The sequence below is a fragment of the Aquitalea sp. ASV11 genome (assembly GCF_016429185.1).
GTDB lineage: Bacteria > Pseudomonadota > Gammaproteobacteria > Burkholderiales > Chromobacteriaceae > Aquitalea > Aquitalea pelogenes.
Genome location: NZ_JAELUD010000007.1, coordinates 57,672 through 100,850, shown reverse-complemented (window position 1 = coordinate 100,850; position 43,179 = coordinate 57,672). Strand labels below are relative to the sequence as shown.

At 61.5% G+C, this 43,179-nt stretch carries 42 protein-coding genes (1 of these 42 cut by a window edge); 22 read left to right on the top strand and 20 right to left on the bottom strand.

Annotation, left to right across the window (positions count from 1 at the left end; genetic code table 11):
• The 7 genes from JHD62_RS04395 to JHD62_RS04365 all read left to right on the top strand — a co-directional run.
• The coding region (locus JHD62_RS04395; RefSeq protein ID WP_199101929.1) for an amidohydrolase family protein at window positions 1–335 on the top strand (335 nt) is incomplete at its 5' end.
• A gap of 158 nt (window positions 336–493) precedes the next feature.
• Window positions 494–1,177 (top strand): 4-carboxy-4-hydroxy-2-oxoadipate aldolase/oxaloacetate decarboxylase, encoded by a 684-nt coding sequence (ligK, locus tag JHD62_RS04390; RefSeq protein ID WP_131360454.1) that lies wholly within the window; start codon window positions 494–496, stop codon window positions 1,175–1,177.
• A gap of 10 nt (window positions 1,178–1,187) precedes the next feature.
• The gene (locus tag JHD62_RS04385) at window positions 1,188–2,120 is read left to right on the top strand and encodes an amidohydrolase family protein (RefSeq protein ID WP_199101928.1); all 933 of its coding nucleotides are present in this window, start codon (window positions 1,188–1,190) and stop codon (window positions 2,118–2,120) included.
• Between the two features lie 9 nt (window positions 2,121–2,129).
• Complete coding sequence (gene ligA / locus JHD62_RS04380; protein WP_199101927.1) at window positions 2,130–2,573, top strand: protocatechuate 4,5-dioxygenase subunit alpha; 444 nt, start codon at window positions 2,130–2,132, stop codon at window positions 2,571–2,573.
• Window position 2,574: 1 nt separating this feature from the next.
• Entirely contained in the window at window positions 2,575–3,456 is an 882-nt protein-coding gene (locus tag JHD62_RS04375; RefSeq protein WP_199101926.1) for a class III extradiol dioxygenase subunit beta, read from the top strand.
• Window positions 3,457–3,468: 12 nt separating this feature from the next.
• Complete coding sequence (locus tag JHD62_RS04370; protein WP_199101925.1) at window positions 3,469–4,416, top strand: Gfo/Idh/MocA family oxidoreductase; 948 nt, start codon at window positions 3,469–3,471, stop codon at window positions 4,414–4,416.
• 182 nt (window positions 4,417–4,598) lie between these two features.
• Window positions 4,599–5,597 carry an aldo/keto reductase gene (locus JHD62_RS04365; protein WP_199101924.1) on the top strand — a complete coding sequence of 333 codons (999 nt, stop codon included), beginning with the start codon at window positions 4,599–4,601 and terminating at the stop codon, window positions 5,595–5,597.
• A gap of 219 nt (window positions 5,598–5,816) precedes the next feature.
• Here the strand turns inward: JHD62_RS04365 and JHD62_RS04360 are convergent, their stop codons facing one another.
• Together JHD62_RS04360 and JHD62_RS04355 are read right to left on the bottom strand one after the other, a co-directional pair.
• Window positions 5,817–6,659, bottom strand: a complete 843-nt coding sequence (locus tag JHD62_RS04360) for a class III extradiol dioxygenase family protein (RefSeq protein WP_199101923.1) — start codon at window positions 6,657–6,659, stop codon at window positions 5,817–5,819.
• Between the two features lie 2 nt (window positions 6,660–6,661).
• Window positions 6,662–7,012, bottom strand: coding sequence for a protocatechuate 4,5-dioxygenase subunit alpha (locus JHD62_RS04355; RefSeq protein WP_199101922.1), 351 nt, complete (start codon window positions 7,010–7,012; stop codon window positions 6,662–6,664).
• 85 nt (window positions 7,013–7,097) lie between these two features.
• On the opposite strand from JHD62_RS04355, the gene JHD62_RS04350 reads away from it, so the two are divergent.
• A complete protein-coding gene (locus tag JHD62_RS04350; protein ID WP_199101921.1) occupies window positions 7,098–8,015 on the top strand; it encodes a LysR family transcriptional regulator in 918 nt (305 codons plus the stop codon).
• 134 nt (window positions 8,016–8,149) lie between these two features.
• Here JHD62_RS04350 and JHD62_RS04345 read toward each other — a convergent pair whose 3' ends face one another.
• The 3 genes from JHD62_RS04345 to JHD62_RS04335 form a co-directional block, all read right to left on the bottom strand.
• On the bottom strand, window positions 8,150–9,013 hold the full coding sequence (locus JHD62_RS04345; RefSeq protein ID WP_199101920.1) for a sugar phosphate isomerase/epimerase: 864 nt from the start codon (window positions 9,011–9,013) through the stop codon (window positions 8,150–8,152).
• A gap of 1 nt (window position 9,014) precedes the next feature.
• Entirely contained in the window at window positions 9,015–9,848 is an 834-nt protein-coding gene (locus JHD62_RS04340) for a 4-hydroxyphenylpyruvate dioxygenase family protein (RefSeq protein ID WP_199101919.1), read from the bottom strand.
• A gap of 62 nt (window positions 9,849–9,910) precedes the next feature.
• A complete protein-coding gene (locus tag JHD62_RS04335; RefSeq protein ID WP_199101918.1) occupies window positions 9,911–10,774 on the bottom strand; it encodes a shikimate dehydrogenase in 864 nt (287 codons plus the stop codon).
• A 236-nt stretch (window positions 10,775–11,010) separates the two neighbouring features.
• Here JHD62_RS04335 and JHD62_RS04330 point away from each other — a divergent pair, with 236 nt between their 5' ends.
• Window positions 11,011–12,936 (top strand): bifunctional sugar phosphate isomerase/epimerase/4-hydroxyphenylpyruvate dioxygenase family protein, encoded by a 1,926-nt coding sequence (locus JHD62_RS04330; RefSeq protein ID WP_199101917.1) that lies wholly within the window; start codon window positions 11,011–11,013, stop codon window positions 12,934–12,936.
• A 76-nt stretch (window positions 12,937–13,012) separates the two neighbouring features.
• Here JHD62_RS04330 and JHD62_RS04325 read toward each other — a convergent pair whose 3' ends face one another.
• The 5 genes from JHD62_RS04325 to JHD62_RS04305 all read right to left on the bottom strand — a co-directional run bounded on the left by JHD62_RS04325 (window position 13,013) and on the right by JHD62_RS04305 (window position 18,905).
• Entirely contained in the window at window positions 13,013–13,639 is a 627-nt protein-coding gene (locus tag JHD62_RS04325) for an NIPSNAP family protein (protein WP_199101916.1), read from the bottom strand.
• A 21-nt stretch (window positions 13,640–13,660) separates the two neighbouring features.
• Window positions 13,661–15,385: an FAD-dependent oxidoreductase gene (locus tag JHD62_RS04320; protein ID WP_199101915.1), complete on the bottom strand. Its 1,725-nt coding sequence runs from the start codon at window positions 15,383–15,385 to the stop codon at window positions 13,661–13,663.
• 8 nt (window positions 15,386–15,393) lie between these two features.
• Entirely contained in the window at window positions 15,394–16,209 is an 816-nt protein-coding gene (locus JHD62_RS04315; RefSeq protein ID WP_199101914.1) for a shikimate dehydrogenase, read from the bottom strand.
• 12 nt (window positions 16,210–16,221) lie between these two features.
• Window positions 16,222–17,973, bottom strand: coding sequence for an FAD-dependent oxidoreductase (locus JHD62_RS04310; protein ID WP_199101913.1), 1,752 nt, complete (start codon window positions 17,971–17,973; stop codon window positions 16,222–16,224).
• A 92-nt stretch (window positions 17,974–18,065) separates the two neighbouring features.
• Window positions 18,066–18,905: a sugar phosphate isomerase/epimerase gene (locus tag JHD62_RS04305; protein ID WP_199101912.1), complete on the bottom strand. Its 840-nt coding sequence runs from the start codon at window positions 18,903–18,905 to the stop codon at window positions 18,066–18,068.
• A gap of 726 nt (window positions 18,906–19,631) precedes the next feature.
• Between JHD62_RS04305 and JHD62_RS04300 the strand changes: the two genes are divergently transcribed.
• Complete coding sequence (locus JHD62_RS04300) at window positions 19,632–21,002, top strand: aromatic acid/H+ symport family MFS transporter (protein ID WP_199101911.1); 1,371 nt, start codon at window positions 19,632–19,634, stop codon at window positions 21,000–21,002.
• Window positions 21,003–21,025: 23 nt separating this feature from the next.
• On the opposite strand, the gene JHD62_RS04295 is transcribed toward JHD62_RS04300, so the two are convergent.
• Window positions 21,026–21,682, bottom strand: coding sequence for a TetR family transcriptional regulator (locus JHD62_RS04295; RefSeq protein ID WP_199101910.1), 657 nt, complete (start codon window positions 21,680–21,682; stop codon window positions 21,026–21,028).
• A 202-nt stretch (window positions 21,683–21,884) separates the two neighbouring features.
• Here JHD62_RS04295 and JHD62_RS04290 point away from each other — a divergent pair, with 202 nt between their 5' ends.
• From JHD62_RS04290 to JHD62_RS04260, 7 genes are all read left to right on the top strand, one after another.
• Complete coding sequence (locus JHD62_RS04290) at window positions 21,885–22,991, top strand: porin (RefSeq protein WP_239689546.1); 1,107 nt, start codon at window positions 21,885–21,887, stop codon at window positions 22,989–22,991.
• 69 nt (window positions 22,992–23,060) lie between these two features.
• Complete coding sequence (locus JHD62_RS04285) at window positions 23,061–24,461, top strand: MFS transporter (protein WP_199101909.1); 1,401 nt, start codon at window positions 23,061–23,063, stop codon at window positions 24,459–24,461.
• 137 nt (window positions 24,462–24,598) lie between these two features.
• Entirely contained in the window at window positions 24,599–25,504 is a 906-nt protein-coding gene (locus tag JHD62_RS04280; RefSeq protein ID WP_199101908.1) for a LysR substrate-binding domain-containing protein, read from the top strand.
• A gap of 138 nt (window positions 25,505–25,642) precedes the next feature.
• Window positions 25,643–26,572, top strand: coding sequence for an AEC family transporter (locus JHD62_RS04275; RefSeq protein ID WP_199101907.1), 930 nt, complete (start codon window positions 25,643–25,645; stop codon window positions 26,570–26,572).
• 131 nt (window positions 26,573–26,703) lie between these two features.
• Complete coding sequence (locus JHD62_RS04270) at window positions 26,704–27,639, top strand: TauD/TfdA family dioxygenase (RefSeq protein ID WP_199101906.1); 936 nt, start codon at window positions 26,704–26,706, stop codon at window positions 27,637–27,639.
• 360 nt (window positions 27,640–27,999) lie between these two features.
• Window positions 28,000–28,635 (top strand): peroxiredoxin, encoded by a 636-nt coding sequence (locus JHD62_RS04265; protein WP_199101905.1) that lies wholly within the window; start codon window positions 28,000–28,002, stop codon window positions 28,633–28,635.
• A gap of 227 nt (window positions 28,636–28,862) precedes the next feature.
• Window positions 28,863–29,048: a hypothetical protein gene (locus JHD62_RS04260; RefSeq protein ID WP_131360418.1), complete on the top strand. Its 186-nt coding sequence runs from the start codon at window positions 28,863–28,865 to the stop codon at window positions 29,046–29,048.
• Between the two features lie 54 nt (window positions 29,049–29,102).
• Here the strand turns inward: JHD62_RS04260 and JHD62_RS04255 are convergent, their stop codons facing one another.
• Window positions 29,103–30,203, bottom strand: a complete 1,101-nt coding sequence (locus JHD62_RS04255; RefSeq protein WP_199101904.1) for a PepSY-associated TM helix domain-containing protein — start codon at window positions 30,201–30,203, stop codon at window positions 29,103–29,105.
• An 80-nt stretch (window positions 30,204–30,283) separates the two neighbouring features.
• A complete protein-coding gene (locus JHD62_RS04250) occupies window positions 30,284–32,392 on the bottom strand; it encodes a TonB-dependent siderophore receptor (RefSeq protein ID WP_199101903.1) in 2,109 nt (702 codons plus the stop codon).
• Window positions 32,393–32,885: 493 nt separating this feature from the next.
• Between JHD62_RS04250 and ccoG the strand changes: the two genes are divergently transcribed.
• Window positions 32,886–34,322, top strand: a complete 1,437-nt coding sequence (ccoG, locus tag JHD62_RS04245) for a cytochrome c oxidase accessory protein CcoG (RefSeq protein ID WP_199101902.1) — start codon at window positions 32,886–32,888, stop codon at window positions 34,320–34,322.
• 5 nt (window positions 34,323–34,327) lie between these two features.
• Here the strand turns inward: ccoG and JHD62_RS04240 are convergent, their stop codons facing one another.
• Complete coding sequence (locus JHD62_RS04240; RefSeq protein WP_062789134.1) at window positions 34,328–35,245, bottom strand: AraC family transcriptional regulator; 918 nt, start codon at window positions 35,243–35,245, stop codon at window positions 34,328–34,330.
• A gap of 113 nt (window positions 35,246–35,358) precedes the next feature.
• A complete protein-coding gene (locus JHD62_RS04235; RefSeq protein ID WP_199101901.1) occupies window positions 35,359–36,312 on the bottom strand; it encodes a LysR family transcriptional regulator in 954 nt (317 codons plus the stop codon).
• Window positions 36,313–36,458: 146 nt separating this feature from the next.
• Between JHD62_RS04235 and JHD62_RS04230 the strand changes: the two genes are divergently transcribed.
• From JHD62_RS04230 to JHD62_RS04220, 3 genes are all read left to right on the top strand, one after another.
• A complete protein-coding gene (locus tag JHD62_RS04230; RefSeq protein WP_199101900.1) occupies window positions 36,459–37,616 on the top strand; it encodes an iron-containing alcohol dehydrogenase in 1,158 nt (385 codons plus the stop codon).
• Window positions 37,617–37,737: 121 nt separating this feature from the next.
• On the top strand, window positions 37,738–38,040 hold the full coding sequence (locus JHD62_RS04225; protein WP_131360403.1) for a DUF1330 domain-containing protein: 303 nt from the start codon (window positions 37,738–37,740) through the stop codon (window positions 38,038–38,040).
• 27 nt (window positions 38,041–38,067) lie between these two features.
• Window positions 38,068–38,616, top strand: coding sequence for an NAD(P)H-dependent oxidoreductase (locus JHD62_RS04220; protein ID WP_199101899.1), 549 nt, complete (start codon window positions 38,068–38,070; stop codon window positions 38,614–38,616).
• Window positions 38,617–38,680: 64 nt separating this feature from the next.
• Here JHD62_RS04220 and JHD62_RS04215 read toward each other — a convergent pair whose 3' ends face one another.
• The 4 genes from JHD62_RS04215 to copC form a co-directional block, all read right to left on the bottom strand.
• Window positions 38,681–38,872 carry a hypothetical protein gene (locus tag JHD62_RS04215; protein ID WP_199101898.1) on the bottom strand — a complete coding sequence of 64 codons (192 nt, stop codon included), beginning with the start codon at window positions 38,870–38,872 and terminating at the stop codon, window positions 38,681–38,683.
• A 125-nt stretch (window positions 38,873–38,997) separates the two neighbouring features.
• Window positions 38,998–40,176, bottom strand: coding sequence for an MFS transporter (locus JHD62_RS04210; RefSeq protein ID WP_199101897.1), 1,179 nt, complete (start codon window positions 40,174–40,176; stop codon window positions 38,998–39,000).
• 172 nt (window positions 40,177–40,348) lie between these two features.
• Complete coding sequence (gene copD / locus JHD62_RS04205) at window positions 40,349–41,230, bottom strand: copper homeostasis membrane protein CopD (RefSeq protein ID WP_199101896.1); 882 nt, start codon at window positions 41,228–41,230, stop codon at window positions 40,349–40,351.
• Between the two features lie 2 nt (window positions 41,231–41,232).
• On the bottom strand, window positions 41,233–41,598 hold the full coding sequence (copC, locus tag JHD62_RS04200) for a copper homeostasis periplasmic binding protein CopC (RefSeq protein WP_199101895.1): 366 nt from the start codon (window positions 41,596–41,598) through the stop codon (window positions 41,233–41,235).
• A gap of 414 nt (window positions 41,599–42,012) precedes the next feature.
• Here copC and JHD62_RS04195 point away from each other — a divergent pair, with 414 nt between their 5' ends.
• Window positions 42,013–43,023: a sensor domain-containing diguanylate cyclase gene (locus JHD62_RS04195; RefSeq protein ID WP_199101894.1), complete on the top strand. Its 1,011-nt coding sequence runs from the start codon at window positions 42,013–42,015 to the stop codon at window positions 43,021–43,023.
• A gap of 9 nt (window positions 43,024–43,032) precedes the next feature.
• Here the strand turns inward: JHD62_RS04195 and JHD62_RS04190 are convergent, their stop codons facing one another.
• Window positions 43,033–43,179: the 3' end of a PepSY domain-containing protein gene (locus tag JHD62_RS04190; protein ID WP_199101893.1), read on the bottom strand. 1,134 nt of this gene lie beyond the right edge of the window; only the last 147 of its 1,281 coding nucleotides appear in the window; its start codon lies beyond the right edge, outside the window — the gene reads right to left on this strand; it ends in the stop codon at window positions 43,033–43,035.

Below are 43,179 nucleotides of genomic sequence, written 5' to 3'. Positions count from 1 at the left end.
ACTGGGGCCGCTTCCGTGGGCTGGCGCAGGAAATGAAAAAGCCGCTGCTCAAGGACCACCTGCTCAACAACATCTTCTTTGACACCTGCGTCTACCACCAGCCGGGCATCGACCTGCTGACCAAGGTTATCCCGGTGGACAACGTGCTGTTTGCCAGCGAAATGATTGGCGCGGTACGCGGCATCGACCCGGAAACCGGCCACTACTACGACGACACCAAGCGCTACATCGAAGCAGCCGCACTGACGGATGCCGAACGGCAGCAAATCTTCGAAGGCAATGCCCGCCGGGTGTATCCGCGACTGGATGCCGCTTTGAAAGCCCGCGGCCTGTAAGGCTGGCAAAAGCTCTGCTCCTGCGTTGCGCCGCCTTGCCGTACCACATGTACTGTCTGCGGCGGCGCGCCTTGACCCAGGGCTTTTGCGGATTTGACCGCATCTCACGTGCGCCATGCGCCGCGCGATGGATAAAACAGAACAGGAAAGACAACACCATGTACGAACTCGGAGTGGTATACCGCAACATCACCCGCGCCGACCGCGCCGCCGCCGATGCACTGGCAGCGCTGGGCTCGGCCACCGTGCACGAAGCCATGGGCCGCGTCGGGCTGCTCAAGCCCTATATGCGCCCCATCTACCCGGGCAAGCAGGTGTCCGGCACCGCCGTCACCGTGCTGCTGCAACCGGGCGACAACTGGATGCTGCACGTGGCGGCAGAGCAAATTCAGCCGGGTGACATCGTGGTGGCAGGGGTCACCTCGGAATGCACCGACGGCTACTTTGGCGACCTGCTGGCCACCAGCTTCCAGGCACGCGGCGCGCGGGCGCTGATCATCGATGCCGGAGTGCGCGACGTCAAAACCCTGCAGGAAATGGACTTCCCGGTGTGGAGCCGCGCCATCAGCAGCAAGGGCACCATCAAGGCCACGCTGGGCTCGGTCAATATCCCGGTAGTGTGTGCCGGCATGCTGGTGCATCCGGGCGATGTCATCGTGGCGGACGACGACGGCGTGGTGTGTGTACCGGCCGCCCGTGCAGTGGAAACCCTGGCGGCGGCGCAAAAGCGCGAATCGTTCGAAGGCGAAAAACGCGCCAAGCTGGCTTCCGGTGTGCTGGGCCTGGACATGTACGCAATGCGCGAGCCGCTGGCCAAGGCTGGCCTGCGTTATATCGACTGAGGACGACAGCATGACTAAACCCGTGAGTGGCGACTTCAGCAAGACCGCAGGCTGGCTGGACTGGTTTGACGGCCCGGCCAAACCGGCCTTCACCCTGCCGGCCGGCGCGGTGGATGCCCACTGTCACGTATTCGGCCCGGGGGCGGAATTCCCCTATGCGCCGGAACGCAAATACACCCCGTGTGACGCCAGCAAGGCTGATCTGTTTGCCCTGCGCGACCATCTGGGATTTGCCCGCAATGTGATTGTGCAGGCCACCTGCCACGGTGCCGACAACCGCGCCATGGTGGATGCCTGCCGCGCCAGCAAGGGCAAGGCACGTGGTGTGGCCACCGTCAGGCGCGCAGTAACGGATGAAGAGCTGCAAAGCCTGCACGAAGCCGGTGTGCGCGGCGTGCGCTTCAACTTCGTCAAGCGGCTGGTGGATTTCACCCCCAAGGACGAGCTGATGGAAATTGCCAGCCGCATTGCCAAGCTGGGCTGGCATGTCGTGGTGTATTTCGAGGCGCAGGACCTGCCCGAGCTGTGGGACTTCTTCACCAATCTCCCCACCACTGTGGTGGTGGACCACATGGGCCGGCCTGATGTCAGCCTGCCGGTGGACGGGCCGCAGTTTGAATTGTTCGTGAAACTGATGCGCGAACATGACAATATCTGGTCCAAGGTCAGCTGCCCGGAACGCCTGAGCGTGAGCGGCCCCAAGGCGCTGAATGGCGAACGCCACGCTTACCACGACGTGATTCCGTTTGCCCGCAAGCTGGTGGAAACCTTCCCCGACCGCGTGCTGTGGGGCACCGACTGGCCGCACCCCAATCTGAAAGACCATATGCCGGACGACGGCCTCTTGGTGGATTTCATTCCCCATATCGCGCCGACGCCGCAATTGCAGCAACAGCTGCTGGTCACCAATCCCATGCGCCTGTACTGGCCGGAAGAATGCTGAGGAGCCTGCATGGCACTGGACAAACCGTATAAAGACGTGCCCGGCACCATCATTTTCGATGCCGAGCAAAGCCGCCTGGGCTACTGGCTGAACCAGTTTTGCACCAGCCTGATGAAGGCGGAAAACCGCGCCCGCTTTCTGGCCGACGAACGTGCTTATCTGGACGAGTGGCCGATGACGGAAGAGCAGAAGCAGGCGGTGATGGCGCGCGACCTCAACCGCTGCATGGCGCTTGGCGGCAATATCTACTTCCTGGCGCGCATCGGTGCCACCGACGGCAAGAGCTTCCAGCAGATGGCAGGCTCCATGACCGGCATGAGCGAAGAGGAATACCGCAACATGATGGTGGCTGGTGGCCGTTCGGTAGAAGGCAACCGCTACATCGGCGAAGACGGCGACGCCCAGGCGCACCGCCAGCCGCAAGGCGCTGCCGGTAAAAAGGAAAGCAACTGATATGGCACGCATCACCGCATCTGTTTTCACCTCCCACGTGCCCGCCATCGGCGTGGCCATGGACCTGCACAAGACGCAGGAAGACTACTGGCAGCCGCTGTTTGCCGGTTATGACTTCTCCAAGCAATGGATGAAGGACAACAAGCCGGACGTGATTTTCCTGGTGTACAACGACCACGCCACCGCCTTCAGCCTGGACATGATTCCCACCTTTGCCATTGGCACGGCTGCCGAGTACAAACCGGCCGATGAAGGCTGGGGTGCGCGCCCGGTGCCGGTGGTGAAAGGGCATCCCGAGCTGGCCAGCCATATTGCGCAAAGCGTCATCCAGCAGGACTTCGACCTCACCATCGTCAACAAGATGGACGTGGACCACGGCCTCACCGTGCCGCTGTCGCTGATGTGCGGCGAGCTGGACCCGGTGAAGGACGCCTGGCCCTGCCCGGTGATTCCGTTTGCCGTCAACGTGGTGCAATACCCGGTGCCCTCCGGTCAGCGCTGCTTTGCGCTGGGTCAGGCCATCCGCAAGGCGGTGGAGAGCTTTGACGAAGACCTGAACGTACACATCTGGGGCACCGGTGGCATGAGCCACCAGCTGCAGGGTGCACGCGCCGGGCTGATCAACCGCGAGTGGGACAACAACTGGCTGGACCTGATGATCAACGACCCGGTGGCCTGCGCCCAGGTGCCGCATATCGACTATGTGCGTGAAGCCGGCAGTGAAGGCATCGAACTGGTGATGTGGCTGATTGCACGTGGCGCGATGGCCGACGTGAACAACGGAGAGCGCAGCGGCCCGCTGCCGCATGTGGCGCACCGTTTCTATCATGTCCCGGCTTCCAATACCGCCGTGGGTCACGCCATTCTGGAAAACAAGGAATAAGGAATCCCTGTCATGACAATCAAAGTAGCACTGGCTGGCGCAGGCGCGTTCGGCATCAAGCATCTGGACGGCATCAAGAACATTGCCGATGTGGAAGTGGTATCGCTGATTGGCCGCGACCTGGCCAAAACCCGCGAAGTGGCCGACAAATACGGCGTGGCCCATGTCACGGATGACCTGAACGAAACCCTGGCCATCAAGGAAGTGGACGCTGTCATCCTGTGTACGCCCACCCAGATGCACGCCGGGCAAACCGCCGCCTGCCTTGAGGCCGGCAAGCACGTGCAGGTGGAAATTCCGCTGGCCGACACCCTGGCCGGTGCCGAAGCCGCCGCCGCGCTGCAACAGCAAACCGGCCTGGTGGCGATGTGCGGCCACACCCGCCGCTTCAACCCCAGCCACCAGTGGGTGCACAACAAGATTACTGCCGGCGAATTCAACATCCAGCAGATGGATGTGCAAACCTATTTCTTCCGCCGCACCAATATGAACGCGCTGGGCCAGCCGCGCAGCTGGACCGACCACCTGCTGTGGCACCACGCCGCCCACACCGTGGACCTGTTTGCCTATCAGGCTGGCAGCCCCATCGTGAAGGCCAATGCCATCCAGGGGCCGATCCACCCGCAACTGGGCATCGCCATGGACATGTCCATCCAGCTGAAGGCGGCCAACGGTGCCATCTGCACGCTCAGCCTGTCCTTCAACAACGACGGCCCGCTGGGGACCTTCTTCCGTTACATCGGCGACACCGGCACCTACATTGCCCGCTACGACGATCTGGTGAACGGCAAGGAAGAGAAGATCGACGTATCGCATGTGGCCGTGTCGATGAACGGCATCGAGCTGCAAGACCGCGAATTCTTTGCCGCCATCCGCGAAGGCCGCGAGCCCAATTCCAGCCTGCGTCAGGTTCTGCCGTGCTATCAGGTGCTGCATGCGCTGGAGCAGCAGCTGGTTTAGAGCCGCTGCTGACAAAAAGCTGCACCCCAGGCTGCTTCGCTTTTTTTAGCAGCTCGTGGCTAAGACATTTTTGAAATCCCTTTGTAAGCGACCCTCCTGAACAAGGCAGTCCGGTTCACCAGAACCGGCTGACCTTGTCTTTTTCTTGCAGGGTCCCCGTCAGACAGTGCAAGGACAGTTCCATGAAACAGCGACAGCTTGGCCCGTTTACCGTTTCTGCCATCGGCCTTGGCTGCATGAATCTCAGTCACGCTTATGGCGTGCCACCGTCTGCCGAGCAGGGCGGCCAGGTATTGCTGGCGGCGCTGGATGCAGGCGTCACCCTGTTTGATACCGCCGCGCTGTACGGCTTTGGTGCCAATGAAGAGCTGGTGGGTCGTGTATTAAAGCCTCATCGCCAGCAGATTGTGCTCACCAGCAAGTGCGGCATGACCGGGGTAGAAGGCAAACGGGTGATAGACGGCAGGCCGGACACCCTGCGCCAGACCTGCGAGGACAGCCTGCGCCGTCTGCAAACCGATGTGATTGACCTCTACTACCTGCACCGCTGGGACCGGCAAGTGCCGATTGAAGATTCGGTCGGCGCACTGGCTGACCTGGTGGCCGCGGGCAAAATCCGCAGCATCGGCCTGTCCGAGGTTTCCGCTGCCACGCTGGCACGCGCCCAGGCGGTGCACCCGATTGCCGCGGTACAGAGTGAATACTCGCTGTGGACGCGCAACCCGGAAATCGCGCTGCTGGATGCCTGCCGCGAGCAGCAAGTTGCGCTGGTGGCCTTCAGCCCGCTGGGCCGTGGCTTCCTGGCCGGTGGCGTGCGCGACCCGTCCGGCTTTGCCGCCAACGACATCCGCCGCGCCATGCCGCGTTTTCAGGCTGAACACTTTAGCCGCAACCTGCGCCTGCTGGATGCATTGCAGGGCCTGGCCACCGAAACCGGCTTCACTCTGGCGCAACTGGCCATGGGCTGGCTGCTGGCGCAAAGCGAGCAGGTGATTCCGATTCCGGGCACCAGCAATGTGGCGCATCTGCAGGAAAACCTGTCGGCTGACGCGGTGGAACTGAGCATGGAAGTGCTGACCCGGCTGGATGCCATCGTCAATGAAAACACGGTAAGCGGCGCGCGCTACAACGCTGCCACCCAGCAGGAAATCGACACCGAGGAATTTGGCGTCTCTGCCTGAGCCAGTGAAGGCAGGGGAGGAGACGACCGCACTATTGCTTCCATCTGGGGTTTGAACCCATGCCGACAGGGTGTTCCTGTCGGCCTTTTTTTGTCTGTAAAAACAGGACAGGCGGCTGGCTGCGGCAGATAAAAAAAGACCCGGCACAAGGCCGGGTGCTCAGCGAAGGAGGAGAAATGCTGACAACAGTGTGTGGGTTTACTGCAACTGCCCGGTGACTCAGGCAACCGGCTCCAGCAGCATCACACCGGCTGCTGTGTTGGAAATCGGCAGGTGGTAGGTGTTTTGCAGCGCGCGCACATCGCTCTTGATGGTGGCGCGGGCGGCCAGCCACATCAGCAGCTCGATGCCTTGCGAGCCGGTATGCTCCACCAGTTGTTCCACCGTGTACTGGGTGGCCCACTTGGGCTTGTCCACCAGGCTTTGCATGAATTGCAGGTCGAAGGGCTTGTTGATGAAACCGGCGCGTTCGCCATCCAGCTGGTGCGACAGGCCGCCGGTGCCAATTACCACCACGCGGGCGTCGGAATTCCAGTCGCTGATGGCTTCGCCAATGGCCTCGCCCAGCTTGTAGCAGCGGCTGGCGGACGGAATGGGGAACTGCACGGTGTTGATGCACACCGGCACCACCTTGATCGGGCAGGCACCTTCTTGCGGCCACAGCAGTTTCAAGGGCAGGGTGAAAGCATGGTCTACCAGCATTTCCTGACAGGTGGTGAGGTCGAATTCCTTGTTCACCAGTTGGTTGATGAGGTGCCAGGACAGCTCGGTATCACCGGTAAACGGCGGCAGGGTGGGAATGCCCCAGCCTTCGTCGGCATTGTGGTATTGCGGCGCGGCACCTACCGAGAAGGTGGGCATCTTGTCCAGAAAGAAATTCAGGCCATGGTCGTTGTACACCACCACGGCGACATCAGGTTTTACTTCGTCCAGCCAGCGATGGATGGGCGGGAAGGCGTCAAAAAACGGCTTCCAGTACGGTTCGTTCTGCAGATTGCCGGCAATGGCGCGGCCAATGGCCGGAACGTGGGAGGTAACGATGCTGCCTACGATTTTTGCCATGATTATTGTCCCGCGTTCAGGAGTTTCTGTTTGAATTCGTCTTTGCTCATGCCGGTTTGCTGGGCACCGATGTCCTGCACATCCAGGCCGAAGATGCCGGCAAACTTGGCCAGGTAGTACACATTGCCGCCAGCGGCCAGCAGTTGCAGCACATTGCGGCTTTGCACCGCGGCCAGTTGCGGCGCGGTCAGGCCGAAGCGGGCGCAGTAGGCGGCTTCGTCGGCCTTGAAGGCGTCGCGGTTGGCCTTGTCGTTGAAGGAAAAGCACATCTTGTTGAGGGCATAACCCTTCTGCGCCTGAATGTCGTCAAACAGGGTGGTGCCCGGAATGGACACGCGTTGTTGCTCCGCCATCACTTTCTCCCTTGTTGGTATCGTGGTGTCAGCGAGTGTCCATTTTTATAATGTGGAAATAAACGCAGTAAACCGGATGGCATACATGAAAAATTTCGATCATTTGCAGCTGGACGGGCGCTTGCTGCAATTGCTGCTGACCGTGCTGGAAGAACGCTCGGTCACCCGTGCGGCAGAGCGGCTGGACATGACCCAGTCCGCAGTCAGCCATGCGCTGGACAAGCTGCGGCTGATTGTGGATGACCCGCTGTTTGTGAAGTCCGGCCGCGGCATTTCGCCCACGGTAAGGGCCGAGGCGTTGGCCCAGCATGCGCGCAGCCTGCTGGAAGACATGCGCCGCTTTGTCAGTGCCGCCAGTTTTGATCCGGCCCGTTTGCAGCGCACCATCAGCATTGCCGCCAACGATTTGCAACGGGATTTGCTGTTGCCGCGCCTGTTGAACCTGTTGCAGGCCGAAGCACCGGGTGTGTCGTTGCGGGTGTTGCCCTCCGGCATTCCATCGGTGGAGATGCTGCGCAGCGATGAGTGCGACCTGGTGATTACCCCGCGCCCGCCGGATGGCAGCGACATCGTGCAAAAGCGGCTGTTTGCCGACCACTACCGGGTGTTTTACGACGCAGGCTGCCGTGCGGCACCGGCCAGTCTGGACGACTATCTGGCGGCCGAACATGTCACGGTGGGCTACACGCCACCGCGCATGCTGGATATTGATGATTTTCTGGCCGGGCAAGGAGTGAAGCGGCGCATTGCCGCCTGGCTGCCCGGTTTTGCCGGCATCGCGCCCTTCGTGCAGGGCAGTAGCCGGCTGGCCACCTTGCCCGGTCTGCTGGCCAGCAACCTGCTGGCGGGGCTGGCCAGTTGTGCGCCGCCGCTCTCTTGCCCGGACATGCCGATGTATCTGGTATGGCACCAGCGCCATCGCCACGACCCGCTGCACATCTGGCTGCGCCAGCGGCTGGAGCAGGTGACGCAGCAGGCGCTGGCGGCACAGCTGCCGGGTTGATACTTCTTTCTGGAATGACTCAGAGCGGCTAACAAAATAGCCTAGCGTCCGTGTGGCAAGGTGCGCCGACGCAGACAGTACAAATAGTAAGGCAGGGAGGCGCAACGCAGGAGCGGGGGTTTTGTCAGCCGCGCTTAGCAGCCGCTGTCCTGCAGGCGCTGGCTGACGGTGCGGCACAGCCAGTCCACCGAACGGGCGGCGCGGCTGGCCACGCTGGCGGCGTCTTGCGTCAGGAATTCGTCATTGGCCACTTCAAAGGCGTACTTGCCCTGATAACCGGCCATTTCCAGCCGCACCAGCATGTCCACCACCGCCATGCTGTGCACGCCCTCGCCGGGGAAGGAGCGCTGGTGGCGCGAGATATGCACCATTTCTTCCAAGAGCGGCAGGTAGTCGCTCATGGCATCGGACAGTTGCACCAGAAACAGCTTGTGCATTGGGATGCGGTACAGGTCGTCCAGCGGAATGCCACGGGCAAACAGGTGGAAGCTGTCCAGCACCAGGCCCACGTTCTGCCGGTTTACCATTTCCACCACCTGCCATGCCGCGTGGTAGTCGTGCACATAGCGGCCCCAGGCCAGCGGTTCGAAACCTATGCGGATGCCCAGGGGCGTGGCCAGGGTGGACAGCAGGCGCAGATGGGCGGCGGTGGTTTCCAGGTCGCCCACCGCATTGGGCGAGGTGGTGGCCGATACCACCAGCAGCTCGGCACCCACCTGCTGCATCATGCGCATCATGGTTTTGGCCAGGTCTATCTTGTATTCCAGAAAGCGGCCGCTCATGCCTTCAAAGTCGCGCAGCGCCTCGAAGCCGATCACCTTCATGCCGCTATGGCGCACGGTGCGCACCGTTTGCGCCAGGCCGCCTTCCTGTTCGTTCATCAGGTCCTGCGCCCACAGCGTGAGGCGGGAGAAGCCGGCGGCGGACATGGCCTGCAGCTTGTCTTGCAGCTTGCCCTGCAAGGGGGCGGTATCAATGGCAAAGCGGCTGGCGTCCATGTCAGTTCCCCTGTTCGTTGCTGATGGCAAATTGCAGCAAGCCGGCATGCTCCAGCGCGTGCCGGACCAGCTGTTGCGGGCCGGACAGGCTCAGTCCCTGTTGTTGCAGCTGCTGGCGGGTGAGGGCCATGTCATGGCTGGCCAGGGTGACGCCGGTCATGCCTTCGCTGATGCCATGCTCCAGCACGGTGGCCTGCAAGCGCAGCTGGATCTTGCCGCAGGGGCTCACTAGCAGACGGCTGTCGGCTGTGCTGTCGGTGGCAGATTCGGCAAAGTCGAACAGGTGCTGGTAGAAGTCCTGCCAGTCGCCAATGCGCTCGGGCGGTACGCTCTGCGTCAGCAGGCTGATGCGGTTCAGTCCGGCATCCGTAGCCTGGCTATCCGCGTTCAGCGGCAGGAAGTCCACATCGTAAATGGAGTGCTCGCCATAGCGGTCTACCAGATAGAGCAGCGAACCGCCCACGCCCTGGAAGGCCGGGATGTGCAACTCCATCACCCCGGTGCCCGTGTCCACTTCCCATGCCCCCAGTTCGCGGGCGCGCAAGGTGGCTGCGCGTGCATCCTTCACCCGCAGTGCAATGGCGCAAATGCTGTGGCCGCGCTGCTGGGCGTAATGCTGGGCAAAGCTGTCCGGCTCGGCATTGACGATGAAGTTGATGTCGCCCTGACGGTACAGCAGCACCTGCTTGGAACGGTGCCTGGCAGTACAGCGAAAGCCCATGGCCTGCAGCAGCTGGCCAAGGGCTGTCGGGTCGGTGGTGGCAAATTCAACAAATTCGATGCCGTCCGTGCCCATGGGGTTGGGCCGGCTGCTAAAGGGAAGGGTGTCGGACATGGGGAACCTGTCTGGTAAGGGCTGCGGGTTCAACAAGGGCTTGCCGGTTCAATCTGTCAGCTTCAGTCGCACAGGCTGGCAAAGTGCCGGGCCATGCGCTCGGCATCCGGGTTCAGGCCGCTGAACAGGCGGAATGCGCCCGCCGCCTGATACACCACCATGCCGCCGCCATTCATGGTAGCGCAGCCCAGCGCATTTGCGGCCTTGAGCAGCGCGGTTTCGCGCGGGAAGTAAATCACGTCGGCCACCCATAGCGCCGGGTGCAGCCATTCCACCGGCAGCGGCAGGCCGGGGTGGCCTTGCATGCCGATGGGCGTGGCCTGGATCAGCCCGTCGGCAAGCGCCAGTGCGGCGGCGACATCCTCGGCCACCATCACCCGATTCTCACCAAATCGCTGGTTCAGCCGGGCGGCCAGTGCGCTGGCGCGAGCCGGGTCGGCATCGTGCAGGGTCAGTTGCTGGCAACCCAGGGTGAGGATGGCGTGTGCCACTGCAGCTCCGGCTCCGCCTGCGCCCAATTGCACCACCTTGTTCAGCGGGGCGTCTGGCCATTGTTGCTGGAAAGACTGGGCAAAACCCCACCAGTCGGTGTTGTGACCAATGCGTTTGCCCTCACGCAATTGCACGGTATTCACCGCGCCAATGGCGGCGGCGTCGTCGGACAGGCTGTCCAGACAGGCCAGCACCGTCTGCTTGAACGGATGGGTGATGTTGCAGCCGGCATAGCCCACGGTCTGCATGGCGGCCAGCAGCTTGTCCAGCTCCTCTGCGTCAGTATCCAGCGGCAGGTCGTGTAATTGATACAGGCAGCGCAGGCCCAGCTGGCGGGCTTCTTCTTCGTGCAGCTGTGGCGAGCGCGAGCCCTGGATGCTTTGGCCTATCAGGCCCAGCAACAGCGTATTGGCAGCGGATGTGGATGCAGGCATGTGTTGGTCTTTTTTTGCTTGATTGCCGCAGCGGGCGGCATGCACCCCGCACACAGCGCAGGCCGTGAGCGGGATGGCGGGAACAGGGAAACGCACTGGTGCAGTGAAAATTTTCACGCTAAGATTGAAATGTACCTGTTGGTACGAAATAAGTAAACCGGCAGCATCGCCAGACCAGGACTCACACCCAGAGCGGTGCGCCGCCAGCGCCAGTTTCCCCATTGAGGATGACCACCATGCAACACTGTATTGCCACCGTTTCTCTGAGCGGAACCCTACCCGAGAAACTGGAGGCGATTGCCGCTGCCGGCTTTCAGGGCGTAGAAATCTTTGAAAACGACCTGCTGTATTTTGATGGCTCGCCACGTGACGTACGCCGCCTGTGCCAGGAGCTGGGCTTGCAGATCATGCTGTTCCAGCCCTTCCGCGACTTTGAAGGCTGCCGCCGTGACCGCCTGCAACACAATCTGGAACGGGCCGAACGCAAGTTCGAGCTGATGCACGAGCTGGGTACCGACCGCATTCTGGTGTGCAGCAATGTGCAGCCGGACGTGATCCGCGATAACGCGGTGCTTGCCGACGACCTGCACCAGCTGGCCGAGCTGGCGGCAAGGCATGAAGTGCTGGTGGGTTACGAGGCACTGGCCTGGGGCCAGCATGTGAATTCCTACCGTCAGGTGTGGGACATCGTCAAAACGGTAGACCACCCCAATCTGGGCGTGATTCTGGACAGCTTCCACACCCTGTCGATCAAGGACGACCTGTCGCGCCTGCCGGAGATTCCGGGCGACAAGATCGTATTCCTGCAACTGGCCGATGCGCCCATTCTCAATATGGACGTGCTGGAGTGGAGCCGTCATTTCCGCTGCTTCCCCGGTCAGGGCGAGTTCGACCTGCCTGCTTTCCTCGGCCCCATCCTGCAAAGCGGCTACCAAGGCCCACTGAGTCTGGAAATCTTCAACGACGGTTTCCGTGCCGCACCCACCGGCGGCACTGCGGCAGATGGTCGCCGTGGCCTGCTGTATCTGGAAGAAAGCACCCGCGCGCAGCTGGCTGCCAGCGCGGAACCCAGTGCCGCCGCCGTGCTGCCGCAGCTGTTTGTGCCGGCACCGCAGCCGCAGTACGACGGGGTGGAGTTTCTGGAATTCGCCGTGGACGAGGCCGCCGCCAGCCGGCTGGCGCGCTGGTTCGACAAGCTGGGCTTTGCTCATGCCGGGCAGCACAAATCCAAGAGCGTCAACCTGTACCGTCAGGGTGACATCAACCTGATTCTCAATTCCGAGCCGGATTCCTTCGCCAACGCCTTCTTCGTGGCACATGGCCCGTCGCTGTGCGCGTCCGCCTTCCGGGTGAATGACAGTGCCCAGGCGCTGCAACGCGCCAAGCAGTATCGCGCCCGCTCGTTTGAAAGCCGCGTCGGCCCCAACGAGCGTCAAATCCCGGCCGTGCGTGCGCCGGATGGCAGCCTGCAATACCTGGTGGACCCGGGCACGGATGGCAGCAGCATTTACCAGTCCGACTTCGACATGCTGCCGGATGCCGCAGACAAGCAAGGCCTGCTCACCAATATCGACCACTTTGCCCTTGGCCTGCCCGCCGAAACCATGGACGCCTGGATGCTGTTCTTCCGCGCCGTGTATGGCTTCCAGGCCGAGAACGAACATGTGCTGCCAGACCCGTACGGACTGGTGAAAAGCCGGGTGCTGCACAGCCCGGATGGCAGCATCCGCATTCCGCTCAATATCTCGGAAAACCGCAATACCGCCATCGCCCGCTCGGTTTCCACCTACCGTGGTTCCGGCGTGCAGCACATTGCCTTTGCCACCGACGACATCTTTGCTGCAGTGGCCGCAGCGCGGGAAAGCGGCGTGCCCTTGCTGGAAATTCCACGCAATTACTATGACGACCTGGCCGCGCGCTTCGATCTGCCGGATGAATTTGTCGCCAGCCTGGCCGCCGCCAACATCCTGTACGACCGCGATGCCCAAGGCGGTGAAATGCTGCATGTGTACACCGCCCAGTTTGAAGACCGCTTCTTCTTCGAACTGCTGCAACGCCGTGCCGGTTACCAGCAATATGGTGCGGCCAATGTGGCGGTGCGCCTGGCGGCACAGGCGCAGTCACGCGCGCGGCAGAATGCGCGCAGCAACTGGTATGACTGATATGACTGGGCAGGGCTGATCTGTAACTTGTCAGCCAGTAAAAAGGGACTCCGTGTGGTGTCCCTTTTTTGTCCGCTTACTTCAGCGGCGATACGGCGGTGGGCAGGGCAATGGTGGAGTGCATGTCGGTAGTGAGCCAGGCCGGGCCACCCTTGGGCGGCCAGATGCCGGCGGCAACCGCTTCACCACGGATGCGGCTGCGTTCGTCCACGCTGGCATAGGCCCAGATATTGGTAAAGCGCAGCGGGCCTTGCAGGGCAAACATGGCCACCAGGCAGGGCGACAGGGCGCTGCGTGGCGGCAGGTATTCCTGCCACAGGTCCATGGTGTGTTGCAGGCCGCCGGTCTTGATGCCGTAAGTACGGATTTCATATACCGGGCCGCTTATGCCGCTTTCGCTGCTGGGGCGCAACGGGGCCATCCACGGGAAGGCCTGATAGGCCTGGCGGTCGATGCTGGTGGCGAGGCTGCCGCAGCCATAGGGGTCGGCGCTCAGGCGGGTGCGTTGCTGTTCGGCTTCCAGTGCGGCCAGGCTGTCAAAACTGCGCAAAACCAGCAGCTGGTTGAGCTGGCCGATATCGCTATACCAGCAGCCCAGCAGTTCGCCGCTGGCGGCGGCATCGCTGGTGTAGGCCTGTACGTTCTGGGCAGCCTGGGCGGTGGTGCCAAAGGGCAGGGTGAGGGTGGCGAGTTCGTAGTACATGGTGTGTCCTTGCTTGTATGTTCAGAGGGTTGAATCGGGTTGGCGTCCGGCGGCGTGGTGTGCCGCCAGATAGCCGAAAGTCATGGCCGGGCCCAGGGTGATGCCGCCGCTGGGGTAGTGGCCGCCCATCATGCTGTGCATGTCGTTGCCGACCGCGTACAGGCCGCTGATGGGCTGGCGGTGTTCATCCAGCACTTGCGCGCTGGCATTGGTGGTCAGCCCGGCAAAGCTGCCCAGGCTGCCGGGGACCAGCTTCACCGCGTAGTACGGCCCGTGTTGCAGCGGAGCCATGCAGGGGTTGGGCCAGGGATTGTCCTTGTCGCCTTGCACGCGGTTGTACGGGGTGTCGCCCTTGGCGAAGTCGCTGTCCTGCCCGGTAGCGGCTTGCTGGTTAAAGCGCACCACCTGCTGTTCAAGGGCGACGGGGGCTATGCCGCAACGGCGGGCCAGCTCTTGCAAGGTATTGCCACGTTGCAGATAACCATTGCGCAGCCAGCGGCCCAGCGGCATGGGGGCGGGTTTGACTGCACCCAGCCCGTAGCGGCGGACAAAGCGGTGGTCGGCCACCAGCCAGGCTTGCACCGGCTGACCTGCCGGGGTGGTACGTAGCAGGGCGGAGACAAAGTCGTGGTAGGAGTCAGCCTCGTTGCAAAAGCGCTGGCCATTGGCGGTGACGGCTATCAGCCCCGGTTTGGCGCGTTCGATCAGATGCGGAAAGTGGGCGGTGCTGCCATCGGCGCGTGGTACCAGCGATACCGGGGCCAGCGCCATCGGGGACGCCATCTCGCCCATCACGCCGCCAACGGCTTCACCCAGCCGCAGGCCGTCGCCGGTATTGCTGGCCGGGGCGGCAGACCAGTGTTCCTGCCCGCTGGGCGCATGGGCCAGCAGCTGGCGTTTGCGGGCGACATCGTGCGGAAAGCCGCCGCAGGCCAGCACCACGCCATGGCTGGCATGTACGGTGAGCGGACCATCTGGCGTGTCCAGCAGCGCACCGCTCACCTTGTCCTGCTCGCGCAGCAACTGGCGAACCGGGCTGGACAGGCGCAGTTCCACCCCGGCTTGCAGTGCCGATGCTGCCAGCGCGGCGGCCAGCGCATTGCCGTTGACCAGCCGCATGCCACGGCCATGCAGCAGGCAGTCGCGCCAGTAGGCCAGCACGCGCCGGGTGACATAGGCAAAGGAGGCGAGCGAACGGCTGGCGTTGAGAAAATGGCGCAGCTCCACACCGGATGCGATGCCCATGCCCCATAGCGAAATCACGTCCAGCGGCTTTTTCAGCTGGTGAATACGCGCGCCCAGCAGTTGGCCATCAAACGGTGCTGCGCATACCGAGCGGCCACCGGTGGCGGCCCCGGCACTATGGCCGTGGAAGTCCGGAATCAGGTTGCCGTCGATGAAGCGCAGCAGGCTGTGGCGCTGGAAGAAGTCCACCATGCGCGGCGCGTGCGTGAGGTAAGCATCGGCCAGTGCGGGGTTGAAGTCCTCTCCCAGTTCGCTGTGCAGGTACTGGCGCGGCAGGGCCGGGTCTTCGTCTATCCCGGCGGCGATGGCCAGCGGGTTGCGTGGCACCCACAGCCAGCCGCCAGACCAGGCGGTGGTGCCGCCAAACTCGGCTTCTTTCTCGGCCAGCACCACCTTCAGCCCCAGCCGGGCGGCGGTGACGGCGGTGGCCAGCCCGCCTGCGCCGCTGCCCACTACCAGCAGGTCGCAGTGCAGGGTGTTGGCTTGTGCTTGCTTGTCCACGGCCAACCTCAACTAGCCAGCGGACCCTGCGCCAGCAGGAAGTCCAGCATCAGTTCACGCACGGCGGCAAACATGTCGCCCCCCACCACGGTCTGGCAGCCCAGTGCGCGGGCGCTTTCAATCAGCGGGGTGACTGCCGGAGCGGTAATCACGTCGCCAACAAACATGTCGCCATGCAGCTTGCCGGCATCAATCGGCAGCGGGTCGCTGGCTTGCATGCCGGTGGGTGAGGCATTGATGGCAATGGCAAAACCACTGGGGTCAGGGCTGCCTATGGCCAGTTGGCCGGGGAAGCTGGCGTCAAGCCGGGTAATCAGCTGGTCGCGGCGGCTGGTGTCGGCATCGTGGATGGCCAGTTCGCTGACACCGTTTTCCAGCAGGGCCAGTGCAATGGCCGAACCCGCCCCGCCAGCACCCACCAGCAGCGCGCGCTTGCCTTCCGGCTGGCAGCCAGCTGCGCGCATGGCGGCTACATAGCCGGCGCCGTCACACATGTCGCCGTGCCAGCTGCCGTCGGCATTGCGGCGCATCACGTTGACCGCGCCCAGGCGGCGCGCCCGGTCGCTGCTGCTGCTGCACTGGGCATACATGGCGAACTTGTGCGGCACGGTGACGATGATGCCGTCCAGATTGCCCGCCAGGCTGATGCCCTTGACGTAGGCATCCAGATTGGCCGGGCTGACATGGCTGGGCACCAGAATGGCATTGCGGCCTTGCTGTTGCAGGGCGGCGCTGACGCCAGCCGGGGATTTCACCTGGGCGATCGGGTCGCCCACGATGGCCAGTACACGGGTGGCACCATCCAGTTGCAGGGTTTGGGTCATGTTGTGCTCTCCTTATTGGGTAACGGTGTCGCGCGTCGGGGCGCGGCTGTTGCGTTGGCTGGCGTGGGTGGCGGCAATGCTGGCAAATACCAGCGCCGGGCCGATGGTGATGCCGGGCGCGGTATACACCCCGCCCATGATGGAATGCATGTCATTGCCCACCGCATACAGGCCGGCAATGGGCTGGCCGTCGCGGCCCAGTACCCGCGCCTGGGTGTCGGTTTGCAGGCCGGTGGCCGCACCGATGTCGCCGGGGTACAGCCGCACCGCGTAATACGGGGCTTCGGCGAGCGGGCCGATATTGGGGTTGGGCTGACCGCGTGAGGGGTCGCCCATGTTTTGCTGGTAGGCGGTTTCACCACGGTGGAAGTCGCTGTCCACGCCGCTGGCGGCATAGCGGTTGTTGCGCGCCACGCTGTCCTCCAGCGTGGCCGCATCCATGCCCAGCTTGCCGGCCAGCTCGGCCAGTGTGTTGCCTGCGGTCAGGTAGCCATCGGCCAGGAAGGGTTCCAGGTTCTTGCCGCCGGGGCGCACCATGCCGATGCCGTACTGGCGCAAGGCGGCAGCGTCGCAAACAAGGTAGGCCGGAATGCTGGGCGTGCTGCGATTGGCTTGCTGCATGGCCAGGCCAAACAGGTGGTAGGAGGTGCTTTCGTTCACAAAACGCGCGCCACGGGCATTGACGGTAATCATGCCGGGCTTGGCGCGGTCCAGCATGAAGTGCGGAAACACCGCCTGGCTGCCATCGGCACGGCGGCGCAGTGATACCGGTGCCCAGAACGCCGGGCTGAGGCTGCCTTCGGCCAGTTTTGCACCAAGGTCGCGTGCCAGCTGCTGTGCCTGACCGGTATGGCCGGGCGCGCCGGGGCACCAGTCCATCTCTATGCCCGGCAGCAGGCGGGCGCGTTGTTCCGGGTCGCGGTTGAAACCGCCGCTGGCCAGAATCACCCCCTGATTCACCTTGATGCTGCGGCTGGTCTTGCCCTGGCGCAGGGTGAGGCCGTGCACGCCGCGCTCATCGTGCCGGATGTCGCTGGCCTGAGTTCGCAGTGCCAGCTGCACATTGCCCAGTTTCGACAGCGAATACAGCAGGCGGCCTACCAATGCATTACCCATCACCAGCCGGGTGCCGCGCGGGTAGGACAGGCGGTCGCTGGCATGGCGCAGCAGCAACTTGAGCGAGTGCCTGAACGAAGGCAGCGAGGACTTGAGCTTAAGCAGGTGGTTGATATCGGTGCGGTCCACCATCATGCCGCCCAGCACGGTGAATTCGGGGATGGGCGGGCGCAGTACGGCAAACAGCTCGCCCAAGAGACGGCCATCAAAGGGCAAGGGTTCCAGCGCACGGCCATTGAGGGTGGAGCCGGGCAGGTCGGAAATGTAGTCCGGGTGTTTGGGGTAGGGGCGGAATTTCACCTCGGTGGCTGCTTCCAGCGCGGCTACCACGGCCGGGCCGGCTTGCAGGAAGGCCTGGCGCAGTGCCGGGTCGGCCCGTTCGCCAATGGCCTTGTCCAGATAGCGCGCTGCTTCGGCCAGGGTGTCTTGCGGATTCACCCGCGCGCTGTGCAGGGTGCCGGGTATCCAGGTGGTGCCACCAGACAGGGCGGTGGTGCCGCCCACGTATTCGCTGTGTTCCACCAGCAGCACTTTCTGTCCGGCAAGGCCGGCAAACAGTGCGGCAGCCAGCCCGGCACCGCCGGCACCGATCACCACCACATCAAATTCACTGCCTTGTGCAGGCAGGTTTTCCAGTTGCAACAGCATGTCAGTCTCTCCGTATTGCTGTCTTGCGTCCGTTTTGTTGCATAAAAGCAACCAGTCGGTACGTTTTGAGAATTTTTTTTAATGGAAGATTGTTACGTGCCAGCCGACTCCAGCGCTGCACCGTAGGTGCGCTGCAATATTTGTTGTGCAGCACTGCGCAGCAGCTTGGCCCGCTCCACGGCACCCAGATGGGCCTTGCTGTGCATCGGTACTTCCAGCGCAATCGGCAGCTCCGGCGGCAAGGCCAGCAGCAGTTCGCCCAGTGCCAGCCCGCCATGGCCCGGTGGCATGCGCTCGGCGCGGGCCTGGTACAGCAGTTCTTCCATGCTGTCGGGCTTTGCTGCCGGGGCATCGCACAACTGCATGTAGTGCAGGCGCTGGCGTGGCACCTCGGCCAGCATGGCCGGAGCGTCCCCGGCGCGGTCAAAGTGGATGGCGTCCACCAGCAGGGCGGCATTGTCCTGGCCGGCCTGCTCCAGCAACCGCATGGCCATGGCGATGTTGCGGATGTCGGTCCAGGGCATGGGCTCGATATTCATGTTCAGGCCCAGTGGTGCGCCCAGCTCACACAGGCGGGCAAAACTGTCCGCGCAGCGGGCAAAGTCCGGGTCGTTGCCTGCCACCAGTACCTCGTGTGCGCCCAGCCGGGCTGCACTTTCCAGCATGGGCAGATAGCTGGCTACATCCACTTCCGGTTTGAGCCTGAGTATTTCCACATCAGACACTTGCAGGCCGGTGTCCTGCAGGCGCTGCAAGGTTTCGCGCAGCAGCGGGCTGTTGCCCAGCATGTCGTGTTGCGGCTCCTGGGCGGTGGCAGGGAGCAGGCGCAGGCCGACATGGCTGAAGCCGGCAGCAGCGGCGCAACTGACCATGTCGGGCGGGGATAGCTCCAGCATGCTGAGGGCAGCAAGGGCGAGCTGGCGTGGTGGCATGAGTCTCTCCTGTGTAGCTGGCGCAAGCGGGTGGGCGTGGTGGCATCCCCCATGTTGGCCAGTCTGTTTTTCGGTGGCTGATGGCTGGGCAGTATGCAATCGCAAAAAACGGAATGCAATTCAAAAAAATAACTTTGTTTTGATTTTTTGTTTGGTGTGAACTGTCAGGCGGCCAAGGCTGGCAGGCGGCAGGCATGCGCTTTTGCTGTCCGTTTTCACCCGGAAAATGCAGGACTGGCCTGTATTTGTGGTGTGGCAGGACTCAGGGATTTCCCGCACTGAAACGGGGCAGGGAATGGTGTTTAACTGCTGTTTTCCGGCTGTTGTATTTTTTTAATGTGCTGATTTGGCGTAGGAAAACTACAAAAACAAGGCGCTGGTGCATGCTATGGATATCTGCACATGGATGGGGCGCAGTTATCGTAAATCGGTATAACTGATAGATTTTTTGCGGTATGTTTTGAAGATTCATGCCAAGTCAGAATGCATTCCATGCCCAAGACGCATGGACAAGCATGCCAAGCTCGGGCTGCACCAGGCAGCAAGCAGTGCACGGCCGGACCGGCCAGTCATCACAGGCAGGCTCCTCCCCTCAACAGGAAACAGGAAAGAAGCTGGCAAGGGACAGCAGCTTCAACAGCCTGCAGCTGACCGGCAAGGGCAGGGCAGATAGCAAGAACAACAAGGCAGCGATTGATAGTCAGCGCTGCAACAGGAGACAAACAGATGAGTAACGCCAGCAATGTCATCAATGTTCGGTCATTGATCGACGATCGTCCCATCAACCGCTTTCAGTGGCTGGTGGTGTTTTTTGGTTTCTGCATTATCGCGGCCGACGGTTTTGACGTGGCCATCATGGGTTTCATCGCCCCGGAACTCAAACGCCTGTGGCATGTGACCAACCCGCAGCTGGCACCGGTGCTCAGCGCCGCGCTGGCAGGCCTCACGCTGGGTGCGCTGTTTGCCGGCCCGCTGGCAGACTATCTGGGTCGCAAGGTGGTACTGGTGTTGTCGGTGTTTTTCTTCGGTTTCTGGACGCTGGTTACCGCCACCTCTACCGACATTACCCATCTGGTGATCTTCCGCTTCCTCACCGGCCTTGGCCTTGGTGCAGCCATGCCCAATGTCGGCACGCTGGTGTCGGAATTTGCGCCGGAACGCCGTCGCTCCTTCCTGGTTACCGTGGTGTTCTGCGGCTTTACCGTGGGTGCAGCTGGTGGTGGTTTCCTGTCGGCATGGATGATTCCGCACTTCGGCTGGCAAAGCGTGCTGATTTTTGGTGGTGTGCTGCCGATTGCCGTATCCATCGCGCTGTTGCTGTTCCTGCCGGAATCAGTGCGTTTCCTGGTGGTGCGTAATGCCCCGGCTGCCCGTATTGCCAAGATCGTGCAGCGCCTGGCACCGGACCTGTCGATGAAGGACGCCAGCTTCACCATGGGCAATGCCGAAAGCGCACCCAAGGGCAATTCCATTCGTACCGTGCTGTCGCGTCAGTACCGCTTTGGTTCCTTCATGCTGTGGCTGGGCTACTTCATGGCGCTGTTTGTGGTGTACCTGATGGGCAGCTGGATGCCGACGCTGGTGAAAGAATCCGGTTACACCCTGGCGGATGCTGCCTTCATCGCTGCCTTCTTCCAGTTTGGCGGCCCGGCAGGTTCCCTGTTCATGGGCTGGTGCATGGACCGTGCCAATCCGCACAAGGTGCTGGCCATCACTTATGGTCTGGGTGCGCTGCTGCTGTTCGGCTTCACCTCGGTAGCGCATGAACTGCCGCTGCTGTGTGCACTTACCTTCGCCGTGGGCTTCTGCTTCAACGGTGCCAATACCGGCATGAATGCGCTGTCTGCCGGCTTCTACCCCACCGCGGCACGTGCTACCGGTTCCAGCTGGATGCATGGTGTGGGCCGTATCGGTGCGGTACTCAGCGCCTTTGCCGGTGGCCAGATGCTGGCCTGGGGCTGGACCTTCTCCCAGGTGTTTGCCGCCCTGGCAGTTCCTGCCGGCATCATCGTGCTGTCGCTGTTGATGAAAAACCTGGCCAGCAAGGGCTTGCCGGTACAGCCGGTGAGTGCTGCCAGCAAGGCCATGCACCACTGATGACAAGCTGACGGGCTGCGGACTCAGTCTGCCGCCCGCTCCAGATAGGCCAATACCGTATCAATGACGATTTGCCGGTGACGGCTGGCGTGTTCGGGCTGGGTGAGATCCCGCCCGAACAGGCTGGCAAAAGTGTGGCGATTGGATACGCGATAGAAGCACAGCGAACTGATCAGCATGTGGACATCGATGGCATCGGCCCGGTCATGGAATACCTTGTCGGCAATGCCGCGCGTGAGGATGCCTTCCACCACCTCGATCACACTGCGGTTGCGCTGGCGGATGATGTCCGAGTCGGCAATATGCCGCGCCTGGTGGATGTTTTCTATGCTTACCAGCCGACAGAAGTCCGGATGATTGTGGTGGTAGTCGAAGGTGAAGCCGGTGAGCAGGGCCATGGCCTCGCGCGGTGGCAAGCCTTCCAGCTGCAGCTGTTTTTCGATATCGCGGATTTCACCGTACACCCGTTCCAGCACGGCGATGTACAGCTCCTTCTTGCTGCGGAAGTGGTACACCACCATGCGTTTGTTGGTATTGGACTGCTCGGCGATATTGTCCAGCCGGGCACCGCTGAAACCGTGCTGGACAAATTCGGTCTGGGCCGCTTCCAGAATGCGCTGGCGCATGCCTTCGGGGTCGTTCTTGCGGCGGGTGGGCAAGCTGGGGCTGTCTGTGGACATCAAAACCGGATACCAATGAAAGGAGAAGTGGCAATAAAGGCTGAATCTGCCCGCTTTTGATGACAGATGTCAATCTGGCGACAGCCGTCGTCCGGAGCGGGGAGCGCAGGACTGGGTGGGGCCACTGGCATGGGCCACGCCCGCATTGAGGATTAATTTTAAATAAATATTAATCTGTGAATAAACAGATATGGAGATAATCGTGAAACACAAGACCCAATTGATGCTGCTGGCTTCCCTGTCCCCGCTGCTGGCCAATGCCGCGCTGGCGGATGACTCCACCGTCACCATTTATGGCCGTATCCACGCCGACTTTGAAAACACCAAGTCCGGCGCGGCCAGCACGGCGTTTTCCACCAACAAGGTGCAAAACGACACTTCGCGCATCGGCTTCAAGGGCAGTGAAGACCTGGGCAACGGCCTGAAAGCCATCTGGCAGGTAGAATCCGGCGTAGCCATCGATGACGGTTCCGGCACTGGTTCCAATACCTGGGCCGGTCGTGAAAGCTTCATCGGTTTGAGCTCTGCCCAGCTGGGTACGCTGAAGGCCGGTAACTTCCTGGTGGCTATTGACGACCTGCACTACATTGCCGGCAACAGCTTCCAGTACGCCACCGGCATTTCCAACGATGCCACGCTGTGGGCCAACGGCGGCAGCCTGGCCAGCGGCGGTTTTGATGTGCGCGCCGGTAACTCGGTAAGCTATCAGACGCCCAAGTTCAACAATGTCACCGCCCGCATCCAGTATTCACTCACCACGGGCACCGGCAGCTCGGAAACCACCAGCCACGGTGCAACGCTGGTATCCGGCAACCTGACGTATGACGACGGTCAGCTGCGCGTGGGTTACGGTTTCCAGCAAAACCGTGCCATGCAGGCCATGTCCAGCAACTTCTACCAGAATGGCCTGATGCACATGCTGGCGGTGGGTTACAACTTCGGCAGCATCTATGTAGGCGGCCTGGTGGAACATGACATCCTGGACAACATCAACCAGACCGGCAACAGCCGCAGCCGCAATTACGGCAGCCTGATCGGAACCTACACCAACGGTGCCAACATCTTCTCCGCCCAGTATGGCCAGGCCGCGTCGTGGAAGGGTTCGGCAGCAGTGCAGGACAGCGGCGCCAAGATGGGTACGCTGGCTTACAACCGCGTACTGAGCAAAACCACCCAGGTGTATGTGCTGTTTACCGAGCTGCATAACGAAGCCAATGCCACTTATGTACTGGGCGGCAACCCCAGCGCCACGGCCGCCGGTGCCAAAACCCAGCACTCGCTGGCCGTGGGCATGTGGAAAAACTTCTGATCCTGATGCTTCCAGTTCAACCGCAGGGTGGGGACGACCCGTCCTGCGGTTTTATCCGTTTATCTGCCCATGCGACTTGCTGACCGACCAAACCCTTCCTCGTTGATCGCCTTGCTGGTGGCGGCTGCGTTCTTCATGGAAAACCTTGATGCCACGGTCATCAATACCGCCTTGCCTGCCATGGCGGCAACTTTTGCTGTGCAGCCGGTGGACCTCAATATCGGCATCACTGCTTATCTGCTTACCCTGACCTTGCTGATACCGGCCAGTGGCTGGCTGGCCGACCGGCTGGGCTGCCGTCGCGTGTTCATGGCGTCCATTGTGGTGTTCACCCTGGCGTCCTTGCTGTGTGCCATGTCGCAAAACCTGTGGCAGTTTGCCTTGGCGCGCGTGCTGCAAGGGGTGGGTGGGGCGATGATGGTGCCGGTGGGGCGGCTGGCCGTATTGCGCAACACGCCCAAACATAAGCTGATGCAGGCCATCGCCATGATTACCTGGCCCGGTCTGGTGGCACCGGTATTGGGGCCGGCGTTGGGCGGCTTCATCACCACCTATGCATCCTGGCACTGGATTTTCCTGCTTAACCTGCCGCTGGGTGTGCTGGCGTTTGCTCTGGCGTGGTGGCTGATTCCACCCTCGGAGGACGGGATGGCAAGCAGCCGTTTTGACTGGACGGGCTTTTTGCTGTGCGGCACGGCCTGTCTGTTGCTGATGAGTGGTCTGGAGCAGGTGGGTGGCACAGGGCAGCTGATGCTGGCCTTGCTCGGCCTGTCTGGTTCCGCCGTGCTGTTGGCGGCCTTGTGGCGACATTGCCGCCGCAGCCATGCTCCCTTGCTGGATTTGTCCATCCTGCACATCCGCACTTACCGCACCACCATTGTTGGCGGCTCCTTGCTGCGCGCTGCCATCAACACCACGCCGTTTTTGCTGCCGCTGATGTTCCAGCTGGGTATGGGCATGGATGCCTTCCGTTCCGGCCTGCTGTTGCTCACCCTGTTTGCCGGCAACCTGGGCATGAAGGTACTGACCAGCCGTACGCTGTGGCGCTTTGGCTTTCGTCTGACCTTGCTGCTCAGCGGCCTGGTGCTGGTGGTGCTGACCCTGCTGATTGCCACCTTCGGCCCGGATACCCCGTGGCCGTGGCTGGTGCTGGTGTTGCTTCTATCCGGCATGGCCCGTTCCATGACCTTTACCACGCTGAGCACCCTGGCTTTTGTCGACGTGCCGCCAGCACAGATGAGCCACGCCAACACCCTGTTCAACATGCTGCTGCGCATGGCCTATGGCATGGGCATTGCCATTGCTGCCGTCGGCCTGCGCATGGCTGAATCCTGGCTGCCGCAGGCCAGTGCGCTGACGCATTATCATTTTGCCTTTGTCGTGCTGGCGGGCCTGACGCTGTTGGCGCTATGGGATGTGTGGCAGCTACCGGGCAATGCCGGACAGCTGTTGAGCCGGCAGCCGGAGTAGCGCCACTGATGTTGCCAATATCTGTTTGGACAGACGGCAAGGGCAATGCCATGCTTCTGGCTTGGCCACCGGGCCGGGACAGCATGACAGGCACCGCCTGCGGGGCGGGCAGCAATAACGACAAGAAGGTTGGGTTTATGGATTTGAAACAGTTGCAGTACTTTACCTGCGTGGCAGAGCTGGGCAGCTTCACCCGCGCGTCCAATACGCTGAACATTGCCCAGCCCGCGCTCAGCCGCCAGATCCGCATGCTGGAAGTGGAACTGCGGCAGAACCTGCTGATCCGTAATGGCCGGGGTGTGTCCATGACCGAGGCGGGCAAGGTATTGCTGGAGCACAGCCTGGGCATCCTGCATCAGGTAGAGCGGGTGAAGGAGGAACTGGGCAAGGTGCGTGGAGCCATGGCCGGGCATGTGGTGGTGGGGCTGCCACCCAGCCTGCTCAAGGTATTGGCGGTGCCGCTGACCAAAACCTTCCGCGCCCGGCTGCCCAATGCCTCGCTGTCCATCTGCGAGGGCCTGTCCGTCACCATGCACGAGGCGCTGGTGGCCGGGCGGCTGGATGTGGCCCTGCTGTACAACGTGATTCCGTCTGCCGAAGTGGAAACCTTCCCCTTGCTGGAGGAAGAACTATTCCTGATGACCGCCCGCTTTGACGATGCCCCTGACACCATCACCCTGCGTGATGTCGCCGGCACGCCGCTGATCATCCCCAGTCGGCCCAATTCCATCCGCATGCTGGTGGAGTCGGAACTGGCCAATATCGGCTGCCGTCCGCACATCGAACTGGAAATCGACGGCGTGTCCGCCATTCTGGAGCTGGTGGCCGATGGCTATGGCTCGGCGGTGCTCACCCGCAGTGCGGTGGCCTCGCTGGCCGATGCCTCGCGTTTTACCGTGCGCAAGATTGTAGAACCGGTGCTGTCCAGCAAGCTGGCCATGGCCATCAGCCTGCGTCATCCATCAACACTCACCCAGCAGCTGTTCATCGAACTGATACGCGAACATATCCGCGAATGGCTGGGGTATTCCTCCGAAACCTGATTGCCTCCGAGCGGCTAACAAAATAACGTAGTGTCCCTGGGGCAAGGCGCGCCGACGCTGACAGTAAAGAGTACGGCAAAGAGGCGCAATGCAGCAGCAGGGTTTTTGTTAGAGGTTCTTGGGGCGGAAAGTAGCATTGTGCTGGCTATTGCAAGTATCACCGGACCCATCTTCATCCTGATTGCCCTTGGTTACTGGGTAAGCTGGCGGCAGTGGTTTGCCCAGGCCAATATTCGTGCGCTGGGGCAGTTTGTCATCACCTTTGCCTTGCCGGCGATGATATTCCGCGCGCTGACCCGGCAGTCCTTTGTCGAGGTGGTGGACCTGCACTACCTGCTGGCCTACGGATTGGGTTCCTTGCTGGCGCTGGGTCTGGGCATGCTGTTTGCACGTATGGTGGCAGGGCATGACTTTCGGCTCAGTGCCCTGTTCGGGCTGGGCATGTCCATGTCCAACAGCGGTTTCATCGGCTTTCCCATCGTGTCGCAGCTATTGGGGGCCAAGGCAGGCATTGCACTGGCCATGACCATGCTGGTGGAAAACGCGGTGGTGTTTCCGCTGGTGCTGATCCTGCTGGAAAGCCAGGACGCCAGCGGCAAGGGCTGGGGCCATCTGTTGCGTCAGGTAGGCGCGCGGCTGCTACGCTCGCCACTGGTCATTGCCATCAGCGCCGGGGTGTTGTGTTCGCTGGCGGGCTTGCAGCTGCCGGGCGTGTTCAGCAAGGTGCTGGAATTGTTGTCGCAGGCTTCGGTGGCCTTGTCGCTGTTTGTCATCGGCGGTTCGCTGGTTGGCCTGAAAACCAGCGGCATCGTGCGCAAAATTTCCCCCATCGTGCTGGGCAAGCTGCTGTTGCACCCCTTGCTGATCTTCCTGCTGCTGCATTTCCTGCTGCCAGTACCTGCCTGGTTGCAAGTGGCGGCAGTACTGTTTGCCTGTGCGCCGATGATGAGCATCTATCCCATCATGGGGCAGAAATACGGCCACGAAGGCTTGTGCGCGGCTACCTTGCTGGCCGCTACGGTGACATCGTTCTTCTCCATCAGCGGCATGCTCTGGTTGCAAGGCTGAGGGAATAAGTAATCCGGTTTTTCTTGGTTGGGAATCATGGCGTGGTTTTTTAATATCCATCCCATGTGCATGGTTATGTCCTGTCATGACAGGCCGTGTTTTCATTCCCCTTGCTTTGAGAGGCTGCCAGGATGAGCTTTTATCAGGATTACAACGACAAGCTGGCCATTGAAGGCTGGAACACCCGCGAACTGACCCAGTACCAGACGTTCGACCTCAAACGCCTGTCCCCGGCCCTGGGGGCGGAAATCCGTGGTGTCGACCTCAGCCAGCCCTTGCCGCCTGCGCAACTGGAGGAAATCCGCCAGGCGCTGACCGAACATCTGGTGCTGACCTTCCCCGGCCAGGCCATCAATGCCGAACAGCACAAGGCCTTTGGCCGTCTGTTTGGCAGCCTGCACCAGCATGTGCTGGGCGACAGCACCCAGCTGACCGCGCGCAGTGGCGATGCGGAAATCCTGGGCTGGAAAACCGGCCGCACCACCCGTTACACCGCAGGCGATGCCTGGCATAACGATGTGTCTTGCGACCCGCACCCCATCTGGGCGTCTTTCCTGCGCGTCACCCGCCTGCCGGAAGTAGGCGGTGGCGACACGGCGTTTGCCAACCTCTATCTGGCGTATGAATCCTTGTCCGAACCCATCAAGCAACTGCTGCTGGGGCTGACTGCCGTGCATGACGGGCGGGAAGGCTGGAGCAATGGCTATGGTGCCGAACCGAAACCCGGCCAGGTATTCAATGCCAGCGAACACCCGGTGGTGGCACGTCATCCGGTCAGCGGCCGTCCCTTCCTGTTTGTGAATGAGGCGTTTACTTCGCATATCGTGCAGCTGAGCCGAGCCGAAAGCGATGCGTTGTTGCAGCTGCTGTACCGTCATATCGAAAAGCACCAGTCCTTCCAGGCACGCATTCACTGGCAGCCGGACATGCTGCTGCTGTGGGACAACTGGGCCACCCAGCACCACGCCATCTGGGATTACTACCCGTTCGAGCGTTGGGGCGAGCGTGTATCGGCCTATCGGAACCACGGCCCGCAGCCTGCCGGCACAATCATCGGCCAGCAGTAAGCAGCGCAGACTTGCAGGCATAAGCCAGCCCCCTCTCGCTTTCTGCAAGGAAAGCGAGGCGCCCTTACAGGGTAAGGGCGGGGGATGGAAAATAGATGGGAAGGCTGCGGAAGTAATTGCTTAGTTATAAGGCCCGGCTTTGCTGTGGCCGGTGAAAACCCACCAAATAACCTTGTCAGCAGCCTGGGGCTGCCCATCACGGACGGCCCTTTTTACTGTGTGAAGCACGCGGCTTATGCAGCTTTGCTCTGGCTTATCCAGCCGCAGCCTGATAAGCAACGCAGTTTTCCTTGGTTCACCGGTGGCGTGGCAGTGCTTACAGTAAGCCCATCACGCAAACACACCACAAAGGAAACCAGCATGACTCTGCGACTTGGCGACATTGCTCCGGATTTCAGTCAGCAATCCACCGTTGGCGAACTGCATTTCCACCAGTGGAAGGGTGACAGCTGGGCCGTGCTGTTTTCCCATCCTGCCGACTACACCCCGGTGTGCACCACCGAACTGGGTGCCACCGCCAAATTGCAGCAGGAGTTTGCCCGCCGTAACGTCAAGGTGCTGGCGCTGTCGGTAGACCCGGTGGAAGCCCACCATGGCTGGATTGCCGACATTAACGACACCCAGCAAACCGAGGTGAATTTCCCCATCGTGGCAGACGCTGACCGCAAGGTGTCCGAGGCCTACGACCTGATTCACCCGAATGCCAGCAGTACCCACACCGTGCGCTCCCTGTTCATCATCGACCCGGCACACAAGGTGCGGCTGATCATTACCTACCCGGCCAGTACCGGCCGCAATTTTGCCGAAATCCTGCGGGTGATCGACTCCCTGCAACTGACCGACCACCATAGTGTGGCCACCCCGGCCAACTGGCAGCAGGGTGAGGAGGTGGTCATCGTGCCGTCGCTGCAGGATGAAGCGCTGATCCGTGAAAAGTTTCCCCGGGGCTACCGTGCCGTACGGCCCTATCTGCGCCTGACGCCGCAGCCGGTTTGATGTTGTTGTCCGTTGTTCCGTTGTCTCTGTTTCTCCTTCTTGCATGTCTCTTCTTCATGCCGGGTCTGCTGACCCGGCATTTTTTTTTGAAACTGGCCATTGGGCCATTAAATGCAGGTGATAGCAGTGCTCAATGGTGGACTTATGCGACCAGAATGACAGATACTGCTGTAATGCATGCTTGACTCACAATAATTTCCCCAACTTCCCCCTGCAGGTATAAAGCGTTGGACGGCAAAAAACCCGATATCGATGCAATGCTGGATCTGGCTTATCAATTGGTGCTCTGTCAGCTGGAAGCGGACGTCTATCGTGCCAAAGAGGAGATTCGCGAGATGGTGGTTCCCATCAAGATTTTGCTGCTCAGGCAAATCGGAGAGGTCACCGACATCTGCAATCTCGATGATTTCTAGCCTGCTTCACACCACGTCTTCCCATCCTTCCCGACATCTGATTGCGCGGGTGCATTACTGCTGTGCAGTGCGCGCACTGGTCGCCACCATGGCCGCTTGCCTGCTGCCTTGCTTGCGCCGCCTGGCCTGCCACTGAAACAGGCCGCTTCCGCCCAGTACCATCAATACCACGCCGCTGGCAGACATCAGCAACTGGTGCCAGACACCACCCAGGCTGCCGGTGTGCAAAGCCTGTGCCCAACTGCCGATTTTCCGCCATGCTTGTGTTTGCTCCGTCCTTTCCACACTCAAAACCGTTCCCCGGTAAGGGTCCAGCCGGATCAGGGTGCTGCCGTTGGGGTGCAGTTCTTCGTCCAGCCGCTTGCGTAGTTCAACCGGCTGATCTGGTCGGGCGCTGATGCTGATGCTGCTCAGCCTGCCTTGTGGCAGACGGGCATTGCCACGGGCAACCAGTTCATCCAGCGCCAGTTGCGGCCCGGCAGGTGTGATGTGCTTGCCCGCGCGTGGCTGGCCGTGCTTGCCCGGGCTTAGCCATTGCCGGATGGGCTGGTTGAATGCCAGAACCAGGCCGCTAAGCGTACTGAGCAATAGCAGCAGCAACATGCTGGCACCCAGCATGCGGTGCAGGTCGCCCAGCCATACCACCACGCCCTTGTCACGCCGCAACCGCCAGGCTTTGCGCCAGTCCTTTGGCCACCAGTGAATGATGCCGCTTAGCAGCACCAGCAGGATGGCAATGCCGGTGATGCCTACCCAGGTCTTGCCATCGTGCAGCAGCAGGCGGGCATGCAGTTCGTGTAGCCAGCGCCAGCCGGTGCCACGGCCTTCTGGCGTGGCCAGTGGCTGGCCGTGCTGCGGGTCCAGCCATAGCAATTGGTCCGGTTGCTGGCGCTGGCGTACCCGTACTTCGATGGCGGCTGCCGGGTTTTCTGGCAGGCGAAGGGTGAAGTCAGCCTGGGGATAGTTGGCGCGCAAGCCGGCCAGTACCGCCTGATAGTGCGGACTGGCGGTATGGCTTGTCGCCGGGGTGGTATCGGACTCACCTTGCAGCAGTTGTTGCACGTCCAGCAGGCTGCCGCTCAGGCCCAGCAGCAAGGCAAACAGGGCGGCCAGCAAGCCCAGATAACGATGTAACAGAATGACGATGCGTTTCACGAGGTCTTCCACAACAAAACGCGGCGGCTGTTGTCGGTCATCCGCCGCGAGAAATATGAACCGGCCAGACCGGTGCGGGATCAGAAGGTGAGGCTGGCCTTCACCAGCAACTCGCGTGGGTCGCCCAGTCGCACGGTGGACACGCTGCCGCTACTGCTGGTGGTGGTTGTGCCGGTGCTGGAGGCGTAATAAGTCTTGTCGAACACGTTTTTCAGGTTGGCCTGGATTTCCAGCTTCTGGCCGTGCAGGCGGGTTTGCCATGCAATGAAGGCATCGGTCACGAAATACGACGGCAGCTGGAAGGAGTTGGCGGCATCGCCCTGACGCTCGCCCACATAGCGGGTGCCGCCACCAATGCGCCAGTTGTTGCCAAAGCTGTCCTGGCCCAGCTGGTAAGCCAGATTGATGCTGCCGCTGTGCTTGGGTACGTTGTACAGCTGTTTGCCGGCATAGACCGGATCGCTGGTGACCATGGCGTCGGTGTAGGCCCAGGCCAGGGTCAGGGACAGGCGACGGGTGATTTCGCCGCTGACATCCAGCTCTACTCCCTGCGAGCGCACCTTGCCCATGGCCTTGTCGATGCCGTCGGTGTCGGTGGCGACCACATTGGTTTTTTCGATGTGGAACACAGCGGCGGTGGCGGTCAGGCCGTTTTGCTCCAGCTTGATGCCTGCTTCGCGTGAACTGCCGCGTTCCGGGTCGAAATGCTGGCCGTCACTGGCGGTATTGGGCACAAAGGATTCGCTGTAGCTGCCATACAGCGACCAGTGCGGGTTCAGCTTGTACACCAGGCCAAACTGGGGCAGGGCGGTATTGCCGGAGCTGCGATCGCTGACGACATAAGGGCGGCCCACGCCGTCTTCCTGCCGGTAATGCTGGTAGCGCAGGCCATAGCTGGTTTGCCATTGCGGTGCCAGTTCCCAGTTGTCCATCAGCAGCAGCGACTGGGTGTCGATATTGCTGGTGTTGTCGCTTTGGCTGCTACTCAGGCTGGTATTGGCTGCGCTCAACACGCCATAAACCGGGCTGTTGACGTTCAGCTGGGTTGCGGTACTGGCACTGCCCCGATAGGTGGCCGCGCGCAGTTCACGTGCCTGGGTGGCTTCCACGCCGATGACGGGCTGGTGGCGCTGGCCGAACAGGCTGATATCGCCTTGCAGCTTGCTGCTGAGCGTCAAGGTGCTGTTGTTCACCACATTGCCGTCCAGGCGGCGGGTCAGCACGCCGGTGCGGGCGTTATAGGCGGTGGCGCGGGTTTCGTAGTTGCTGTAGCTGATTTCATTCCATGCCAGGCGGGAGTCCAGTTTCCACTGGCTGTTCAGCATGTGGCTGTAACTGGCGGTGGCGGCCTGGGTGTGGCCCTGTGCCACGTCCAGTGTATCGCCCAGCCGTCTTTCGCGTGGCACGTTCAGCGGTTTGCCGTTGTAAAACACGGTGCCGCGATCCCACGGCGTGCTGAAGTCGCTGTACTGATACGACAGCAACAGGCTGTCGCGTCCGTCGCTCCAGGACAGCGAGGGTGCAATCATGTTGCGCTTGGTGCTGCCGTAGTTGCGCCAGTAGTCGGTGTCCTGCTTGTCGGCAATCAGGCGGTAGGCGAAGTTGGAATCGCCGATCTGCCCGGTGCTGTCCAGCGTGGCCGCGCCGCCGCCAAAGCTGCTGCTCTGGGCGCTGATGGTGGTTTGCGCGTCGCGTTGCGGTTTCTTGCTGATGACGTTGATGACGCCGCCGGGCTCCTGGATGCCATACAGCAACGAAGCCGGGCCTTTGAGCACCTCCACCGATTCGGTGGTGGCGTCGAAATTGCTCATCAGATAAGAGCGCACCCCGTCGCGCAAAATGCTGCCATCGTTGCGCTCGCCAAAACCACGGCGGGTAAAGCTGTCCTGGATGCCGGCCAGGGTATTGCTTTCCACCACGCCGCTGACGGTGCTCACTGCTTCGGCCAGGCTTTTCACCTGTTTGTCAGCCAGGGTTTGCGGGGTGACGGACTGTACGGCCTGGGGCGTTTCCAGCGTGCTTTGCGTGTAGCCTGCCACGCTGGTTTGCCGGGTCTGGTAGCTGTGTGTGTTCTGGCTGTCGCCACTGGCACTGACCGATACCGTATCCAGGGTGGCGGTGTCTTCGGCATGGGCGGCGAGGGGGCTGAGGACCAGCAGGGATGTCGAAACGAAGGCGGCAGTGTTCATGATGCATGTTGTTATAAATGAGAATCATTATCATATATGACTTTTGAACTGTCTAAAAGTACGGGTTTTCCCGAAATCCATGTGCAGAAAGCCCTCGCAGTGGCCGATGGCATGCCGTCGCAGCATCTCACCATCCGCCTGGTAGGGGTGGGTGACATGATGTCTGCCTTGGCAGTAATGGGGAGCGAGACGGGCTGATGCGGCTGTGACGCTGCTTGCCTGGGCAGACGGTAGGTAATTATGTTGTATTTAGAATACATATTAATAGCCTGTGCAAGGTCATTCTTCCGGTTGAGTGCAATTGCACGCTTGCGACGGAGTTTCTGCAAGTTATTGACTGTAAATGTTTAATTTCCCATCCGGCCGTGGCGGCAGGCGTCTGTCAGCGGTGTGTCAGGCTGACGGCGCTATTGCCAGGTGGCATGCAAAATAATATCGTAATGCGATATTTATGCGCCAGCCGTGGTGCCTAACGCCACTTGCCAAGGAATGTATGTCTGTCCCGCCTCGCACCATCCCCATCAAGCCTGTTGCGGCCATTGCCGCGGACGGGTCGGAAGTGGTATCGCTGTATGCTGCACAAAAGAAAATCTACCCGCGCAGCGTGCGCGGTCGCTTCAACAACTGGCGCATTGCCGCCGTTGTGCTTACCCAGCTGGTGTTTCTCGGCCTGCCGTGGCTGCGCTGGGATGGTCGCCAGGCAGTCAATTTCGACCTGGTGGAACGCAAGTTCTATCTGTTTGGCCTGATTTTCTGGCCACAGGATTTTATCTATCTGGCTGCCTTGCTGATTCTGTGTGCCTTTGGCTTGTTCTGGTGGACCACCATTGCCGGACGGCTGTGGTGCGGCTATTCCTGTCCGCAGACGGTGTACACCGAAATCATGCTGTGGATCGAGCAATGGACCGAAGGCAAACACAGCCAGCGCAGCAAGCTGGACCAGCAAGGCTGGAGCCTGCGCAAGCTGCGCATCAAGCTGTGCAAGCACGGGCTGATGCTGGCCTTTTCCCTGCTGACCGGTTTTACGCTGGTGGGTTATTTCACGCCCATCCAGCAGCTGCTGACGGCCTTGCCTCATTTCGATTACGGGCCGTGGGAGCTGTTCTGGATTTTCTTCTACGCGGCTTGCACTTATTTACTGGCCGGGGTGATGCGCGAGCAGGTATGCCAGTACATGTGCCCCTATGCCCGTTTCCAGAGCGTGATGTTTGATGCTGACACGCTGGTGATTTCCTACGATGCCGCCCGCGGCGAACCACGCGGCGCGCGCAAGAAGGGCAGCGACCTGCAGCAACAGCAGCTGGGGTCTTGCATCAACTGCGGCATTTGCGTGCAGGTGTGCCCGGCCGGCATTGATATCCGTGATGGCCTGCAGCATGAGTGCATAGGCTGCGCCGCCTGCATTGATGCCTGTGACGAGGTGATGGACAAGATGGCCTATCCGCGCGGGCTGATTCGTTACACCACGGAAAATGCGCTGAACGGCCTGTATCCGGAAAGCGCCATCCTGTCCCGGCTGCGTCGGCCGCGGGTGGTGCTGTATAGCTTGCTGTTGCTGCTGGTGAGCGGTGCGGCCATCACCTCGTTCAGCTTGCGCCAACCTTTCAAGGTGGATGTGATGCGTGATCGCGCCTCGCTGGTACAGGAAACCGGGGAGGGGCTGCTGGAAAACAGCTATCAGCTGAACGTGATCAACACCACCAGTCAGGACCAGCAGTTCAGCATCAGCGTCAGCGGCCTGTCAGGCATTGCCATTGCCAAGCCGACCCTGCTGTCCATCCGCGCGGCAGACAGCAAGAGCCTGGGCGTGCGGGTGGTGGTGGACCCGCAAGCCGCCGGGCCGGGCAGTCATCCCATCGTGTTCCGCGTGCAAACCCGGACCCAGCCTGCGCTGGTGGTGGAAGAGAAATCCAGCTTTATCGGGGAGTGATGGCGTCAGCCGCCGGCCTGCGCCAGCTGGCTGATATCGCGCCTGGGGGGCAGGCCGAACAGTCTGGCGTATTCGCGGCTGAATTGTGACGGACTCTCATAGCCCACGCGAAAAGCCGCCGTGGCGGCTTCCAGCTTGTCGCTGAGCATCAGGCGACGTGCTTCGTTCAGACGCAGCCATTTCACGTATTGCAGCGGGCTCATGGTGGTGAGCTGGCGAAAGTGGTGATGCAGGCTGGAGCTGCTCATTTGCACCCTTGCCGCCAGTTCCTCGATGCGCAGCGGCTCGGTGTAATGGGTTTTCAGCCAGTCGATGGCACGGGCAATGCGCTGGCTGTGGCTGCCGGTGGCCAGAATCTGCCACAGGCGCGAAGCCTGGTCGCTCATCAGCAGCCGGTAGTGGATTTCCCGTTTGATCAACGGTGCCAGTACGCCGATGTGCTGCGGTTGATCCAGCAAGTCCAGCAGGCGGCTGAAGGCATCCAGCAATGCGCTGGTGACCGTGCCCAGAGCCATGCCGGGCTGGCTGCTCTGGCTTGCCGGCGGGCAAATGCCACCCTGGGCGATCAGGTCGGCCATGATGCGCAAATCCAGCCGCAGCACCAGACCGAGGCAAGGCGCGGTCGAACTGGCCGACAGCACTTGCGAGCTGGCTGGCAAATCCACCGAATTGAGCAGGAAATGCTGCGTGTCGTAGGCGTAGCTTTGCTCGCCCACCAGCATCTGCTTTTCCCCTTGCACCACCAGCACCACGCTGGGCTCCACCATGCAGGAACAGGGATTGGTCTGTTGTTCGCGGCGGAAGAAGCTCAGCTCGGGAATGGCCGTATCGCAGTCCTCATCGCCATGGGTACGGGCGGCAATGATCTGGCACAGATGCTGCAGTACCGGGCTGCTGGCAGGTGTCTGCGGTGTGTCGGGCATGGGGTGGCTTTCTGGTTGACTGCATTCAGCCTAATGGCTGGGCGGCTGGCTGTCTGCCCGATTTTCCTGCTGACGCAGGATCAGGCAAGGATTGAGCAACATCAGGCAAGCACTCAGGCAGTATGGGCGGCCAGTGCCGCCAATGGCACATGCAAGGCAGGCGTGGCAGCAAACTCTGCCAGCAGGTAGTCGATGCAGGCCTTTACCCGGGGTGCCATCAGCGCACGGTGCGGGTATTGCAGTACCAGTTCGTAAGCGCCGGGGTCGTGCTGGCCCAGCAATAGCACCTTGAGTTCGCCACGCTCCAGATAAGGCCAGGCATGGTGCACGCCCACCTGGGTAATGCCGGCATGCTGGCGTGCCGCGTCAGTCAGTGCCTCCGGGGCGGACAGGGTGAGGCAGCTGCGCGAGACATCCAGCGTGCTGATCTGGCCATCGGCATCACGAAAATTCCACGGCGATACCTTGCCGCCCAGAAAGCGCCGGGTGATCAGCCGGTGCTGTGTCAGCTCGGCAGGCGAGCGTGGTATGCCAGCCTGTGCAAGATAGTTGGGCGAGGCCACCAATACCATGCGCAGATGGCAGATTGGGCGCGCCACCAACGCAGAGTCGGCAATATGGCCGCCGCGGATCGCCAGGTCGTAGCCGCCGCCCACCAGATCCACCACCCGGTCGTCAAAATCCACTTCCACCGCCAGTTGCGGGTAGCGTGTCAGCAGGCCGGGCAGGGCGGGTAGCAGATGGTCGCGACCAAATGCCGCACTGCTGGAAATGCGCACCGGGCCGCTGATTTCCAGCCGCTGGGTGGCAATGGCATCCACTGCCGCGTCCAGCGCATCCAGCGCAATGCGGGCCTGACGCAAGAAGGCGGCACCTTCTTCGGTCAGGCTCAGGGTGCGTGTGGTGCGGTTCAGCAGGCGCACGCCCAGTGCCTGTTCCAGCCCGGCCACGTTCTTGCTGACTGCCGCATTGCTGATACCCAGCTGGCGAGCCGCAGCGGCAAAGCTGCCGGTTTCGACGGTAGTGACAAAGGAAAGTACCGAAGGCACCCGTTGCGACAAGTCCATGCTGCACTCCTGCAGTGAATCACTAGTGAATCAAGGTTAATAAATACTCAACCGTTAGTCTACTTATAGTTGCGAGTACGGGCTTGCATAATGCCTTCCATCTGCTGGCCACGCTGTTGTGACTGGCTTCAAGACAGGAGCGCAACATGTTGAATTTCGAGTATTTCAATCCTGCCCGTGTGGTGTTCGGCAAAGGCAACATCCAGCGACTTGGCAGCTTGCTGCCGGCGGATGCCAGGGTGTTGCTGCTGTACGGCGGTGGCAGTGCCGAGCGCAATGGCACGCTGGCCGAAGTGCGCCAGGCCTTGCGCGGCCATGTGGTGCATGAATTCGGCGGCATCGAACCCAACCCGCGCTACGAAACCCTGATGCGTGCCGTCGCACTGGTGCGCGAGCAGGGCATTGATTTCCTGCTGGCCGTGGGTGGCGGTTCGGTGATTGATGGCAGCAAGTTTGTCGCCGCTGCCGCGCCTTATCAGGGCGACGCCTGGGACATTCTGTCCAGCCTGGGGCAGGTAGTGAAAAGCGCCTTGCCGGTGGGCGCGGTGCTCACGCTGGCAGCCACCGGTTCGGAAACCAACCACAACGCCGTGGTCACCCATGAAGCCAGCAAGACCAAGGCATTTTTTTCCTCCCCGCTGGTGTTTCCGCAGTTTGCCGTGCTGGATCCGGAAAAAACCTATTCCTTGCCAGCCCGCCAGTTGGCCAACGGGGTGGTGGATGCCTTCACTCATGTGATGGAGCAATACCTGACCTACCCGGTAGACGCCCGCGTGCAGGACCGCTATGCCGAAGGCCTGCTGCAAACGCTGATCGAGCTGGGGCCGAAGGTGGTGCTGGAGCCGGCCGATTATGATTCGCGCGCCAATTTCATGTGGACCGCCACCCAGGCGCTCAACGGCCTGATCGGTGCCGGTGTGCCACACGACTGGGCCACCCATCTGGTGGGGCATGAGCTGACCATCCTGCATGGCCTCGATCATGCCCAGACACTGGCGGTACTGCTGCCTTCCATGCTGCAAGCCCGCCGGGCCGGCAAGCATGCCAAGTTGCTGCAGTACGCCAGCCGTGTCTGGCACATCAACGAAGGCAGCGAGGAAGAGCGCATCAGCCAGGCCATCGCCCGTACCCGTAGCTTTTTTGAAAGCCTGGGCGTGAAAACCCGCTTGCGTGATTACGGCATCGGCCCTGGCGACATCGACGCCCTGGTGCGGCAGCTGGAAGTCCACGGCATGACGGCGCTGGGCGAGCAGGGGGACGTCACCCTGGCGCTCAGCCGTCAGGTATTCGAAGCCAGCCTGTAAGCCTGGTATCCGCATCCGCCAGTCCCGCATGGCTGGCGTTTTGGCAAGCCTGCAACCTTCATTCAACACCACGGGTGGCGCTGGCCCATATTGCACAGGGCTACCCGTTCAGGAGCACATCATGCAGACACCCGCTTATTTCGTTTTCAATGTCACCGCCATTCACGACCCGCAAGGCATGTTGCCGTATCAGGAAAAAGTGCTGGAAACCGTGACCGCCCATCACGGCAGCCTGCTGGTAGGAGGTGGCGAGGTGGACAGCGTGGAAGGCCCGGCCGTACAGGGCAGGTTTTTCATTGTCCGCTTTGACAGCACCGAGGCCGCCCAGGCCTGGTACCACTCGCCGGACTACCAAAGCATCATCGGCCACCGCCATGCCTCCGCCAGCTGCCAGGCCTTCCTGCTGGCCGGGCTGCCCGTCTGACATTTCATTCATTCAACAGGACATCACATGAAAACCCTCGTCATCGTTTCTCACCCCACGCCGCAACAATCCGTCGCCATCAAGGCGCTGCAACAGGTGGCCGAAGCCCAGGACAATGTGACCGTGCGTCACCTGGACCAGCTGTATGGCACTGACAGCAATGCATTTGATATCGCGGCCGAACAGCAGGCACATGAAGCGGCAGACCGCATCATCTACCTATACCCGACCCACTGGTTCAACACCACGCCCATGCTCAAGGCCTACCTGAACCAGGTGTGGACCTATGGTTGGGCCTTCGGTCCGGACGGCAAGGCGTTGCAAGGCAAGGAGATGCAGGTTGTCACCACTGCCGGTGCCACTGAATTTACTTACAGCCATGCCGGGCTGATCGAAGCCACCATGGACGAAGTACTATCGCCGATGAAAGCCTCCGCATTGTATGTGGGCATGAAATACCGTGCGCCGCTGGCGTTCTACAGTGCCATGGGGCTGGATGAGGCCAGCCTTGACGCCATGCGCAGCCGTTTTGCGGCAAACCTGCTGGCTCCGCTTGGCAGCCAGCGCGCCGACTGAATTATCGTCTGATACAACAAGGCCCCCGGCATGCCGAGGGCCTTGTTGCGTCTGCTGCCAGGCTTCAGTGCAGCCCGGCATTGCGCTGCTTCACCACGGCGCAGGGGGTGCCGGCCGTGCAAAAGGCATCGTTCAGATTGGCAGACTGCCCGTTCTGCTGACTGACGGAGCTGGTTTGATCGGCCGCGGTATCGGCCCGGCTGAGCGGGCTGAGCACGAGCAGGGACAGACATAGTGCAAGGGCGTGTTTCATCATGCTTCCTTTCCTGATGTGATCTGGCAGAGCCAGGGTGGTGTGGGTTTTGACCAGGTTTTGACCGGCGGGTGCGATGCTGGTCTGGATGAATTGTTAATGAATACAACGGCTTGTGTTTTTGTCTGTCATGCGCTCAGTGGGCGCAGCCGCTTGCCGCCGCCTGCCAGCAAGGTCGCCATCAGCAACAGCCCGGCACTGACAAGAAATGTGGCATGAATGGACCACTGGTCGAGCAGGACGCCGCCAATCGCGCCTCCACACAGGATTGCCAGCTGGATGGCGGCCACCATCAGCCCGCCGGTGCGCTCGGCCTCACCGGCGACACCCTGTGCCATCCAGGCAGACCAGCACACCGGAATGGCAGCATTCACCAGCCCCCACAACATCAGCAGCATGGCAACCGGCCACAACAGGCTGCCGGTCAGCAGCAAGCCCACAGTCAGCAAGGCCAGCAGCAATGGCAGCAGGCCCAGCAGCGGGTAAAGATGACGCTCCACCATGGCACTGGCGCTGCGGGTGCCGACAAAACCGGCCAGCCCCAGACCGCACAGCAATAGTGATAACTGCGGCAGGCTGACCCGGGTCAGCTGCTCCAGAAACGGGCGGAAATAGGTAAAGGCGGAAAATGCGCCGCCAAAGGTCAGCATCACTGCGGCCAGTGCGTAGCGCACATGGCGCAAGGACAGCAGGGTCAGCGGGTTGGCGGCAGTTTGACCGGGCGGTGCCGGCAGGTCTGGCAGGCTGCGCCACTGCCAGTACAGGTTGAGCAGTACCAGCGGAACCAGCGTCCAGAACACGCCGCGCCAGCCGATGATGCCGCCCAGATAACTGCCGGCAGGGGCAGCAAAAGCGCCTGCCACCGCATTGCCCATATACAGCGTGCCCAGCGCCGCGGCCAGTTGTTCAGCGGGCACCAGTCGGCTCACCGTGGCGGTGGCCAGCGACCAGAACCCGCCAATCACCAGTCCCAGCAGGGCTCGCGCCAGCATCAGCACGGCAAAGCTGTCTGCCAGGGCAGTCAGCAGCACCGACAGCAACAGCAGCGCGGTGAAGCAGAGCAGCACCGGTTTGCGATCATGCTGGCCGGTGAGTTTTCCCACCATCAGGCTGGCAAATACGGCAAACAGCCCGGAAACGGAAATGGCCTGACCGGCCATGCCATCACTGGTGTGCAGGTCTGCGGCAATCGGGGTCAGCAGGCTGACCGGCAAGAATTCGGCGGCAATCAGCAAGCCCACGCACAGTGACATGGACAGCACGGCTGCATGGCAGGAGCGGGCGGCAAGAGGGGCTGGCAAAGACATGGCATTCCACGAATCAGAAGGTTGACGCAAGGGCAGGGCCGGCTTGTGACAGCCGGTCCGCAATGTGTGCAAAGCCTAAGAGAGGGGAGGCCGTCGACGGTAGCCCATTGCTGGCGATCTCTTGCCTGATTCGCCAGGGTGCGCTGCCGCTTGATAGGGAAGCGGTGCAGCCTTACCAGCTGGCCTGTTGCGGGTCCAGCGTACCCAGTACTGCCAGCATTGCCAGGGCCAGCAGGCACAAGGCAATTTGCAGGCAGATGGCGCGCTTGAGGCAGGGCAGCCCTTGCGGCATGCGGGGCACCAGATGGTAGCGATTGTAGAGCGCCAGCACGGTCATGCCGGCCACCAGCAGCAGCTTCAGGCCCAGCAGCGTGGCATAGCCAGACAGCGTGTCCGGCAGCAGGCTGCCATTGATCAGGTACAAGTTGATCAGACCGGTGGCAAACACCAAGAACACCACGGCATGGCCGGTGGCGGAAAAACGCCTGAGGATGCCGGGCAGGGCAGGCAGCAGGGCAGGTGCTGGCTGACGCAACAATTGCAGCACCAGCGGTAGCGCACCTAGCCAGGCAGCACAGCTCAGCAGGTGCAGCCAGTCATTGCCCTGGTGTAGCAGCCCCGGCCAGCCCTGCTGCATGGCGGCATGTCCACTCAGGGTGAGGCTGGCCAGCAGAGCAGCGCTCAGCCCTGCGGTGACGAGCAGGGAGTGGCGACTGCCAGCGCTTGCAGTTACCAGCCACAGTGCCAGCGCTGCCAGCAGCTGCCAGCACCAGGCATGGCCAATGCCGGTGTCACGCACCACGGCCAGCAGGCTGGCCGCTTGCCAGCTGTCGGACCAGCCATCACCCAGTATTGCACTGTGCAAGGGCAGGGCCGACAGCGTGGCCAGCAGCAGGGCACTGGAGGCACGGCGATTCCAGATGGCTTGCTGTTGCCAGAAGTCCTGGCGCAATGCGGCAGGCAGCAGCGCCAGCACAAACAGGCTGCTGCCCCATAGCCACATGGCTGCGCCATCAGTCAGCCAGCGGCACAGCCACAGCAAGCCTTCAGCCATGCTTACTTGCCAACGCTGAAGCTGTAAGCGCCATTGGTTTTGTGGCCATCGGTCGACAGCACATGCCATTCCAGCTTGTAGTTGCCGGCAGGCAGCGGCTGGGCCGGTTTGACCACCAGGGTTTTGCCGCCATTGGCCAGCGTGGGTTCACCCAGCGCGATATCCTGCTTGTCGGCATTGCTCAGCTTGATACCGCTGAACTTCACTTCCAGTGCTTCGGAAAAGCTCAGGTTCAGGCTGGCCGGGCTGCTGACCACGCTGTCGGCGGCCGGTTCGGCAGCTTTCAGATGCGCATGAGCCCAGGCTGCCGTGGTGGTGAGCAGGCTGGTGGCCAGCACCAGCAAGGTAGAGCGGATGGAAGCTTGCATGACAACTCCTGTTATCGGGTAAGTAAAACGGTTGTATATGGCACCGCTGGCGCGGAGGCAGGATGCTAACGCATTGACGCTGGCACCGGTAGTCTGTTTTGTCGTCACCGGCGCTGCTGCAGCTGGCTTGTGCAGGCTACTGGCTGCACCGTGCAGTAGTGATATCCGGTGGCCATTGTAAGAAGGTCACCGCATGCGCGACTGCGGCATATTGTCGCAGTGCAGCGGGCACGCTGCTTGCCGATGCTGGGTGAATATCGGTAAGGCCGCAGTTGCAATAAGGTTGATCGGTGCCGTGCACGCTTTTAGATGAATAAACTAAGTGTTTCTACTAGAATATGTTTATTCCACATCGTGCATGTGCTGGATGCGGTTTTCCTCGTCATTGAAATTGAATCGGGTATGGGAATGGGAATGGATCGAATCCTGTCGCAGCTGTCCTCCTCGCTGAACACGGCACAGACCATCGATCAGCTGGTACGCCCGATGCTGGAAATGCTGGCGATGATTACCAATATGGAGTCCACCTACCTCACCGATGTGGACCTGGACGGCCACAGCCAGCGCATCCGCTTTGCGCGTAATAGCGGCGAGCTGGACATTGCCGAGGGACTCACCGTGCAGTGGGAGGACACCTTGTGCAAGCGTGCGCTCGACAGTGGCCTGCTGGCTTGCAGTAGCGTGCCGCAGCGCTGGGGCGATTCCACCGCTGCCGCCAGTTTGCATATCCAGTCTTATGTCAGTGCGCCGGTCAGCAATGCCGACGGGCAGCTGCTGGGCACCTTGTGCGCTGCCAGCACCCGGACGGTGCAGATTACCGAGCAGGTGGAAGCGCTGTTCCGCCTGTTTGCCAATATCGTCGGCAATTTCATCGAGCGCGAAGTGCTGATGGAAAAACTGCAGGCTGCCAACGACCAACTGGCTACCCATGCGCTGACCGATCTGCTGACCGGACTGCCCAACCGCCGCGCCATGGTGGCTGAGCTGGAACGCCTGCTGGCCCAAGCCGAGCGCAGTGGTGTGTCCACCCTGGTGGGGGTGATAGATCTGGATGGTTTCAAGCAGATCAACGACCGTTATGGTCATCAGGGCGGCGACGAATTCCTGCAGGCCATTGCCCGGCGCGTGCAGGGTGGTTTGCGTGGCAGCGACCTCATCGGCAGGCTGGGTGGCGACGAATTCCTGTTCATCGGTCCCGGCCCGCAGCAGGGCGACCCGCAACATGCAGCCCTGCGCACCCAGCAAAGGCTGGAGCAGCTGATTGCCGGGCACTACCAGCTGGGCGAGCATCAGCTTGATTACGCCGGTGCCAGCGTCGGTGTGGTGGCACTGCCGCCGCAACGCTGGACGGTGGAAGCCGCCATCGAGCAGGCCGATACCCTGATGTACCGCAACAAGAAGGCCCGACGGCAGGCAGTGGACTGAGCTGCACATTCAGCCCTGCTCCGCATCCTGCAGCTTCAATGGCTGCTGCTGCCGTGCTCTGTTCTGGCTTTGCCGGCCATGCCGTTTCTTCCACCAGATTGCCACGCCAGTCACGCTGAGCGAACCTACTACCAGCCCCAGCAGCATGATGAACAG

What these genes read in the sequence shown, in the direction of transcription:
- JHD62_RS04375 (WP_199101926.1), top strand. Translation starts at nt 2,575, where the DNA reads ATGGCACGCATCACCGCATCTGTTTTCACCTCCCACGTGCCCGCCATC.
- JHD62_RS04195 (WP_199101894.1), top strand. Translation starts at nt 42,013, where the DNA reads ATGGATCGAATCCTGTCGCAGCTGTCCTCCTCGCTGAACACGGCACAG.
- JHD62_RS04360 (WP_199101923.1), bottom strand. Translation starts at nt 6,659, where the DNA reads ATGGCAAAAATCGTAGGCAGCATCGTTACCTCCCACGTTCCGGCCATT.
- ccoG (WP_199101902.1), top strand. Translation starts at nt 32,886, where the DNA reads ATGTCTGTCCCGCCTCGCACCATCCCCATCAAGCCTGTTGCGGCCATT.
- JHD62_RS04330 (WP_199101917.1), top strand. Translation starts at nt 11,011, where the DNA reads ATGCAACACTGTATTGCCACCGTTTCTCTGAGCGGAACCCTACCCGAG.
- JHD62_RS04345 (WP_199101920.1), bottom strand. Translation starts at nt 9,013, where the DNA reads ATGGACGCCAGCCGCTTTGCCATTGATACCGCCCCCTTGCAGGGCAAG.
- ligA (WP_199101927.1), top strand. Translation starts at nt 2,130, where the DNA reads ATGGCACTGGACAAACCGTATAAAGACGTGCCCGGCACCATCATTTTC.
- JHD62_RS04240 (WP_062789134.1), bottom strand. Translation starts at nt 35,245, where the DNA reads ATGCCCGACACACCGCAGACACCTGCCAGCAGCCCGGTACTGCAGCAT.
- JHD62_RS04305 (WP_199101912.1), bottom strand. Translation starts at nt 18,905, where the DNA reads ATGCCACCACGCCAGCTCGCCCTTGCTGCCCTCAGCATGCTGGAGCTA.
- JHD62_RS04325 (WP_199101916.1), bottom strand. Translation starts at nt 13,639, where the DNA reads ATGTACTACGAACTCGCCACCCTCACCCTGCCCTTTGGCACCACCGCC.
- JHD62_RS04235 (WP_199101901.1), bottom strand. Translation starts at nt 36,312, where the DNA reads ATGGACTTGTCGCAACGGGTGCCTTCGGTACTTTCCTTTGTCACTACC.
- JHD62_RS04365 (WP_199101924.1), top strand. Translation starts at nt 4,599, where the DNA reads ATGAAACAGCGACAGCTTGGCCCGTTTACCGTTTCTGCCATCGGCCTT.
- JHD62_RS04350 (WP_199101921.1), top strand. Translation starts at nt 7,098, where the DNA reads ATGAAAAATTTCGATCATTTGCAGCTGGACGGGCGCTTGCTGCAATTG.
- JHD62_RS04220 (WP_199101899.1), top strand. Translation starts at nt 38,068, where the DNA reads ATGAAAACCCTCGTCATCGTTTCTCACCCCACGCCGCAACAATCCGTC.
- ligK (WP_131360454.1), top strand. Translation starts at nt 494, where the DNA reads ATGTACGAACTCGGAGTGGTATACCGCAACATCACCCGCGCCGACCGC.
- JHD62_RS04340 (WP_199101919.1), bottom strand. Translation starts at nt 9,848, where the DNA reads ATGTCCGACACCCTTCCCTTTAGCAGCCGGCCCAACCCCATGGGCACG.
- JHD62_RS04250 (WP_199101903.1), bottom strand. Translation starts at nt 32,392, where the DNA reads ATGAACACTGCCGCCTTCGTTTCGACATCCCTGCTGGTCCTCAGCCCC.
- JHD62_RS04215 (WP_199101898.1), bottom strand. Translation starts at nt 38,872, where the DNA reads ATGATGAAACACGCCCTTGCACTATGTCTGTCCCTGCTCGTGCTCAGC.
- JHD62_RS04270 (WP_199101906.1), top strand. Translation starts at nt 26,704, where the DNA reads ATGAGCTTTTATCAGGATTACAACGACAAGCTGGCCATTGAAGGCTGG.
- JHD62_RS04230 (WP_199101900.1), top strand. Translation starts at nt 36,459, where the DNA reads ATGTTGAATTTCGAGTATTTCAATCCTGCCCGTGTGGTGTTCGGCAAA.
- JHD62_RS04265 (WP_199101905.1), top strand. Translation starts at nt 28,000, where the DNA reads ATGACTCTGCGACTTGGCGACATTGCTCCGGATTTCAGTCAGCAATCC.
- JHD62_RS04280 (WP_199101908.1), top strand. Translation starts at nt 24,599, where the DNA reads ATGGATTTGAAACAGTTGCAGTACTTTACCTGCGTGGCAGAGCTGGGC.
- JHD62_RS04315 (WP_199101914.1), bottom strand. Translation starts at nt 16,209, where the DNA reads ATGACCCAAACCCTGCAACTGGATGGTGCCACCCGTGTACTGGCCATC.
- JHD62_RS04310 (WP_199101913.1), bottom strand. Translation starts at nt 17,973, where the DNA reads ATGCTGTTGCAACTGGAAAACCTGCCTGCACAAGGCAGTGAATTTGAT.
- JHD62_RS04335 (WP_199101918.1), bottom strand. Translation starts at nt 10,774, where the DNA reads ATGCCTGCATCCACATCCGCTGCCAATACGCTGTTGCTGGGCCTGATA.
- JHD62_RS04300 (WP_199101911.1), top strand. Translation starts at nt 19,632, where the DNA reads ATGAGTAACGCCAGCAATGTCATCAATGTTCGGTCATTGATCGACGAT.
- JHD62_RS04355 (WP_199101922.1), bottom strand. Translation starts at nt 7,012, where the DNA reads ATGGCGGAGCAACAACGCGTGTCCATTCCGGGCACCACCCTGTTTGAC.
- JHD62_RS04285 (WP_199101909.1), top strand. Translation starts at nt 23,061, where the DNA reads ATGCGACTTGCTGACCGACCAAACCCTTCCTCGTTGATCGCCTTGCTG.
- JHD62_RS04385 (WP_199101928.1), top strand. Translation starts at nt 1,188, where the DNA reads ATGACTAAACCCGTGAGTGGCGACTTCAGCAAGACCGCAGGCTGGCTG.
- JHD62_RS04225 (WP_131360403.1), top strand. Translation starts at nt 37,738, where the DNA reads ATGCAGACACCCGCTTATTTCGTTTTCAATGTCACCGCCATTCACGAC.
- copC (WP_199101895.1), bottom strand. Translation starts at nt 41,598, where the DNA reads ATGCAAGCTTCCATCCGCTCTACCTTGCTGGTGCTGGCCACCAGCCTG.
- JHD62_RS04210 (WP_199101897.1), bottom strand. Translation starts at nt 40,176, where the DNA reads ATGTCTTTGCCAGCCCCTCTTGCCGCCCGCTCCTGCCATGCAGCCGTG.
- copD (WP_199101896.1), bottom strand. Translation starts at nt 41,230, where the DNA reads ATGGCTGAAGGCTTGCTGTGGCTGTGCCGCTGGCTGACTGATGGCGCA.
- JHD62_RS04295 (WP_199101910.1), bottom strand. Translation starts at nt 21,682, where the DNA reads ATGTCCACAGACAGCCCCAGCTTGCCCACCCGCCGCAAGAACGACCCC.
- JHD62_RS04370 (WP_199101925.1), top strand. Translation starts at nt 3,469, where the DNA reads ATGACAATCAAAGTAGCACTGGCTGGCGCAGGCGCGTTCGGCATCAAG.